We start from the raw sequence: 56746 nt of genomic DNA on the forward strand, positions 1-56746 counted from the left end.
CTAACTTTGAAGAAAAGAGGCTGAGAGAGCTTGTTTGTGCGAATACGTTCTTTTTACCGAAGCGGATCGGCCGTTTCTGCGCACGCTGTTTCTGGCCGCGTGCCGGCACAACTGGCGCTAGCTCGACGACAGCCATTGGCAGCTGGAATATTTCGACAGTGTTATTCTCGGCGAGACGGTCTGGGTGGCCATCGCGTCGGCTTCGCCGGCGTGCTGGAGAATGACAACTTTTTGCACAACCTCTATGTCGCTCCAGCGTATCAGGGTCAGGGCGTGGGCAGCGCGCTGCTAGAAAAGGTGCCGTCGCGCTTTCGCAGCACCGGCGCGCTGAAGTGCCTGCTGACGAATAAGGCAGCACAGGGATTTTATCTGCAGCGCGGCTGGAAGATCATCGCGCAGGGCGAGAGCGAGCAGGGAAAAAAATATGTGCTGATGCACTTTGTGCTGGCGTTGTCCCTCGACGCCAGCGCAGATCGGCGCTAAAGCGCGCGGAAGGCGATATCCCCTGGGATCACCTCGCCCTGCCAGTAAAGCCGCGCCGCGACGCGGCCCGCCAACTGACGGTAGAGCGCGGTAAATTCGCTGTCGGGACGACGGATCACCGTCGGCTCGCCGTCGTCGAGATCTTCGCGCAGGTTAATGTGCAGCGGCAGCTGCACCAGCAGCTGGGTCTGGTAATCCGGCACCAGCTTTTCCGCGCCGCCGGTGCCGAAGATCGGCTCGTGAAAGCCGCAGCGGCTGCAGATATGGATGCTCATGTTTTCCACGATGCCGAGCACCGGCACGCTCACCTTTTCGAACATCACGATGCCTTTGCGCGCGTCGAGCAGCGCAATATCCTGCGGCGTGGTCACCACCATCGCGCCGGTCACCGGCACGTTCTGCGCCAGCATCAGCTGAATATCGCCGGTGCCCGGCGGCATATCCAGCACCAGATAGTCGAGATCGGGCCAGAGCGTTTCGTTGAGCAGCTGCATCAGCGCCTTGCTCGCCATCGGGCCGCGCCACACCATGGCATTATCGTCCGTCACCAGATAGCCGATGGAGTTGGTAGCGAGGCCGTGCGCCATAATCGGCGCCATATGGGTGCCGTCCGGCGACGTCGGGCGCTCGCGCTCGGTGCCCAGCATCGTCGGCACCGACGGGCCGTAAATATCGGCGTCAAGAATGCCGACACACGCCCCTTCCGCCGCCAGCGCCAGCGCCATATTGACGGCGGTGCTCGATTTGCCCACCCCGCCTTTGCCGGAGCTGACGGCGATAATGTTCTTCACCCCGTTGACGCCGGGCTGGCCTTTGACTCGCTTCAGCGTGGCGATATTGTGGCGCAGCCGCCAGTCGATCGCCTGAGCGCCGGTCAGGCGCAGCAGCTCGGCGCTGGTCTGCGCCTTCAGGGTGTCAAAGGCGCTGTTCCAGGCGAACGGCATCGAGAGTTCGATATGCAGTTTGCCGTCGAGCAGCGCCACGTGGTGCAGCGCTTTCAGCGCGGTAAGGTTGCGTTCGAGGGTCGGGTGCTGGAAGCCGCCTAACACGCCCATAACCACGGCGCGCAGGGCTTCAGGTGAATGTGGTGCCCGGGATTGTGCTGTCATCCCCACTCCTTTTTTATTTTCTGTCGCTGGGTTCAGCGATAACAAAACAATCATATCAGATGTCGACGCGGACGACGTCAGGACGCCTTGTGTTTACGCCTGCCAGGGCATGGGTTACCATCTAAGCTCGTTTTTTCAATCAACAGAAAGCTACGCAAATTATGACTCAAGTCGCTAAAAAAATAATGGTAACGTGCGCCCTGCCGTATGCGAACGGATCGATCCATCTCGGCCACATGCTCGAGCATATCCAGGCAGATATTTGGGTGCGTTACCAGAGAATACGTGGTAATCAGGTCTATTTCATCTGCGCCGACGACGCGCACGGCACGCCGATTATGCTGAAAGCTCAGCAGCTGGGCGTGTCGCCCGAGCAGATGATCGCCGAAATGAGTCAGGAACATCAGGTCGATTTTGCCGGCTTCAACATCAGCTACGACAACTACCACTCGACGCACAGCGACGAGAACCGCGAGCTGTCGGAGCTGATTTATACCCGCCTGAAAGAGAAAGGCTTTATTAAAAACCGCACCATTTCTCAGCTTTACGATCCGGAAAAAGACATGTTCCTGCCGGATCGTTTCGTGAAGGGCACCTGTCCGAAATGTAAATCGCCCGACCAGTACGGCGACAACTGTGAAGGGTGCGGCGCGACCTACAGCCCGACCGAACTGATCGAGCCGAAGTCGGTGGTGTCCGGCGCGACGCCGGAGATGCGCGACTCCGAGCACTTCTTCTTTGACCTGCCATCGTTCAGCTCCATGCTGCAGGCCTGGACGCGCTCCGGCGCGCTGCAGGAGCAGGTAGCGAACAAAATGCAGGAGTGGTTCAAATCGGGCCTGCAGCAGTGGGACATATCGCGCGACGCGCCCTACTTCGGCTTTGAAATCCCTAACGCGCCGGGCAAATACTTTTACGTCTGGCTGGACGCGCCGATCGGCTATATGGGTGCGTTCAAGAACCTGTGCGACAAGTGCGGCGATATAGACTTCAACGAGTTCTGGAAGAAAGACTCCACTACCGAGCTCTATCACTTTATCGGCAAGGATATCGTCTACTTCCACAGCCTGTTCTGGCCGGCGATGCTGGAAGGCAGCGACTTCCGCAAGCCCAACAACCTGTTCGTACACGGCTACGTCACGGTAAACGGCGCCAAAATGTCGAAGTCGCGCGGCACCTTTATTAAGGCGAGCACCTGGCTGCAGCATCTGGACGCCGACAGCCTGCGCTACTACTACGCCGCCAAGCTCTCTTCGCGCATCGACGATATCGACTTGAACCTAGAAGATTTCGTGCAGCGCGTCAACGCCGATATCGTCAACAAGGTGGTTAACCTGGCGTCGCGCAACGCCGGCTTCCTGACCAAGCGCTTCAACGGTCAGCTGTCGACCGAGCTGGCGGATCCGGCGCTCTACCACACCTTCGTCGACGCCTCCGAGAAAATCGGCGACGCTTGGGCGAGCCGCGAGTACAGCCGCGCCATTCGCGAAATCATGGCGCTGGCCGATCTGGCGAACTGCTACGTGGACGAGCAGGCGCCGTGGGTGGTGGCGAAGGAAGAAGGCCGCGACGCCGATCTGCAGGCGATCTGCTCCATGGGCATCAACCTGTTCCGCGTGCTGATGACCTGGCTGAAGCCGGTGCTGCCGATGCTCAGCGAACGCGCCGAGGCGTTCCTCAACAGCGAACTGAGCTGGGACGCAGTGGCGCAGCCGCTGCTGAACCATCAGGTCGCGCCGTTTAAGGCCCTTTATGGACGTATTGAAATGACCAAAGTCAAAGTGCTGATTGAAGCGTCGAAGGAAGATGCCGCAGCTGCCAGTAAGCCGGCAACCGGCCCTCTGGCGGACGCGCCGATTGGCGATACCATCGCTATCGACGACTTCGCCAAAGTTGATATGCGCGTGGCGCTGATCGAGCAGGCCGAACTGGTGGAAGGCTCCGACAAGCTACTGCGTCTGCAGCTCGATCTGGGCGGCGAGAAGCGCCAGATTTTCTCCGGCATCCGCGCCGCCTATCCCGATCCGTCGGTGCTGGTGGGCAAGATGACGATCATCGTCGCCAACCTCGCGCCGCGTAAGATGCGCTTCGGCGTCTCGGAAGGCATGGTGCTGTCAGCGGGTCCGGGCGGAAAAGATCTGTTCGTGCTCTCTGTGGACAGCGGCGCGCAGCCGGGCATGCCGGTTAAGTAAGGGGTTAAAGCTAAATAAAGGCGACAAATTTGTCGCTCTTAAGGCCGAGTCAATGTGCCCGTCGCGGGTGGTATGGCCCGATTGCAAAGACGCAAAAGACCGCATCCCGCCAGCTCGGCCTGCGCGGTTACATGCCTCATCCCTGAGGTGTGCCCGTCAATGGGCTAACGCGCTGCGTTGTGCAAAAACGCCTCGGCGTTTTTGTCCCTGCCGGAGAATGCTTTGCTCTTCGGTCCATGTCCCCCGCTTGCAAGCTTCTCTGCGACCCCTGGTCAGGAGAAACCGTCGCCCTTGAGGTAAATGTGATCTCCGGCACGCTAATCGCTTAGTGCGTATGATTATGATGTTGTGCAGTGAAAATAGGAGCATGCTATGCTCACCGTGCTGTCTCTGTGCTGGCGCTACGTGCGCGCCTTCGTCATCATCGATCTCTGCCTCTATGTGGGCAACACCCTCTCCTTCTGCTGCCTATTACCATTCCCGGCAGCATTCTCGGCATGCTGACGCTGTTCGCCCTGCTGGCTTTGCAAATTCTGCCGGTCGTCCACTGGGTTAAACCGGGTTGCCACCTCTTTATTCGCTATATGGCGCTGCTGTTCGAGCCCATCAGCGTCGGCGTGATGAAGAACTACACTGACGTGCTGAGCGCGCAGTTCGGCCCGATTGTCACCTCCATCCTCTCGTCAGCACCTTCCTGGTGCTCTCCATTGTCGGCTGGAGCGCCCATAAGCGGCATACCCGTAGCCCGAAGGAGGGTTCCCGTGAGTGACATCTGGTGGTCGCTGCCGCTGCCGCTCTACGAACAGATGCATCAAATCCGTGCGCGCTGGAAATCGCTGATCGGCGTCTGCCTTATCGGCAGCCTGACCGCGATGCTCTCCGGCACCGCGATTGCGCTGTGGATGGGGGCGACGCCGGAAATCGCCGCCACCATTCTGCCGAAATCGGTGACCACGCCTATCGTCATGGCGGTCTCCGACTCGTTGCACGGTATTCCCGCCATCAGCGCCATCTGCGTGCTGATCGCCAGCGTGCTGGGAGAGGGTGTTCGGCCATATGGTGCTTAGGGGATCAAACACCGCGCGGCGGAAGTGGACTATCAGGAGGGCGCTTTCAGCTCGCTGGTGCTGGTGCTGGTGCTGTGCGGCATTATCACCTCGCTGCTAGCGCCCTTTCTTTTCCCGGTGCTGCTGCACGTGCTGGGGGAAAACTTTGCGAGAGATCTTGCTAAGTTGAAACACGGCAAAATTGTTGCATTGTCAGGGCGATACAGATCACATGTAATCCTTCGGGCGGCAATCGGCAGCCTGATTTCAATGAGGCTACCGTGCATCCACGTTTTCTCTCCGCCTTCGGCGCACTGCCTGACTCTCTTAAAGCCGCTTTTCATCCCGTGCTGGACGACGCGCAGTTTCAGGCGGTGCTGACGCCGGAGCAGGTCGCATCACTGATGCAGCAAACGCAGCTGGACGCGGATAAGCTTGCCCTTGCGCTGCTGCCACTGGCGGCGGCCTGCGCGGTGGCGCCGGTGTCGCGCTTCAACGTCGGCGCGGTGGCGCGCGGCGTCAGCGGCCACTGGTATTTCGGCGCCAACATGGAGTTCTTCGGCGTGGCGTTGCAGCAAACGGTGCACGCCGAACAGAGCGCCATCGCACACGCCTGGCTGCGCGGCGAACGCCGCCTCGAGGCGGTGACCGTCAACTACACGCCGTGCGGCCACTGCCGTCAGTTCATGAACGAGCTTAACAGCGGCACCGATCTGCGCATCAGCCTGCCCGGCCGCCGCGTCAGCACGCTGGCCGACTATCTGCCGGACGCCTTCGGCCCGCGCGATCTCAACATCGAGACGCTGCTGCTGGACCAGGTGGATCACGGCTATCAGGCGCAGGGCGACGCGCTGGCGCAGGCGGCCATCGCTGCCGCCAATGAAAGCCATGCGCCCTACAGCGGTGCGCACAGCGGCATAGCGCTGCGTACCGCCTCAGGCGCGCTGGTCACCGGCCGCTACGCCGAGAACGCCGCCTTTAACCCCAGCCTGCCGCCGCTGCAGGCGGCGGTGTCCTGCTCAATATGCAGGGCGAAGCCTGTGAAAACATCGAGGCGGCGGCGCTGGCCGAGGTGGAAAACGCCGCGCTGGCGCAGTTTGCCGCGACCGAAGCGACGCTGGCCGCGCTGGGCTGCCATCAGCAGACGCGCGTCACGCTGCGCAAAGACTGAAGCCCGCCATGCTTTTCAACACTTACGATATCTTTTATTTACAAAAGCTGTACATCGGCGAGAAATTTCATAGGATCGGGCGCCAGCAACACAAAAAGAAAACGACTAGCGTCTGTGCTTTGCCAGACAACACCGCAACCGGAGCATCAATTAATGGAACATGAGTACGAAAGTAAGCGTCCGCTGTATATTCCCTATGCTGGCCCGATCCTGCTGGAATTTCCCCTGCTGAACAAAGGCAGTGCCTTCTCGCTGGAAGAGCGCAACGAATTTAACCTCAACGGCCTCCTGCCCGAAGCGGTTGAGAGCATTGAAGAGCAGGCAGAGCGCGCCTGGCGCCAGTTCCAGGACTTCAAAAACAATAACGACAAGCATGTCTACCTGCGCAACATTCAGGACACCAACGAAACCCTATTTTATCGTCTGCTCGACAACCATCTCGAAGAGATGGTGCCGATTATCTATACCCCGACCGTGGGTGCCGCCTGTGAGCACTTCTCCGAGATCTACCGTCGCGCGCGCGGCGTCTTTATATCCTATCCCAATCGCGACCGCATTGAGGATATGCTGCAGAACGCCACCAAGCAGAACGTGAAGGTGATTGTTGTGACCGACGGCGAGCGTATCCTCGGCCTTGGCGACCTGGGCATCGGCGGTATGGGCATTCCCATCGGCAAGCTGTCGCTCTACACCGCCTGCGGCGGCATTTCGCCCGCCTATACGCTGCCGGTGGTGCTGGATGCCGGCACCAACAACCAGCAGCTGCTCAACGATCCACTCTATATGGGCTGGCGTCATCCGCGCATCACCGGCGAAGAGTATGACGCTTTCGTCAACGACTTTATCCAGGCGGTAAAACGCCGCTGGCCGAACGTGCTGCTGCAGTTCGAAGACTTCGCGCAGAAAAACGCCATGCCGCTGCTGCAGCGCTATCGCGACGAAATTTGCTGCTTTAACGACGATATCCAGGGCACCGCCGCGGTCACCGTCGGCACCCTGATCGCCGCAAGCCGCGCCGCCGGCAGCCGCCTGTGCGAGCAGAAAGTGGTGTTCCTCGGTGCAGGCTCCGCTGGTTGCGGCATCGCCGAGCAGATTATCGCGCAGATGAAGTCGGAAGGATTAAGTGACGACGAGGCGCGCGCCCGCGTGCTGATGGTGGATCGCTTTGGCCTGCTGACCGACAAACTGCCGAACCTGCTCGACTTCCAGAGCAAGCTGGTTCAGAAGAGCGAAAATTTGAAGGAGTGGGACGTCGCCAGCGACTCCATCTCGCTGCTCGACGTGGTGCACAACGCGCGTCCGGATATCCTTATCGGCGTCTCTGGCCAGCCAGGGCTGTTCACCGAAGAGATCATTCGCGAAATGCACAAGTACTGCCCGCGTCCGATTATAATGCCGCTCTCTAACCCAACCTCGCGCGTTGAGGCGACGCCGGCGGATATTATCGCTTGGACGGACGGCGCGGCGCTGGTAGCGACCGGCAGCCCCTTCTCACCGGTGAGCTGGAAGGGCAAAACCTACCCGATCGCGCAGTGCAACAACGCCTATATCTTCCCCGGCATCGGCCTTGGCGTCATCGCCTCTGGCGCCACCTGCGTCACCGACTCGATGCTGATGACCGCCAGCCGCGCGCTGGCCGACTGTTCGCCGCTGGTGAATGAGGGTAAAGGTCCGGTGCTGCCAGAAATCAAAGATATTCAGGGCGTGTCGAAGGTGATCGCGATTGAAGTGGGCAAAGCCGCGCAGCTGGCAGGCGTGGCAGTCGTCACCTCGGAAGACGTACTGTCGCAGGCGGTGGCCAATAACTTCTGGCTGCCGCAGTATCGCCACTATCGTCGTACCTCTATCTGATTTTGCGTCGCCAGGCCGCCTCAGACCCGGCCATTGCGCAAGTTGTCGCCAGCCAACCGGCGGCAACTTGCGTCAGCGCAGCTCCTCAAGTAGCCTTGACCCACCGATTTTCTCCCTGACGTCGAGCGCACTCGCGTATGTTAAAACGCGTTCTTTCTGGTCTCCTGATCCTCATTTTACTGGTAGTGGCGACCGCGATCGGCCTGGATCGCTGGATCAGCTGGAAAACCGCCCCCTATATCTATAAAGATATCGCCTCGCTGCCGCATCGTCAGGTGGGTGTGGTGCTGGGCACCGCCAAATATTACCGCACCGGCGTTTACAATCAGTATTACCTCTATCGTATTCAGGGCGCGCTGAACGCCTATAACAGCGGCAAGGTCAACTATCTGCTGCTGAGCGGCGACAACGCTATGAGCAGCTATAACGAACCCATGACCATGCGCCGCGATCTGGTTAAGGCCGGCGTCGATCCGCAGGATATCGTGCTGGACTACGCCGGCTTCCGTACGCTCGACTCCATCGTGCGCACCCGCAAGGTGTTCGACACCAACAATTTTATTATTATCACGCAGCGCTTCCACTGCGAACGTGCCCTGTTTATCGCCCTGCATATGGGGATTCAGTCACAGTGCTTTGCGGTGCCCTCGCCGAAAAATATGCTCAGCGTGCGTTTCCGCGAGGTGGGCGCTCGCCTCGGCGCGCTCTCCGACCTCTACGTCATGAAGCGTGAGCCGCGCTTCCTCGGCCCGCTGGTGCCAATCCCCGCCGTGCATGAAGTGCCAGAAGGGACGCAAAGCTATCCGGCAGTCACTCGAGAGCAGCTGCTGGAGAGCGAACAGAAGGCGCACCCATAACCTGCCCGACCCGCTGTCACTTTGGACAGCGCCGCAGCGCAGTCAACATCCGCAGCCCTGAAGCATGGCTAATGTCGGTGCAGCAGGCTCAGCAGGCATCGTCTTAAAAATTTCCAGACAACGCAAAAGCCCGACAAGCGAGTGACTGAGGCCATGGAGCAAAGCGTCCCGTGACAAAGACAAAAACGCTCCTAGCGTTTTTGAGCAACGCAGCGCGTTGGCCCGTTTACGGGCGCACCTCAGGGATGAGGTGCATATCCGCGCGGGCCGAGCGAGCATGGATGCGATAAGCGCCTTTGCGGAGCGGCCCCTGTCATTCGCGCCTGCGCCAGACCAACAGACTACTCACCTGCCCAAACCTCCAGACCACACCCTACCCCTCCGCCCAAAAACAAAAAAAGCGACCCGAAGGTCGCTTCTCACCTGCAACAGCCTTACTTCTTACGCAAATACTTCAGCGAATCCAGCGCCACCGCAAAGATAATAATGCCGCCCTTAATAATGTACTGCCAGTAAGGGTTCACGCCGATATAGGTCAGACCGTAGTTGATCACCGTAAAGATAATCACACCGGTCACCACGCCCGCTACCGTACCCACGCCGCCGGCAAAGGAGACGCCGCCCACCACGCACGCCGCGATGGCGTCCAGCTCATACATAAAGCCGAGGTTGTTGGTGGCGCTACCGATACGGCCCGCTTCCAGCATCCCGCCGAAGGCGTAGAACATGCCTGACAGCACATAGACCAGAATCAGGTTAAACGGCACGTTCACGCCTGACACCTTGGCCGCTTCCGGGTTGCCGCCGATAGCAAAAATATTCTTGCCGAAGCGGGTCTTGTTCCACAGGATCCAGACGAACACGATGGCGATAATGGCATAGAAGGTAATATAAGATAGCTTAAAGTCGCCAAAGCGGAAAAAACCCTGCGCAAACTTTGAAAAGCCGGTGTCGAAGCCAGCAATCGGCGAGGCGCCCACATAGTCGTAATAGAGCGAGTTAATACCGTAAACGATAATCATGGTGCCAAGCGTGGTGATAAACGGCGTTACCTTGAGGTAGGCGATAATCACGCCGTTCAGCAGACCAATCAGGCCGCCAATCACGCAGACCACCAGGATCACCACCGGAATCGGCACGGTATCTAGCGCCGGGAACACCTTATTGGCGTTCTCCATCGACTGCAACAGCGTCGCCGCCACTACCGCCGCAAGGCCCACCTGACGACCCGCTGACAGGTCGGTACCCTGCGTCACAATTAGCCCCGCCACGCCCAGTGCGATAATAATGCGCACCGACGACTGAGTCAGAATATTACTCAGGTTCATCAGACTTAAAAACGTCGGATCCTGGAAAATAATAATGGCCAGCAAAACCAGCAGAACGACATAAATGCCGCCCTCTTTCAGCCAGGTTAGCGCATTCTTTTTAGTAGTCGCTTGCATGTTAACAGCCCTTGCTTCATTAAAGGTGTAATGACGCTAAACGTAATATTTCGTTCTGCGTTGTTGTCTTGGTATCTACAATGCCCGCTACCTGACCATTACTCATTACCAGAATACGATCGGTAATACCCAACAGCTCCGGCATTTCGGAAGAGATAATAATGATGCCCTTCTCTTTCTTCGCCAGTTCGGCAATCAGCTGGTAAATTTCAAATTTGGCACCAACGTCAATACCGCGCGTCGGCTCATCGAGCATCAATATTTCCGGCTGTGTTAACAGCCAGCGCCCGATAATCACCTTTTGCTGGTTGCCACCCGAAAGTGAACCGATTTGCGTATGGTGGCCTGGCGTTTTCACGCGCATCGCGTCGATAACCCACTGGGTATCGCTCTTCATGCGCTTATTATCCAACAGCCCCATCGTATTTTTATATTTCTTGATATTGGAAATAAGCGAGTTAAATCTGATATCGAGAAAGGCGTAAATGCCGGTCGAGCGACGCTCTTCCGTGACTAGCGCAAAACCGTGATTAATCGCTTCGTTGGCGCTGTGGTTGTTGATGGCTTTGCCGTGCAGCTTAATGGTGCCGCCGACCTTTTCGCGGATGCCAAACAGGATTTCCACGATATCGGTACGCTTGGCGCCCACCAGACCGGCAATCCCCAGAATCTCCCCTTTGTGCAGATCGAACGAGACGTCGCGAATCGACGGCTGGCGCAGCGAGGTTAAATTACGCACCTCAAGGATCACTTCGCCCGGGAAGTTGGTTTTGTCCGGGAAACGCTGGTTCAGCGAACGGCCGACCATCATGGCGATGATCTTGTCCATATCAAGCCCTTCCAGCGGCTGGGTGGCGATCCACTGGCCATCGCGCAGAATGGTGATCTCGTCGCACAGCTGGAAAATCTCCTCCATCTTGTGCGAGATATAGACGACACCGCAGCCGCGATCTTTCAGCTTACGAATAATGGTAAAAAGATGGTTAACCTCTTTTTCCGTCAGCGAAGAGGTGGGCTCATCCATAATCACGATTTTCGCATCGTAGGAAAACGCCTTGGCAATTTCAATCATCTGCATCTGCGAGACGGACAAATTCGCCACTTTGTCGCGCGGATCGATATCAATATCCAGCTCTTCAAATATTGCTTTGGTATCGCGATACATTTTATCTTGATCGACAAATGGGCCTTTTTTCGGGTAACGACCCAGCCACATATTGTCCATTACGGTGCCTTGCAGAACCAGGTTCAGTTCCTGATGCACCATAGAAACGCCATTTTCCAGCGCCTCTTTGGAACTTTTAAAATTAATTTCCTCACCCAAAAACAGGATGCTCCCCGTATCTTTGTTATAAATACCAAACAGGCATTTTAATAAAGTGGATTTGCCGGCGCCGTTTTCACCCATCAGTGCATGGACGGAGTGAGGCCGCACTTTTAAATTCACATTATTTAAGGCTTTTACCCCTGGAAATGATTTTGACATATTCGTCATTTCCAGCAGATATTCACGCTGCGCGGTCGGATTATCACTGGCCATAATTTACCTGGCTAAAAAAGCGTTGGTCACGTAAAACAGGGCGCGGCTCGGCCGCGCCCGGACAGGTTACTTCTGGAACAGGGACAGGTTCTCTTTGTCGACCGCAACGTAAGGAACGCGGACGATCTTGTCGGTGATCTTGAAGCTGGTGCCTTCGGTCGCGGCTTTGCCATCTGCCAGGTTTTTCGCAATATCCAGCGTCGCTTTCGCTTGGTTTTCCGCATCGTTCAGCACCGTGCCTGCCAGCGCGCCCGATTTCACCAGCGCCAGCGCTTCCGGCAGCGCATCGACGCCGAACACCGGAATCGAGGTCTTGTTGTGCGCCTTCAGCGCTTCAACCGCGCCCATTGCCATGGCGTCGTTATTGGCGACCACCACTTCGATTTTGTTGGCGTTCGGGCCGGAGAGCCACGCGTCCATTTTGTCTTTAGCCTGCGCGGTATCCCACATCGCGGTATCCATCGCCAGCTGCTTCGTTTGCAGACCGTCCTGATTCAGGGTATCGATCACATATTTGGTGCGCGCTTCGGCATCCGGATGGCCCGGCTCGCCCTTCAGCAGCACGAACTGAACCTGACCATCTTTGTTGAGATCCCAGTTCGGCGAGGCTTTCCAGTGCTTCTCGATCAGCTTGCCCTGGATAATGCCAGACTCTTTGGAGTCGGTGCCCACGTAGTAGGCTTTGTCATAGCTGGACAGCACTTTCGCGTTTGGCTCTTTGTTGAAGAACACCACTGGCACGTTGTTGCCGCGCGCTTTGTCGATCACTACTGTGGCCGCTGCCGGATCCACCAGGTTAATCGCCAGCGCCTTAACGCCTTTCGCCATCAGCACGTCGATCTGGTCGTTCTGCTTGGACTGGTCGTTCTGCGAGTCATTCATCAGCAGCTGAATGCCGCCCAGGCTTTTGGCTTCTTTCTCAATATCCTTGCGCACCATCGACATAAAGTTGTCGTCATATTTATAGATGGTCACGCCGATACGCGTGTCCGCTGCGTGTGCGGTTGCGCCGAACATCATGCTGGCAACCAAGGCGGTAAGCGTGAAAACCTTCTTATTCATGGTATCTCCGGTTTTTTGCAGGTGTAGTACATCGCTCAGACGCACCAGGCGCAAATGAGCTATCGGTAAAATAAGATTCGGCGAATCAATCAAGGCGGGTGTCTCACGCTACGCCGCTGCTGAACCGCCGTCCGAAAAAACTGACTTCCTTGTGCGACAACGTATCCTGAAGATGTTGTGAACCATTTCAAGCAGTGGCTGAAACGGCGCCTGCCGGGAGGTGGGCGGCGTTACATAATGTTTCAGTCCGGTAAGAAGCTGCCATCATAGTGGGAGCAATGTTAATTAACTGTGAATGTAATCACAGATTGAAAACGGTTACATAGCGCCATCGCCTGAATTAGTGACCGACGCCACACTTTGCCGCTGCGCCACGGAATGGCGACGCACCAGCGTCGGCATAAAGATATGCTGCGCGCTGGCGTCCAGCTGGCCGGCGGCGCCGAGCAGTGCCAGCTCTGTTGCCAGTTTTGCCATAGAAACAATGGGACAGCGCACATTGGTCAGCTGAGGATCGGTGTAGCGAGAAATAGGAATGTCATCGAAGCCGATGACTGAGAAATGCTGCGGCACCTGAATGCCGTTGTCTTTCAGCGCGGTGAGCGCGCCCGCAGCCATGCTGTCGTTATAGGCGAAAATCGCGCTGAGGTGGACGTTGCGCCCCAGCGGCTCCACCATCATCGCCTCGCCGCCTTGCATATCGGGTTCGGCGCTGACAATCCAGCTCTCCTGCGGCCAGATGCCCTGCTCCGCCAGCCGTCGCGTCGCGGCTGCACATCCTCGATGTCATGGCTGGAGCAGAGATAGCCGATGCGCCCGTGCCCCATGCTGCTGCATGCGGGTCGCCATCAGCGCGCCCGCCACGTTATCCAGGCTGACGCAGCGATGGGCGAAACCAGGCACAATGCAGTTGACCGGGCACCTGCTGCATAAAACTGGCCAGCTCCTTGTCTGAAAGCGTTTTCGCGTGCACTACCAGCGCGCTACAGCGCTGGCGGATCAGCACCTCAATCGCGTGGCGCTCTTTCTCCTCCGGATGCCAGGAGTTACTGATCAACACATGTTTATGCATGCGCTGCGCCATGGTATCGACCGCTTTGACCTGCGCACCCAAAAGGGCTCGGAGACACTCATCCCCACCGCGCCGATGGTGTCGCTGACCTGCGTCGCCAGCGCCTGCGCGTTGGCGTTGGGCCGGTAACCCAGCGACTCGACGGCCTGCAATACGGCGTCGCGCGTGTCGGCAGCCACGGCGCTGCTGCTATTCAGCATGCGGGAGAGGGTCGCCACCGACCCTCCTGCCAGACGGGCAACATCACGAATCGTTATCATGCAGCAGTTCCACTGAGGAAAAAAAGCATCACTTCAGGAAGTAACCCGCCGCTATTCTGTCAGGCGCGGCTGATTGGCAGCGTGAATTGCGTCACACTGATGAAAGCGATTACATACAATTATGTAACCTTTGTGATGAATATCATTGTCCGGAGGCGGGACGATGCGGCGGCTTGCCTGCTGCGTCAGGCGGCGCCACAGCCCACTCCAGCGGTCCCTGAGAAAAGAAGCGCAGCCAGAGCAGTGAAAAGAGGATGTTAACCAGCCAGACGGCCGGCACAAATGCCAGCAGCTGCAGGCGATCGTAGTGCATGAAAAGCTGAAAGCGGTAAAACAGCGTGGTGCAGATCAGGGTCTGTAATACATAGTTGGTCAGCGCCATGCGCCCGACGCACTGGATGGCATAGCTGAAGCGCCAGCGCGCCAGCTGCAGCCACCATGCGAGAATCAGCGTGGCGTAGCCTAGGCTGATAAAGGGACTGGAGAGGTCGCGCGGCACCTGTAGAAAAAAGGCGCTCCAGCGAGACGACCAGTGCAGCGCCCACTGCGCCCAGCACGCCGGCGAGCGAAATGGCATAGCCCACCGACAGCAGCGTCAGGGCACAGCGGCGATAGTGGCGCGCGCTGAACTCGCCGATCAGCCAGCCGCTGCGCAGCAGCGCCGCGCCCATCATCATCAGGCCGGCCAGCTGCCAGCCATACTGCGAGGCGAGCACCATCAGGCTGGAAGAGAGATGGTCGAGACGGTTATGCACCGCCTCCCAGCCGCCCGCCAGCTTCCAGAAGCGTTCATACTGCAGATCGGCCTCGCCGGGGATCCACGAGCTGTTCGGCGCGGGATCGGAGATCAAACCGAATATCAGCAGCACGCCGCAGCCCATCAGATAGAGCAGCGTGCCGGTATGCAGCAGATTGCGCGTCGAAGGGGCGTCGCGCAGCATGCGCCAGACGATCAGGCCGACAATGGCTTAATCCAGTAGGATATCCCCTTCCCACATAGCCACGGCGTGAAACAGACCGAGAAGCGCCAGCAGCGTCAGGCGCGAAGAGAGCCAGCGGCCGCCGCGCGGCCGCTGCAGTTGCAGGCCCGCGCCGAACAGCAGGGCAAAAGAGCGTCAGGAATTTCAGCTGCGCCAGGGTGTCGAGCACCGCCCAGGTCCAGATGTCAGCGGCGCGCGGCGCGCCGTGCCAGGCGGGATTGAGATAGGCGGCAAAAGGCAGGGCGAAGCCCACGATGTTAAGCAACAGAATGCCGAGAATGGTGCAGCCGCGAATGAAATCCAGCTCAAGATAACGTTGCATAGCGATCCCTGTTGCCGTCTATAACCGCCGTCAGCGAACCCCGCCGACGACGCGGGAACCAGGCGTCCCGCGTCAAAACGTCGGGAGCCGGACTGAATCACGCCGCGCGCGGGAAGCGCGGGCGCGCCTCAGGATAAAGCGCGGCCCCGTCGGCGGCGATGCCGTTACCAAGCGGCCAACGCTTGAGTTATCTCGCCCGCGCGCTCGGCCGCCGGAGCAGCTTTATACGTGTCGCACCGCGCGCAAAAATTCCTGGCGGGTATTCTGGCTCGATTTGAACAAGCCGCCCAGCGAAGTAGTGGTGGTGGCGCTGGTCGCGTCTTTCACGCCGCGCGCCTTGACGCAGTAGTGCACAGCGTCGATAGAGACCGCGACGTTGTTAGTGCCGAGCAGCGTTTGCAGCGCCACCAGCACCTGCTGAGCCAGACGCTCCTGCACCTGCGGGCGCTGGGCGAAAAACTGCACGATGCGGTTAATTTTCGACAGGCCGATCACCTTCTCTTTTGGGATATAGGCTACGGTGGCTTTACCGTCGATAATCACGAAGTGGTGTTCGCAGGTGCTGGTCAGCGTGATATTGCGCACTGTGACCATCTCATCCACTTTCATCTTGTTTTCGATGACGGTGATTTTCGGGAAGTTGGCGTAGTCCAGACCGGAGAACGCTTCATCCACATACATTTTGGCGATGCGATGCGGCGTATCCATCAGGCTGTCATCCTCAAGATCCAGATTCAGCAACTGCATGACTTTGGTCATATGGCCGGCGATCAGGCGCTTACGGGTTTCATCATCCATCTCGCGTGTAGGCGCGCGCAGCGGGGTTTCCAGACCGCGCGCCAGCAGCGCTTCATGAACCAGGATAGCTTCCTGACTAAGGGTGCTCATTACTCTTCTCCGACAGGTGTAACGCCAGCTGTAAAGGTCGGCGGGTTCAATTCTGAGCGCGTATTGTGAAGCTTTCCGGTTGGGTAATCCAGCAATCAGTCTGATTGGTGATGAAAGCTTTTCATGATGCGCGGCGCCAGACCAGCAGGCCGTCCGCCGCCAGGCCCAGCGCGGCGATCCACAGCGCAGGTTCCAGCCGGTGCAGCAGCGCGGTAGAGATCGATGAGAGCATCGGCCCCGCCAGCTGCACCACGAGAAGAAAGCCGCCGCCCACCAGCAGCGCGCCGATCAGCAGGCCGGCGAAGCCTGGCAGCCACACCGCCGCCAGCACGCCCAGCGCCTGCGCCCAGAGCGCCAGCCGCCGGTTGCTGCGCCCGAAGCCGCGCGTCAGGATACCAAGGGCGATGCCGATGATCGCCGCGCCGCCGAAAATCGGCCAGACGAACTGGGCGAAGGCGGCCGCCGCGATCTGCGACAGAAAGGCGCTGAGCGCCACGCGTAAAGCCATTGCACCACTCCTGCGGTTTAACTATCGCTTGCTTTTATAGCATGCAGCCTTATTAAACTCACGAAAAATGAATAATTCTTACCAAGTTGTTTACGAGAAGAGAATACATGGATCCTGTGGACGAAACCGGTTCGCTGGCGCGGCGCGCCGCGGAACAACTCCATCGCGTCCCGTCCAACCTCACTACCTCACTACGCGGCTGCGCTAGCTGGAAGAGGAGATTGGCGTCGACCTGTTTATTCGTGAGAAGCAGCGCATTCGCCTGTCGCCGATGGGCCATAACTTTCTCAACTACACGCAGCGTATACTGACGCTGAGCGACGAGGCGCTGAGCATGGCGTGTGCGGGCGATCCGGCCGGCAATTTCGCGCTCGGCTCGATAGAGAGCACCGCCGCGATGCGCCTGCCCGGGCTGCTGGCCGCCTACCACCAGCGCTACCCGCAGGTGGCGCTGTCGCTGATCACCGGCACCTCCGGCGAGATTATCGACAAGGTACGCGAGGGAACGCTGGTCGACGGCCCGGCGCCTTGGGACAAGCTCAACGGCTGCATCGCCTTTCGCGGGCCGCTGATCCTGATCACTAGCCTCGATCACGTGCCGATCCACAGCGCTCGCGACACCCAGAACGACACCCTGTTCGCCTTCCGCAACAGCTGCTCCTACCGGGTGAAGCTGGAGGCCTGGTACTGGTACCGCGACAGCAGCACGGCTGCCGCACAGCGTCATGGAGATTCAGTCCTACCACGCCATGATGACGTGCGTGGCGGGCGTGGCGATGATCCCGGAATCGGTGCTGAAGCAGATGCCGGAGCGCGCCCGCGTACAGGCGCATACACTGCCGCCCGCCTATCGCGACGCCGCGACTTGGCTGATGTGGCGCCGCGACGCCTTTACGCCCAACGTCGAAGCCCTGAAATATTTAATCATCGATATGTTTGACGACCGCCAGCAGGATGACTGGCTGCTGCATCCGCTGCAGGCCGCAAACTAAATCCTTTTTTCGCGCTTTGCAGCTGCCGGGCATCGTGCAGGATTACCTCGACGGCAAGTTCGCGCTGAATGACTTCATCACCCACACCGTGCCGCTAGAAGAGAGCAACGACGCGTTCGATCTGATGCATGAAGGGAAGTCAATCCGTTCCGTAGTGCATTTCAACAAGTAACCGGGAGGCGATATGGCATCCACGCTGGAACTGCTGGAAGAGCACCGGATGTTTGGTGGCTGGCAGCAACGCTGGCGTCATACGTCGGCCGTGCTGAACTGCCCGATGACCTTCAGCATTTTTCTGCCGAATCCAAAAGGCGATCCGCCGCCGCCGGTGTGGTTCCTGGCGGGTTTAACCTGCAGCGATGAGAACTTCAGCACCAAGGCCGGGGCGCAGCGCGTTGCGGCGGAGCTGGGTCTGGTGTTGATTATGCCGGACACCAGCCCGCGCGGCGAGGCGGTGGCTAATGACGATACCTACGATCTCGGCCAGGGCGCAGGGTTCTATCTCAACGCCACCCAGGCGCCCTGGTCGGCGCACTTCCGCATGTTCGACTACCTGAGCGAGGAGCTGCCAGCGTTAATCGCCGACAACTTCAGCGTCAGCGAACGGCAGTCGATCATGGGCCACTCGATGGGCGGCCACGGCGCGCTGATGCTGGCGCTGCGCCTCGGCAACCGCTTTGCCTCCGCGTCATCGTTCGCGCCTATCGTCAATCCCAGCAAGGTGCCCTGGGGGCAGAAAGCGTTCAGCACCTATCTGGGCGAAGATCGCGCCGCCTGGCGCGACTATGACAGCTGCACGCTGATTCGCGAGGTGCAGACGCGCCTGCCGATGCTGATTGACCAGGGTGACAGAGATCAGTTCCTGGCGGATCAGCTGCAGCCGGAGCGACTGGACAGAGTGGCGAAAGAGATAGGATTCCCGCTGACGCTGCGCGTGCAGACGGGCTACGACCACAGCTACGACTTCAATCGCCTCCTTTGTTGAGGATCATCTGCGCTTCCATGCGCAGCATCTGCTGGTGTAGACAGTTCAGGGCCGCAATGCGGCCCACAGACGGCTCTCAACTTAAGGAGTGGGTGGCAGGGACAGAAGAACAAAGCGTCCCGCACCAGGGAAGGCGCAGGCCGAGCTGGCAGGGATGCCGCTTTTTGCGTCTTTGCGATCTGTCCCTGCCAGCCGCGACGGCACATTGCCGACAATCTCAGGGCCGCTATGAGGCCCTTTTTCTTAAACCAGTTCCGACCCCACCAACCCGTCGATCATCACCTGCAGCATCCCCTGCGAGCAGTGTTCAATACGCCCTTGCACGCCGTACACTTGTGCCAGCGTCTCTGGCGTAATCACCCGAGCCGGTACGTCGTCGGCGATTAGCGCACCCGCTTTCAGCATCAGCGCATGGTGCGCATGACGCAGGGCAATATTGATGTCGTGTACCACCACCACGGTGACGATGTTGCGCTGGGCGGTTTCACGCCGCACCAGATCCATCACGTGGAACTGGTAGTTAAGATCCAGCGCGCTCAAGGGCTCGTCCAGCAGCAGCAGCTCCGGGCAACGGATCAGCGACTGCGCCAGGCCGACCAGCTGCTTCTGCCCGCCCGATAGCTGATCGAGATAGCGCATCGCCAGATGCGCGATGTCGAGCTGCTCCAGCAGATACATCACCTCCGCTTCGCTGGCGGCGCTGTGCAGCCCGCCGGAGGCGCGCTGCGCCACGATAATTGACTCCAGCACGTGCAGATGCACGCCCGCCGGCAGCGACTGCGGCAGATAGACCACGCGCTGGGCACGACAGGCGAACGGCTGCTGCATCAGCTCTTCGCCGTTCAGCCACAGCTCCCCCTGCCCTTTGTTCAACCCGGCCAGCGCGCGCAACAGCGTCGACTTGCCGCAGCCGTTCGGCCCGAGCAGCACGGTGATCTTGCCGCGTGGCAGCTGCGCCACGCTGAGATCCTCAATTACCCTGCGCTTCGGGTAGCTGGTGGTGAAATGCTTTAGCGTCAGTCCCTGGGTCATACGTTCCCCCGATAGCGCAGGATAATGCTGAGGAAAAACGGCACGCCCACCAGCGAGGTCACGATGCCGATCGGGATAATGACGCCGGGTATCAGGTTTTTCGACGTTACGGAGGCCATCGACAGCACCAGCGCGCCGGTCAGGGCGCTGGCGGGCAGATAGTAGCGATGATCTTCGCCGAAGATCATACGGGCGATATGCGGCGCCACCAGGCCGATAAAGCCGATCGGCCCGACGAAGGCCACCGCCAGCGCGGAGAGAATGCTGATGCGCAGCAGCGTGGCGAGACGCAGGCGGCGCACGTCGATGCCGAAGCTCACCGCACGATCCTCACCAAGGCGCAGCGCGGTCAGCTTCCAGCTGCTGAGCAGCGAAAACGGCAGCAGCAGCGCAAAGGCACCGCTCAGCACGCCGAGTTTCTCCCACGAGGCGCGCACCAGGCTGCCCATGGTCCAGAACACCAGCCCCTGCAGGGTGTCCTCGCTGGCGATAAACTGCATCATGGAAACTAGCGCGTTAAAGGTGAACACCAGCGCGATGCCGAACAGCACCACGCCAGAGGTGGAGACGCGCGTCCAGCGCGTCACGCCGTCCAGCATCAGCGCGGCGAACAGCGCAAAGACAAAGGCGTTGGCAGAGGTCAGCCACTGGTCCGGCACGCCGGGAATGCCGATGCCGAGGATAATCGCCAGCGCCGCGCCAAAGGCCGCCGCCGAAGAGACGCCGAGGGTAAAGGGACTGGCCAGCGGGTTGTTGAGGATGGTCTGCATCTCGGCACCCGCCAGTCCGAGGCAAAAGCCGACCACCACCGCCATCAGCGCGTAGGGCAAGCGGATGTCCCAGACGATCACGCGCGTGCCGGCGTCAACCGTCGCGGGATGAAGCAGAGACTGCCACAGAGTCGGCAGCGAAAGCCCGGCCGGGCCGAGCGTAAAGTCGAGCACCAGCGAGGCGATAATCGCCAGCGTCAGCACGGCGATCATCAGCATACGGCGCCGCAGCACCTGACGATAGCGGCCCATTGCGCCCTGTGCGGGCAGGGTTGAATCCGTCATAGAAAGCCTGTTCAGTGGGTTCGGTCGAAAACGCAGCCACACACAATAGAGCAGATGATAATAATTATCAATTCTTTGACGGGCACAAACCCGCGCCCAGACGAAAAAATCGCGGGCAGGCCTCGCTCTGTGTGCAAAGAGAGGTAGCCTTAGCCTTTGTGCGTCGGAAACTCCATCTCGCTGTACGAAGCGGGTGCCGCGCGTCAGCTTGTAGCCCATCCAGATAATCAGAAACAGCAGCAGGCCGATGATATAGGTGGCGGCGACGCCGTACCAGTCGATGCGGTCCGCCAGAAACGCCTGGTAGTTCTGACCGAGGGTGATGATCAGGTAGAGCACAAAGGCGAAGATCGGGCCGAGCGGGAAAAAGCCCGAACGGTAAGGCAGGTTGCTCAGGCTGTGGCCCTGCGCGATATAGCCGCGGCGGAAGCGATAGTGGCTGATGGCGATGCCGAGCCAGGAGATAAAGCCGGTCATTCCGGAGGTGTTCAGCAGCCACAGGTAGACCTCCTGATTGCCGAACTTCGAGCTCAGGAAGCAGAGCGCGGCCACCACCGTGGTGGCTAGCAGCGCGTTGCGCGGCACGCCACCCTTCGACAGGCGAGCAAAAATGCTCGGCGCCTTGCCTTCGCACGCCAGGTTATAGAGCATGCGCGTTGAGGCGTACATGCCGGAGTTGCCCGCCGACAGCACCGCAGTCAGGATCACCGCGTTCATCACCGCAGCGGCGGAGAGCAGGCCCGCGTTCTGGAACACCAGCGTAAACGGACTGACGCTGATGTCGGTCACGTCATTGTGCAGCAGCTGCGGATCGGTATAGGGCGGGATCAGGCTGATAATCAGGATAGCGAAGATGAAGATAGAACAGCAGAATACGCCAGAACACCTGGCGCACCGCGCGCGGAATATTCTTCGCCGGATTTTCCGACTCATCCGCCGCGATGCCAATCAGTTCAATGCCCTGGAACGAGAAGCCGACAATCATCACCACGCCGATCATCGCGGCGAATCCGCCGGCGAACGGCGCGTCGCCCACCTGCCAGTTCTGCTAGCCGGCGTGCTCGCCGCCGCGTAGGATGCCGAGGATCATCAGCACGCCCACCACGATAAAGATAATCACGGTGGTAACCTTGATCAGCGAGAACCAGTACTCCGCTTCGCAGAAGCCTTTTACCAAGATGGTGTTCAGCAGGAACATCAGGCCAATCAGCGCATAGGAGAGCAGCGCCCCGCCCGGCCCCGCCTGAGAAATGGTGGCGCCAGAGGCGACAAACAGACCGGTGCCGATCGATCCGCCAATGGCGATCATCGTCAGGTGACGCACCTTTAACTCACGTCGTAACGCAGGTTGTTGTGTTGTATTTGTGTCGTTATGCATGTGTAAACACTAGGCTCGCTAAAAATGAGGCGCGATTGTAGCAACTCACTCTGCTCTGTATAGCATTGCCGTCCTGTTATTAGTTACCTTAATGATCGCCGATGAATTATAAGCAAATACCGCTTGATGCTATTCTCGGCAGTAGGCGAGAAAGCGCTGCAGCGCCCGGGAAAGATGCTTCTGGCGGTGGTGAATGCGGTAGAGGGTGCGCGTCAGGCGCGGCACCGGCAGCGCCACCAGCGTGCCCGCGTCAAGCTGATCGGCGATCACCCGGCGCGACAGGCAGCTGATGCCCATATTGTGGCGCACCGCATGCTTGATCGCCTCGGAGTTACCCAGCTCCATACCCAGCTGAAAGGTCGGCAGATGGGCCAGCATCAGATAGTCGACTATTTCCCGCGTGCCGGAGCCGCGCTCGCGCAGGATCCAGGGCGCGTTGCCGAGGCTCTCCAGCGTCACCGGCTGCTGCAGTATCGCGGCATCGGGCGCGGCGAACACCACCAGCTCATCCTCCAGCCAGGGCTCGCTCACCAGCTCAGTCACGTGGCATGGCCCCTCGATTAGGCCGACGTCGACGCGAAAATCGGCCACCGCGTTGATCACATCCTGGCTGTTGCCGACGCTCAGTTCCAGCGGCAGGCCAGGAAAGTCGCGGCGGTAGGCCGCCATCATGCCCGGCAGCAGGTAGTTGCCGATGGTGCTGCTGGCGAAGATGCGGATGGCGCCGTTTTCCTCTTTAAACAGCTGCTCAATCTCCCCTGCCTGCTCCAGCAGCCCGATGGCGCTCGGATAGAGCAGGCGGCCATGTTCATTCAGCACCAGCCGTTTGCCCACGCGGTCGAACAACTGCACGCCAAGCTGGTTTTCCAGCTCGGCCAGCGCCGCGCTCACCGCCGACTGCGAGAGCGCCAGAATCTGCGACGCCTGGGTGGTGGAGCCGCTTTTCAGCACCTCGGTAAAGACTTCAATCTGACGTAGGGTGATATGCACAAGCTCTCCTTACATTGCGCAGCGCTGCACAAGGTAAAACAGCACCGCCAGCCAGATCAGCACCATCAAAAACAGGCCAAAGCCGCTGCCCACCTTTATTGCCGCGCGCGCTGCTGATGCGCACGTCGCGCGGCAGCAGGCGCAGCAGAATCAGCACGTCCAGCGGAATGATGATGGCGTCGTCGAGCAGGCCAATCACGGGAATAAAGTCGGGGATCAGATCGATGGGGCTGAGCGCATAGGCCACCAGCCCAAACGCCAGCAGCTTAAACCACCAGGGTATGCGCGGATCGCGGCAGGCGAACCACAGCATCAGCACGTTTTTTTTGATCAGCGTGGCCCAGCGGCGCAAACGGGTAAACAACATCTCTCTACCTTATCATTCTACATGTTTAATGTTAAACATATTATCAATTTCATTTTTAAGCCAGCGTGGCGCATACTTGCATTGACTTGAAAGGAGCATGATATGGCTGAGCTGAGTTTTCCCCGATTTCCCCTGTCTGGCTGCTGGCGCAGACGCAGCTGCCGTCGCTCCTCGCCGCGCAGTTCAGCATTTTTACCGGTTCAACCATCCATGAGGTAGCGCAGGTGGTTGCGGCCGGCCATGCGGTTTTTGCTCTGCCTTGGCGGCTGGCGGCGCAGCCGTCGCACGCGCCGCGTCAGGGCATAGCCTTTCCCTGGTTTGCGCTGGGATTTATCACCGTGGCGCTATTTAACTCGCTGCATCTGCCGCCGGCCGCGGGGATCGCGGCGCTTAACCAGCTGGCCAACCTGCTGCTGGCGATGGCTATGGCGACGCTCAGCCTCACCACGCGCTTCAGCGCACTGCGTAAGGCGGGCGCGAAACCGTTGCTGCTCGGGCTGATGGTGTTTGTACGGCTGATGGTCGGCGGCGGCGCCATCAATCTGCTGGTGCAGCATTTCGCCCGCTGAGCGCATCAGGTATGCTGCGGCCTCATTTGAGTCAGCTATGTTCAGGAGAAGCGGCATGAAATATATCGGCGCACACGTCAGCGCGTCTGGCGGCGTAGAGCAGGCAGTGATTCGTGCCCACGAACTAGAAGCCACCGCGTTTGCCCTGTTTACCAAGAATCAGCGGCAGTGGAAGGCGGCCCCGCTCTCAAAGGCGACCATCGACGCCTTTAAGGCCGCCTGCGAAAAGTATCATTTTGGCCCGCAGCAGATCCTGCCGCACGACAGCTTTCTGATTAACCTCGGCCATCCGGAAGCGGAGCCGCTGGAGAAGTCACGCGCCGCCTTTATCGACGAGATGCAGCGCGCCGAACAACTGGGGCTGGGGCTGCTGAACTTCCATCCCGGCAGCCATCTGAACAAGATTGACGAAGAGGCGTGCCTGAAGCGCATCGCCGAGTCAGTGAATATCGCGCTGGATAACAGCTCGCAGGTGGTGGCGGTGATTGAGAACACAGCCGGTCAGGGCAGTAATCTCGGCTTCCGCTTTGAACATCTGGCGGCCATTATCGAGCACGTCGAGGACAAGTCGCGCGTCGGCGTCTGCATCGATACCTGCCACGCTTTTGCGGGCGGCTACGATCTGTGTACCGAGGCGGCGTGCGAAGAGACCTTCGCCGCCTTTGAGCGCATTGTCGGCTTCCAGTATCTGCGCGGCATGCACCTCAACGACGCCAAGAGCGCCTTTGGCAGCCGCGTCGACCGCCACCACAGCCTGGGCGAAGGCAACATAGGTAAAACGGTGTTCAGCTGGCTGATGAAGGATGCTCGCTTCGACGGCATCCCGCTGATTCTGGAAACCATCAATCCCGATATCTGGAAAGATGAGATCGCCTGGCTGAAGGCCGAGCAGAAAAACTAAAAAAGGAGCCAGCTGGCTCCCTTTTTTTCTTAGGGCAAGGATCAGGTTTCACCAGCTCCTCTTCCGGACGTTTCAGGATGGCGTAACCCAGACCTGCGATAGCCGTACCGACGATAATCGCCAGCAGGTAACCCAGCACCGGCGTGATCGCGCCGGGGATCAGCAGCACGAACAGCCCGCCGTGCGGCGCCATCAGCTTCGCGCCGCCGACGATACAGCACGGCAGCACGCGCATCGGGTCGCGCACCGCGAACGGAATCGCCCCTTCGGAGGTAAAGCAGAGGCCCATCGCCAGCGGCGGCACCATACCCGCTGCCATAATCGCCGCTATCGGCGCATAAGTCTGCGAACTCAGCAGGCCGACGCCGAAGGCGACTTTAATTCACCGAGCCGCCCATATCGTTACACATCATGCCGCCCAGAATCGCACTTAGAAGTACCGCATTAGCCGTGCCCATGTTCGCCAGCCAGGTGGTCAGGCCGCTCATGATCGCCGCGACCGGTTTACCCACCATGTAGAGCATCAGCAGGCCGGTGATCAGGCTGGCCACCAGAGGAATGATCAGGATTGGCTTCAGCGCCTCCATACTCTGTGGCAGTTTGAACTTGCCGCTGATCAACTTTGCCGCATAGCCGGCGATCAATGCCGCCGAGGAAGCCGGCGTTGATGGTGGTGGCGATCATGCCGCCAATCAGGCATGGGGTCAGGCCGGGACGATCCGCGATCGATAAGGCGATAAAGCCCGCCAGCACCGGCACCATCAGCGCGAAGGCGCTGCCGCCGCCGATCTGCATCAGCGCCGCCGCCAGCGTGCCCGGCTCTTTAAAGGCGGTGATGCCGAAGGCGAAGAAGTGCGCGATGCTCAGGCCGCCCGCCACCACCATCGGCAGCATATGGAGACGCCGGTCAGCAGGTGACGATAGGCGCCCGCCTTCTCTTTTTTCTCTTCCTGCGGTGCACCGCTCTGCGCGCTAGCCGCCTTGTAGGGTTTGGCTTCGGCAACCGCCTTGTCCAGCTCCTGCGCGGTTTTCTTCAGCGCCAGCCCGGTTGAGGTGCGATACATCGGCTTGCCGGCGAATTTCGCCAGATCGACCTCGATATCTGCCGCCACAATCACCAGATCGGCCGCCGCCACCTCTTCCGGGGTTATGGCGTTGCCTGCGCCGACGGAGCCGCGGGTTTCCACTTTCACCCACCAGCCGCGTTTGGTCGCTTCCGCCTGAATCGCCTCGGCGGCCATAAAGGTGTGCGCCCACGCCGGTCGGACAGGCGGTCACCGCGACCATACGTTTTTGCGCGGCTAGCTGCGCGGCGGCCGGTGCCGCAGCAGCAGCGCGCCATCGTTCGGCACCTCGCCTCGCGGCCGACGACGATCGCCAGCTCCGCTTCAGCCGGGTTGTCCGTCAGGGTCACGCCCGCCTGCGCAGCAGCGGCGGTCAGCCGCTGTTGCGCCATCATACTAGGCGGAAGCCAGCCCAATAGAAGGATCTTTTATCAGCAGCGTTTTCATTATCGCTCTCCTGCTATCCGTTAACGGGTTGCAGATCGACGCGAGCCATCATCGCGGCCAACCGGGTACGATCGGTCACGCCGACGTTGCTCTGGCTAACGGCCAGGGCCGCCACGGCCGTCGCAAGACGCAGCGTGTGTTCACTGGATTCGCGCATCAGCAGGCCGTAGATCAGGCCGCCGACCATCGAGTCGCCCGCGCCAACGGTGCTCACTACTTCGCACACTGGCGGTTTAGCGAGCCACTCGCCTGAGGCGTTGACCCACAGCGCGCCTTCGGCGCCCAGCGAGATCACCACGTGGGCGATGCCCTGCTCGCGCAGCTCGTTCGCCGCGCCGATCACGTCCTGCAGCGTCGGCAGCTTGCGGCCGGCCCAGATCTCCAGCTCGCGGCAGTTTGGCTTCACCAGCCAGGGTGCAGCCTTCAGGCCCGCCACCAGCGCTTCGCGGCTGCTGTCGAAGATAATGCACGGACAGTAGGTGCGCAGTTCGCTCATCCAGCGGGTAAAGGCGTCCGGCTGCACGCCAGCCGGTAGGCTGCCGCTGACGCACACCATGTCGAACTGGCCCAGCCAAGTCAGCGAGTCGCTGGTAAAGCAATCCCAGTCCTGCTGGCTGACCTCGAAGCCGGAGAAGTTCAGGTCGGTGACGTCGCTGTTCTGCTCGGTCAGCTTGACGTTGATGCGCGTGCGGCCCGGCACGACCTGGAAGCGGTTGGCGATGCCCAGCTCGCTGAACAGCTGCTGAAAGCCGTCTTGGTTCTCTTTGCCGAAGAAACCGCCCACCGTAACGTCAATGCCCAGATCTTTCAGCACCTTGGCGACGTTGATACCCTTGCCTGCGGCGTGCAGGCCGGTGGTTTTTACCAGGTTAACCTCGCCGCGCTCGATCTCTGGGACGAATCCCACCAGATCGTAGGCCGGGTTCAGGGTAATAGTGGCGACGCGTCTGCTCATGCTACCCCCTAGCCCAAGCCGGAGTTGATTGCTTCGCCAATGGCGTTCAGCGCCTGCTGCGCATCTTCGCCGCTGGCAGTAAAGCGCAGGCGGTGGCCTTTCTTGACGCCCAGCGCCACCACCTTCATCAGGCTACGCCCGTTGGCCGGTTTGCCGCTGCCGTCGAGATTGGTGACGGTGATGTCGCTGTTGAACTGCTTGATCACGCTTACCAGCGCTGTGCCGGGACGCGCGTGCAGACCGTGCTCGTTGCAGATGGTGAAATCCGCGCTCAGCACCTCGGCCTGCTCGTCGACTTCGCTGGTCAGCAGCGCGCTCAGGTAGCTCAGCACCTCCAGCGGACGATCGTCGGTGGCGGCGACCGTCACCAGCAGTGCAACCTGCTCGCCTAGCAACGCCGCGCGGCTGACCGCGACCGCGCTGCGCAGATTGCCGCGGCAGCTGTCGTTCAGCCAGATGCCCTGACCGAGGCTGAGGGGCGTCGAGGCCACTACGTCAGCGACGAAGCTGGCGTCTACCGCGCCGGCCGCCTGCAGCCGGCCGGCATTCAGCGCCTGCAGGGTGATTAAATCATTAGCCGCCACGTCGAGGGTGATCAGCGAGGTGTCGAAACTGAACTCAGCCGCCTGCTTTTCGCCTATCCGCAGCGCGCGCAGATCTTCCGCCGACGCGGTTTTCAGCTGTTCAGCCACGCTGTCGTCGCTCAGCACGTGCGTCAGCTGGCGCAGAAGCTCCAAGTGTTCGTCCGATTTGGCAGCGATGCCGAGCGCCACATAGGCAATTTGATCCTCGCCCCAGGCGACGCCCTGCAGAAACTGAAACACCTGCACGCCGGTTTTCTGCACCAGGTCGCGCGTATCGGTAGTGCCGTGTGGAATCGCAATGCCGTTGCCCAGAAAGGTGGACGTCTGCTGTTCGCGCGCCAGCATGCCGTTGACGTAGCCTTCCGCCACGTTGCCCGCCGCCGTCAGCGCCGCTGCAACCTGGCGTATCGCCTCTTCTTTATTCTGTGCAGCGGCTCCGGTGTAGATGGCCTGCAGTTCGAGCTGGAACATATATCTCCTCGCTTACTGAATTGAATCGTTTCAGCCTTGCGGTCGTTAAAAGCGTCGCAAGATGAGGAAAAAGCCAACAGCTGAAACGTATCAAGTAGTCTGGAACAGCGCACCTGGGCATGCAAGAAATTGCGTAAAAATACGTAGCAGGTTTTTGGCGTTACGCGCATTTCAATTGCGCCGTCGACAAATTGGGATTCAGGCGCTGAAGTGGATGCTGTAACGAGCGGCTCGCACAAGGAAAAGCGTCAGCTTTTCAGGGCGCCGTGTCCGCTTCCAGCTTCAGCAAATAGATCATGGCGTCGTGACGAGTTTCGCCGCACATGTCGCGCGCGGGCTGCAAACCGGCGCAGACCGCGGGCCGCAGCGGCGAGCCGAACAGCTTGCAGCGTAGGTCGGCGTCGAGCTGCACGCAGGGGGTATTGGCGGGCTTGCCATGCGGCATGCCGGGAATCGGCGAAGAGATGGAGAGCGCGGTACAACAGGCGCCGCACTGACTACGGCATTGCATGATACGCTCCAGCGGGAAAGAGAGCGCGACAATAACAGTCCGTGCGCCGGAAAGCCATGCCCGCCTGCGGCCGCAATATTTCCAGCGCCATATTGCCTGTTTACCCTGGCGCGAGTAACGTGGCGCGCATCGGAATCTTTCTTTAAGCAAGAGTTGCAATGCCAAGAGCGAATGAGATCAAAAAAGGAATGGCGGTGAGCTGGAACGGCAAGCTGCTACTGGTCAAAGATATCGATATCCAGAGCCCGAGCGCGCGCGGCGCCGTTACGCTCTACAAGATGTGCTTTACCGATATTCGCACCGGACTGAGGGTGGAGGAGCGCTTTAAGGGCGACGATATTCTCGACGCCATCCAGCTCAGCCGCCGCAGCGTAACCTTCTCCTATATTGACGGCGACGAGTATGTCTTTATGGACGATGAGGACTACCCCCCTACTCGTTTAAGCGGGATTGATGCGGCGTGCGATATTTGAAGCCAAAACGGGCGATAAATGACGGGCTACTTTTGTTTCCATCAGTGCAACGAAATTACACTGTCATTTTTTATCGGAGGCACTTTGGCCTGTTCGAGTCGTACGATCAACTGGACAATATTTGTAGATGCTGGTCAATGAAACGCCATACAGTAATGCCAGCTGTTTTCTATCATGGCCGGACTCAAGTAATTTTTTAGCCTGCTCTTGCTGTGCAGAAGATAATACGCAAGGTCTACCGCCAATACTTCCCCTGCTTCTCGCTGCGGCTAGACCTGCCTGAGTACGTTCAACAATCAGCTCCCGCTCCATTTGCGCCAACGCAATCATCACATCAAAGAAAAAACGCCCTGCGGACGTAGTAGAAGTATCAATGGAATCCGTCAAACTATGAAAATGAATACCTTCATCTTCCAACATTGCTTTTAACTATATAGTAAGGGCGGCATAATGCTGCGCCTATGCATCGTTATCAGGCGCTTCCGGCCACTCAATATCCGGCGCTTTGCTGATATCCCCCCGGTTAAGCAGCACGCGGTATTTTTTCCACACGACAAGCTGGGCCTTTTCTGCCTCAGTGGCCATATCGAGGTCTACCGCATCCTGTAGCGGCTGAGTACGCGCACTCGCAACTGTCAGCCGTTATGCTAATTCCTGCTTTGCCGCCTGCTGCGACGCCTGGACTTCTGCTGTTTGCTGGGCCGCTTTGTATGTTACCCATTCCTTTCCGTTCCAGGTATCAAATTCCGTTGCCGGAGGCAGTAGCGTTACCTTCTCGGATAGCTAACCCATCGCCGCGACAGTCGAGGCTTCACGTGTTCCGGTGTTGTAAACGGTTTTACCTCGATAATCGGGTATATACTCCCAATACAACCCGTCGAGGCTACGCCGTAATGCCTGATCGGAAGGCGGTAACACGAGGTTATCGGGGTAACTGTGCGCAGGTAAACCTACATCCACAATCAGATACTCATCGCTGGCACTCAGGTATTCCCGTGTGTCCGGATGCACATGATAGACAGTTATCCAGCCTGCATTTTTGCTGAGGCCGTTTTCGCCTAATTCGGCAGTTTCAATATCCGTTGAATAGTTGCTCATTATGCTGCTCTCACAATGTAGTTAAAGACGATGTTACGCGGGCGGGGTTCATTGGCAGTTCGCGTTTGTCGCGATGAATCAAACACCCCGCGTGCGCCACCTCTATGGTATGTTGATGACGCGTCGTAATTAACCCTCGCGGTGCTGTCGATGTGTAAGGCCCCGGAGGGGGGGATAATCGATACCTCCACCCGCGGCTTGATCGTCTATCACCCATTTTGCTGTTATCGGTTGCATCGCATCATTCCGTGTCGATAGCAGGCCGCGCCCCAGATCAACCTCGCGCCCATTATCCCAACCGCGAATAAATTCGCCGCGCAGGTCTGGCAGCTTGCCGGTGGGGTAGAGAGGCTAAAACCGGATAGGTTGTTTTGTTAAATTCCTGCCCGTTGCATTTCAACCACCCAGAAGGGGGAATTGCACCCGGGAACGGCAACGGGATACCCGCCAGTTCGTTGGCGGTGAAAACCTGCGCCCATGCGGACCAGGGCGCATTCCTAAAATCCCGACGACTGCGAATATAAAGCGGGGCATGAGCACCACTGGTATTGCTCCAGCTCAGCAACAATTCACCTTCCCCGCCAGCCCCGTTGAGATGGATGACATTACCGTAAGGGGTCGGATACCATTGTTGTAGGCCTCATACAGCTGGATACCGGACGCACCCTGATTGAGGCCACTTAATGCCGGAACCCGGCCACGGGATACCAGCGTATTGACACTAATGCCTGTCGAGCCATTAAAGGGTACGCCGTTAATCTTTCGCGCCGTCTGCAATGTTGTTGCTTATACCGCGTTGCCGTCAAGATTACCGCTGATTAACGTGTTAAAAATCTGTCTATTAATCCACCGATTTTCTTTTTCCAACAAACCAAGGTTTTTCACAAATTGATTTTTGTCCGGGATGTCGGCACCATTTTCATTTTTTGCCAGCTTTTGGCTCAGAAGTTGCGTCACGCTTTCGGCAAATTTCGGGTTATTGCTGATGGCCTGCGCGAGCTTGTTCAGCGTATCTAAATCGGAAAACGCATGGTCGACTACCGTATTCAGCCTGTCATTGACAATTTTTACCGCTTTGGGGGTTGCCACTGCTGCTCTGGTTAGCATTGCTGAGCTTGACAAAACCTTTTTCACCTAAGCTTGCATCCGGGTGATTTCGGGAGCGCGTATGTGCAGTCAACGCCGCTTCGGCCTCTTTTAATTATTGCTTTAACCAGGCGGTCCGATTAGCCAGTTCACGTGCGGGTCGGTTGGTAATACCGTCTGGCCCACCCAATAGCGGATCGGAGGTCTCTATCTGGTAGATACCGGATTCCCATTCGGCCTGTTCTTTTAAATGGCTCATTTCATCGTGCTTCATGTTGCACTATTCCATGCCCTAGTTTTTTGATGATAATATATTCTACGAATGCGTATTCAGTCAGCATTTTTGTATGCCTTTAGCTGCGGCCATGATTATAGCGCCCGTTATAATAGGTCGTCTGATTTTTATAGCGCAACGGCACTGCCGTATAATCCAGCGCCACCAGTTCGCTAAGCGCTGGCGCAAACGCCGCCAATGTCTCGCGTAATTTTGCTGCCTGGTCATTAGTGATAAGCCGATTGAGCATCACCCGATACAGCGCCCAGTACGTCTCACTATCGGGATACGCTGTCGCCTGTTCAGGTTTTAGCGCCGCCGCGCCTTCAGGTATCGTTACCTCCCCCAACCCCAACGCCCGTATCATGGTACGGAGTGACCAGGGTATGCCTTTATACCGATGCAGGGTTATCGCCGATTTCAGCATCACGCGGCAGGCATCATCCGATTCCGCCAGATGTCAGCCATTGATACCGGTCAAAGCCAGTTGCCCAGCCAGCCAGGGCAAGGACGACGCCTCGGTCATATCCAGCAGATAAACCAGCAGCGGCGTCAGGTCAATTTGCTGTAACCATGCCGCCTGCGCTGCCAGTACCGTCGGCTCAAGGGTCTTGAAACTCGTGAGCTGCACCCGGTAAACGCCCGTTACCGAGAGTGCCGCGATAATCTGACTGGGTACAATATCCCGACCCAGCTGTTTAGCCTGGCGGGCGACATACTGCTCAGCGGCCTGCCGCGCCTGTTTCAGTACCGGCCCCCCGGCTGGTTGGCATAAAAGGTCAGCTGGGCGCTAATCGCATAGGTTTCCCTGTAGGCGCACAGGTCAATCATAACCTCTCGGCCTGCGCCGGCCACAGGGTTTTACCGCTGGCCGCTTCATAGGCCGTGATCATCTCGCGGGTAATAGCCTGCGCATCCGCTGCAACAAAAACCGGCTTCTCAAGGGTTAGCGCCATGCAACCTCCGTTTGTTGGTGAGCCTGACTGCCTGGCAGTCGCCAGCGCAGCAGGAGATTCACCCGCTCACCCTGCGCATCTAGCGTGACCTGATGTAATTCGCATCGGGGCTCCCAGCGTCTGATGGCCTCCACCGTTTCCCGTACCACATGCGGCAAGGCGCGTTCTACCGGCATATCCAGATAGCGATACAGGTCACTGCCAAAATCCGGTCGATGCGGGTCGCGGCCTTTTGGGGTGCCTAAAATCAGTCGCAGGCACTTCTGAATATCTTCGACGCCACTGACCCGTTAACCCAACGCGTGCAGCGCGGGTTGCCAGTCTGCGGTGCCAAGACCTGTCATTATGTTCATCAAACGCGTTCCTCCCTCACTTATAACGGCTTGCCGGTAGGCTTACCGTCATGCCCATTACTATGGGGGCATGGTCATCAACGGATGTCTGTGCCGTCTTAATATCTTCCGTGGTTTGAATGCCACCCTTAATGCCCACTGAGCCGTCAATGTCGGCACCACCACGCCCGGATAGTCCCCCTTGATACGTTAACCGTTTCTGTACATTAAAATTGCCCGTCGCGATAGTTTCAGGGCTGTCCAGGGTGAGAATATCGCGGGCTATCACACTGGCAGTTTGCGTTTGAATCAGCACGTGGCCTGGGTGGTCAGCGTCAGGGTCTGTATATTGCCCCCGATAGTCATCGCGTGGTTTTTTCGGTCATACTCGACAACGGTCCCATCGGCAAAATCCATCCGCCGTTTATCGTGGTTTGCCACCGTGGGGGGGGGGGGGGTCAACATCGGAATACACGGCCCCTAACGCCACGCCATCATCGCCGTCAGCATCCGGCAGCAGACTCACCTACTCACCCACATCGGGTAGCCCGTAATCCTTGTTATTCTGGGTATTAGTATCGCGCAGGCTGTAATGGCTGACGGCTTGCGGGGTAATGACGTTAACCGGCGCTGCCTCACGCAATCTGACGCGTTCAGAAAAAATCAGCTTGTGTGGAGTGACTTTGACGATATAGCCATATTCCTCCGCCAGACGGCGCAAAAAAGCCAGGTCGGTTTCATGTTGCTGCGTCACCCGGTCAAGGGGCAGTGGCGCAATATGCCCTTCCAGTGTCAGGTGATGTTTTTGTGCAATACGCCGGGCGATAGCCGCCAGGCTGGTCTGCTCAAACGCCCGGTAGCTACGGGTCCGTAGCCCCACCGTCACCGAGGCGGATAACCCGCGCAGCGACACCGTATCAGGCGGGCCAATGAGTTCTATTTCATCAATAGAAAAGATACCACAGGGACGTAATGGCGCGCCGACCATGCCGAGCGCCAATGAGAGCGTATCGCCTTTACCCGAATACCAGGCCCCGTGCCAGCGCCCGGCGCTGTCTTCCAGTTCGACCGTCAGCTCGTCAAACTGGCCACTGAGCTGATCGGTAAAGCGGATCCCGAGCACGTCCGGGGTGATATCGTGCGTGATGTCTTTTGGGCCATAATGCAGGGTCCAGGTTGGGGCCGGTACCGCCTGCTGTCTTTGTGTCGTTAACGCAACCATGGCGGTGTCTCCTCCACGGTGTCCTGTGCGTTAATCAGCGGGATAGCGCCAGGGTGATGCCGGCAGGCAACACCGGTGTGATCGGAATAACTGGATTGGCGGCAATGATCCGCACATAACCCAATGCGTCACCGTAATAGTGGGCGGCCAGCGTATCCCAGCGCTCGCCCTCACGGGTAATATGCTGCCAGGCACCCTGGCTGTGTGCTTTTTCATGTTGGCGTGCAGACATGGTTTTTCCTCCTAGCGACGCGTCATCAGATGACCGGTCAAACGGCTTAGCATCGGAGCGACGTCGTTCCAGGTACTGACCGCACCGCCCACCTGACCGGCCACCGTATCCAGCACCCCGGGCAGTGCCTGGCTGGTACCGGGCGTCAGGGTGTCCAGCGTGTTCTTCGCCTGGCTGGCCGTGGTCACCACCTTGCCCGCCGCACGGGTCAGGCTACTCGCCGCAGAAAAATGGGCCTCCAGGCCCGCGAGCATCGATAGCTCATGCATCAACGGGATAGCTACCTCACCCAGGCTATTATCACCCTAGTGACGCGTGTTAACGCCGCGACTGGATCCGTTTTCATCTAACGCACCACCCGGATCGAGTGTGAGGCCGTGGCCAGTGCCGGCGGCTTAAGCAGTTGGCGCAGATCGCCGGTAAATTTACGCAGACTGATATCGACCTCCAGACATTGGGGCAATACCGTCGGCATGGGCCAACAGCGTGCGACCGGTGAGCGTGGTGATCACAAAATGCCCCAAGTACTCGCCATTGCCGAGCACAAACGCCAGTGCCTGATGAGCACGACAGGCGGCCTGTAGCCGTTGCAATTGCGCGGTCGGTTGACAGCACTGCTGATGAAACCGCACGCTTAAACTGTATTCATCGCACTTGTCGCCGACCCACTGCAGGCCCGGTTTACGGCCAATGCGCGCCTGCTCGGCAAACTCACCGTCAAGGGGGGCTTCCAGCGCGGTAAAGCCGGTCTGTAACAGCACTTCAATTTCGCCCAGGATCGCCAGCATCAGTGAAAGTCCCGCCGTTGTTGTTGGTGCATCAGCTGCGCCAGGCGTTTTTCCAGCTCACGCACACTGATAGTCAATGCATCACGCAACGCCGCCAGGGTCGCCCGAGACTGACCGTTCATCACAATCTGCGGCGCAAAAGTGATCTGCGTTCCTGAAAATGCCTTCCCCTGACCGGCAGGGGGGATCGGGGGATCAGGCCAGTTGGGCACACGCGGGAACGGTGGTTGCATCAGCGGCATCAGGCCGCCGACGGCATGTTCTAACGCGGGCGTGGTGCGGGTAATGCCCAGCACCGCGCCCTGCACAATATTATCCCCCAATCCGGCAAAGACCGTTGAGGGACTGTGTATGCCGAGCGTCTCCTTAAACCAGCCCGACACACTGTCACCAAAATGGACAATCGTCTCTTTGGCGGCGGTTAAACGACTCTTGATCCCGTTGACCAGACCATCAATCAGCTGGCAACCTGCATCGGTAAAGTGGGCGGGCAGTTCAACATGGAAATAGCCCATCACTCCGGCGAAGGCTTTATAGAACAGCCCCACGGGTGACCAGTTAAGGATAAGCACACCGACATCAGCCATACCGCCGGAAAACGCCTGTTTCACCTCGGCCCAACGGGCGTTAAATAAAGCGCTTATCGGCGTCCAGTAGCGGACAATAAGGTAAGCGCCGGCGGCAATCGCAGTGATCGCAAGGCCTATAGGGGTAAACATCAGTGTCCGCCCCAGCCACAGCAGTGCGTGTCCGGCGAGGCGCAGGCCCGTCACCAGCCCACCGGCTAACACCTTGCCCAATCGACCCACACTGCCCGCCAGTCGGCTTAAGCGTCCCCCCATGCCAAAGGTGGTGCTGAGTAATAACCAGCCGGTACGCAGGCGGGTAAATCCGCCCCACAACAGGCGTATCGGTGAACCCAGCAGATTAAGTGCCAGACGAACAGCCAGCTGTGCACCCTTAAACACCAGGATAGCGCCCACAGTTTTAGCGATACCGCTGACCAGTTGAGGGTGGGTCTTGACCCAACCACTGGCTGCATTCAGATAAGGCAGAACTGTTTGCGTTAACGACAGTACAGCGGGGGAGAGTGATTCACCGACACTGAGTGACAGCTCTCGACTGGCAACGCCTAACTTTTTCATCTGCTCAATCGGTGAGGCCAGCCGTTTTTTATAATCGCCTGCCAATACATCCTTGTCCGCAGCCGCCAGGGCCTGGGCGCGGATTTGCCGGTACTTGTCCATGTTGGCCAAAATTGGATGCACAAAGGCCATCACCTGCATATCGGCAAACAGTTCACCTAAGGCAAAGTTCTGCCGTAAAGCGAGTAATACCTTATCGCGCGCGGTATCGTCCTGCAGCGCCATCGCTGATTTAAATTGTGCCAGCGCCTCGGGACTCTTCTGCGCCAGATAGCTTTGCAGGGTATTCATCATCCCTTCAATCGGCGAAATCCCGTGCGCTTTTTGTTGCATTAAGGATTTTTCAATATCGATACCGACATCCGCAAAACGTTTTGGGGTTTCCGGTGCATACGGTTTTTCAAGAAAGTTATTAAAATTGTTTGCCGCTTTATCGGTGCTACCTGCGCCCATTTTGGCTACCTGCAAGGCGGCGATCATCTCCGCGACGGCCGCCTTGCCCTGGGCCACGTTGGTCATTTGTGGGAGGCCATCAGATACCTCTGACCATACGGATAATCTCGCCTACGGCGGTGGCGGCATCCATGGCCACCCCCACCGTTGAAGCGGGCAGCCCGCCGCCGGTTAACGCGCTTTCTGATACCACCCGGCCTTCACTGTCGGTCTTGAGCAGTTCACCGGCGCTAATCGCGGCACCGGCTTCTACCGCCATGATGCCCAACACATTAATCGGTACGCTGTCCCCTTTTTTACCGGAGACCTCGGCGACACCGAGTTCCGTCCCTGTGCCCTTAAAGGGTTTTGCCGTAATCCCCACCAGACGGCGAGCGGTTAACGCCTCCACCGCCACCACGGTCGTGGTTAGTACCACCTGTTGCGTGACCATCTTTTACGCTCCTTTAATACCGCTAATCAGATACCCGGCTTCACTGCCCACCATCGCTACCTTGGAAATATCGGTGTAGCGGATATTCACCACCTTACCGCCGACACTGTCAAAGCGGTCGGCCAGTGGCATTCCCTGACGGCGGAAGGTGTAGCCAAAAGACGGCCTATGCTCATCCGCACTATCACTGCCGGCTGACGGAAAATTGACGACATGCAGCATCAGGTTGTCTTTCCACAGGTCGGTGGTGGTTTTACCGTCTTTCGCCAGCTGAATGGGTGCGCCAATCAGCACCTCATCCACCTGGAATAAATCTTTTAAAATCTCGGTGGTGATACGTTTGCGTTCGTTCCCGCCCAGCTCGTCTTGCAACACTTATGGAAGCGCAACAGCGCCACCATGCTTACCCCCATGGTGATCACATTGGGGCACAGGCCGATATTGGCCCGGACTACTACCATCCCGGCTTCAATATCTTTCAGTGGATCGCCATTTTTCTTGTTCCAGGCGGCCTCTCCCGTCAAGGTTTTGGTGGCGTTGATGGCATAGACCGAAGCCTATTGCGCCAGCTCGGCGACATACTGCTCACGACGCAGCAAAATACCGTCGGTAGCCTGTTTAATCGCCTTGATTTCTTCATTGAACATTAATTCCGCCTGTTTCTCTCTTAACAGGATATTGCTGTCCGCCCCGACAGCCCGTTTGGTTTCATACAGCGCCAGGCGGCCCTTGCCAAAGGTCGGCACCTTGACGCCTTCTTTTCCTACCCGGACGAGAGGAAACAACTTTTCCCAAAGCAGGCTGGCGTTGCGGTATGCAGCGGCAATATGGGTGAGCACCGGGTCGTTGACGCGTTTGCTTTTTTAATAATCAGACATAGGACTTTCCTGACAGGCAGCGCTTCACCGTCGCTTCGTAAGAGATGGACTCACGCGCCTTAAGCGCCATGGCCTGTTGATGCAGCGCATCCGGATCGGATGCTCGCTCACTGAAGGTCAAACTTTTTGCGGCGTGCTGAGTCTACCCGGTACCGCCTGTGGGCGAAAATCAACCAGCGGGGCGGATGAGGTTAGCAGCGATTTAACCGCTTCTACCAGTGGACGGGTGTGGCTGCCTTCGGTAAACTCCAGCGGTTTTTCACCTTGGGTTAGTGCATCCAGTAACGCGACGACCACTGGCTGTCCCGCCGGGGCCAGTCGCCCGTCGTTCATCAACGTTTCGGCAAAGGCCACACTGGCGTCATGAGCGACTTTAGCGGCCTGCTCTGCCTTTTCGGCCTGATGGGCACTAATCGGTTGCTTTAACGTCGCGTTCTCGGCTTCCAGCTGCTTTTCGATTTCGTTTTTTTCCACAGTGAGGCTCTCCGTTGTGGGATAAGGGTTGACAATCCCAGGCTCAGAAAACGCCAGGGTCCTGGTGGTTAGCGCAGGGGGATCAGACGGGGTACCCACGTAGTGGTTCAGTAACGCCCGTAACCGAACCAGCAGCGAGTCATGGCTGTCATCCAGATCTTTAGTAAATTCCACCACCCCGTCCTCGGTGTCCGCAAAAGAGACCGCGCGCAGCCCTTTAACAGCAGGCGGTTGTGCGCCAAGAAAACCGACATGGCGTAAATACAGGGCACCCGGAGCCGGATTATTCGGCGCGTGGGGTAAATAGAACGACGCCGAGATTTTTTTGTAGCGGCCCGCCGTCACCGGTTCAGAAAAAGCCGGATCAACCTGCTGCGGCTCTGCCAGCAGATCACGTCCTTGCGCCGACAGCTGTTTGATCCAGCCGTAAGCGGGTGCATCCGTGGTCGGATGGCCGGTCACTATCGGGGTTTCATGTAACGCCGGATCGTAGGCATCCGCACAGGCGCGTAAATCCTGCTCGCTCACGTTCAGGACCTGCCCGTGGCTATCCCTATGCCGACCGCGCGTAAAAATATGCAGGGATTTCATGGCACCTCCATTAATGGCAGCAGTGTATGCCAGGTCGGCGCATTTCCCTTTTAAAGGGCTTTAAAGGTTTTCATTTGCGTCTATTTTTGAAAGCAGATGAATGACGAGGCGGCTATCAGGGATAACCGTGTCAGTGAGGGGTTTATAAAGCTTTATAAAGGGCGGAAACACGCTCGGGTATCGCGTTGTATCATTTAACCTCCCGAGCGCGTCAGGCAGCGCTTAGCAGTGAGTGGCCTGTTGCAGATAATCAAGGACCTCATCGAGCAGCTGGCGTTTGACTTCAGCCTGTAGCTGTCCCCCCTCGAATACCGGAAGGTAAGGGCGCAGGGGCAGCGTCACTGACCTACCGCGTCCCGCTTTTCCACCCTGTTGATGAAGTCGGGCATAAACGCGATTCGTGCCGACCAGTACCTGGTGCGCATCATATTCCGGCGTCACGCTGCGGCGTAAATACTCGTCCTGGGAGAGCGTCATGCACTGGCGGGCCAGTGCCGCGACCGACGGTTGCCAGCGTGGCCGCTCCTGCGCTTCAAGATTCAGGTCGGTGGCGGTTTTCAGCGTTTCAGACCAGCGGCACATCAGCGGGGTCAGGTTGTAAGCAGCGTTCTCCAGGTGCTTCAGGGCCAGTTTAAGATCGTTATCGGTTATCTCAACCGACAGAATAGTAGAGGTCATTCCGTTCTTCCCACAGTGTTGACGGCTAAGGGGGGTAACGGCCCCTGATAGCGGGTTAAGTCCGGTCGATACCCTTCACCGGGATTATACGACCAGCCGATATCTGGGGAAAACACCGTATGCGGGTCGAGCGTCAGCTGAGCTACCGGCTGCATTTCGCCAGTTTTGCGCGAGACCACTTGCAACGACCAGCGCAGGCGGTCGCCGGACGTTTCCACCGTTAGCCCGCGCGCTTTAACATCACGCGCTGACAGGACCGTCCGCAACTCCAGAAAATGCAGGCCCTGTGGCAGGCGATGGCCCAGGAGGGCATTGTTCGTGATGCGTCAGCAAAAGCCCTGGCACACTTTGTTAAACGGGAAACCGGCTGCGATTCGCCTTACTGGCTGGATAGCCAACAGGCCAGCCAGGTTATCGAGAAACTCAAGCAGTGGCAAAAACGCGTGGCGAGGGCAGCATCATGCTAGAGAATACCTTTCGTAGCAAAGGGCCGGAGTTACTGGTTGAGCTGGCCGAGCACACCGCCCAGACCGTCAGGCAGATTATCGACGTTGACCCCGCTGTTGCCAGCCAGATAGGCGATGCCGTCGCCAGTCAGATGATGGCGGTGGTCTGGGGCGGGCAAAATGTCTATTTCCCGATGGGGCTGATATGGAAAGTCAGCCAGCACGACCGGGAGATATTTGCCGACTTCAACGGCCATAACCACCACGCGCTGGCGCGTAAATACAAAGTCTCGCTACAGTGGATTTATTCGGTAGTTCAACGGGTTAAAAAAGAAGAGCTGGCACGCATCCAGGGCACTCTGTTTGAAGATGAAGATAAGCCGTCTCAATGACGTTTCTTGTTGCACATAGTGAAACTTAATTACCGTAACCTGTCCCAGATAGATCCAGTTTGTCCCAGGTAGATCCACATTTATCGCACGTTTCCCTTTTAAATATCTCACGTCCTATCAGCAAGCCGCAGGATCGCAACCCCTTCGGCAGCGTCGCCGCCGACGGCAGCTAAGCCTTTGGCTTTCTGCGTCAGTTTTTGCCAGGTGTGGGCGTCTGCCTGCACGGCGAGGCGTGCAGCTACGATATCAGTCCGGACGAAGATTTTATTATCGACCTGTCGGGTGAGCCGAACCGGCTGATCGTGACCGATCTGAGCAGGCATGGCTTTAAGTTCGCCAGCGTGCTGGGCGAGCTGGCAAAGGAGTTTGCCTGCGATAAGCCCTTTTCGTTTAACCTCGCGCCCTTCTCGCTGGGCCGCTTCGCCCGCTAGCCGCAGAGAATAAAGCCTGACGCTGGCGCGTCAGGCGCTGTGGCTTACTCTTTCTCCGGCGCCGGGATCGACATCGTCAGGCGGCCGCGCGATTTATTAAAAATCTTGTTGCCGTTTTCCCGACCGGCGCGACGCGCGCGCTGCTCTTCCGGCGACAGCTGCGCCTCTTCCATACAGAGCGGGCTGCAGCAGTTTTGGAGCTTCTCTGTGCAGCGCTGACACTGAATAAACAGCAGATGGCAGCCATCGTTCACGCAGTTGGTGTGAGTGTCGCACGGCGCGCCGCACTGATGGCACTGCGCCAGCACATCTTCGGAAATACGCTCGCCCATGCGTTCGTCGAACACAAAGTTTTTGCCTTTGAACCGCACCGGCAGACCCTGTTCGCGCGCGCGACGCGCATACTCGATAATCCCGCCCTCAATGTGGTAGACGTCGTCAAAACCGTTGTGACGCATCCAGGCGCTCGCTTTCTCGCAGCGAATGCCGCCAGTGCAGTACATCACAATTTTTTTGTCTTTCTGATCTTTCAGCATGTCGACCGCCATTGCCAGCTGATCGCGGAAGGTGTCGGCCGGGATCTCCATGGCGTTGTCGATACGCCCCACCTCATATTCGTAGTGGTTGCGCATATCGACAAACAGCGCGTTGGGATCTTCAAGCATGGCGTTGACCTCCGCCGCTTTCAGGTAGGTGCCAACATCGCTGGCGTCGAAGCTCTCATCCTCAATGCCGTCCGCGACAATGCGGTCGCGCACCTTCAGGCGCAGCACCCAGAAGGATTTGCCGTCGTCGTCGAGCGCCAAGTTCATACGCAGATTGTTGAGCGCCGGATCGAAGCCGTAGATAAAGGCCTTCATTTTTTCATACAGGCTGGCAGGCACGCTGATCTGCGCGTTGATGCCCTCTTTCGCGACATAGACGCGACCGAATACCTTGAGTTCGGTCAGCCCGAAGTAGAGCGCATCTCGAAAGGCTTTCGGATCGGCGATTTGAAAATATTTGTAGAAAGAGACGGTGGTGCGCGGTTCGGTTTCCGCGAGCATGCGCGCCTTCAGCTCTTTATTGTTAACAAGGTTGTGTAACACTGGCATGGTGTTCATTCCTGTTGGGAAGAAAAATTGCGCCGCACATGATACAGCAATGCGTCAGGATGCAAAGGAAATTGATCGCGATCGCGGTTCCGCCCGGGCTGGCAGCGCTGGCACCGACGTCCGGCGCGTGGCCCTAATCGCCCGAGTTTATTTCAGCTCAGTGGAAAAGCTGGCACAATAGGGGAAATCAACGAGATATTTGCACCGGTGGGTGCCTTGCGCAGGATAAACTTTTTCATATGACCCAGCTGCCTCAATTTTCCCGAGAACTCCTTCATCCCCGCTACTGGCTGACCTGGATCGGTATCGGCTTTCTCTATTTGCTGGTGCTGCTGCCCTACCCGCTGCTCTACGTGCTGGGCTGCGGCCTGGGCCGCATCGCCATGCACTTTATGAAGCGGCGCGTCGCTATCGCCCAGCGTAATCTGGAACTCTGCTTTCCCGATATGCCCGCCAGCGAACGCGAGGCGATGGTGAAGCATAATTTCGAATCGGTGGGTATGGGGCTGATCGAAACCGGCATGGCGTGGTTCTGGCCTGACTGGCGCATCAAAAAATGGTTCACCGTCTCCGGGCTGGAGCATATCCAGAAGGCAAAGGACGAGCAGCGCGGCGTGCTGCTGATCGGCATGCACTTTCTGACGCTCGAACTGGGCGCGCGCATCTTCGGCATCTATAACCCGGGCATCGGCGTTTATCGTCCGAATGACAACAAGCTGCTGAACTGGCTGCAGACCTGGGGCCGCATGCGCTCCAACAAGAGCATGCTGGACCACAAAGATTTAAAAGGCATGATCCGCGCGCTGAAAAACGGCGACATTATCTGGTACGCGCCGGATCACGACTATGGCCCGCGCAGCAGCGTGTTCGTGCCGTTTTTTGGCGTAGAGAAAGCGGCCACCACGGTCGGCACCTATCTGCTTATCCGCAGCGGCAAGCCGCACGTCGTGCCCTTCGTGCCGCGTCGTCTGCCGCACAGTCGCGGCTATGAGATGCTGATCATGCCTGACGTCATCGCGCAGATGCCGCTGGAGAGCGATGTGGCGACCGCCGCGCAAATGAACAAAGTAGTGGAAGAAGGGGTGCTGCTGGCACCTGAACAATATATGTGGCTGCACCGTCGTTTTAAAACGCGTCCCGAAGGCGAACCTTCGCGCTATTAACTGCAGCGGCGGGAATGCCCATTCCCGCCTGCCTTTTGCTTAATCTCTCCTAACGTTAACAAAACTGGCCATACGGAAATAACTGCCTAATTAATCAGGTTAAATTTTTGCAGACCGCTTTTAACGATCCAAGCTAAACTCCAGTAAGGCTTATCCGGTTTGCGCGGCTGAAATAATTGATTACGGACGCTAAAATAATCACACTGCCTCTCAAAGGTTAATTGCCTTTTCGCCAGGATAGCCGCTACTAAATTAATGTTTACGCTTTTTCTGAGATGGCCCTGAATTATTTATATTCTAGGTCTTTTTCTATTTATCAAGTGAAAACACTTTGTCTTGGCTTATGTGTGAAGAAAAATTAACTTATTTTACAAGCGATTGTTCTGGTCCATGCTGGCTTATACTCATAATAATTTTTTTATTATCATCTTTAGACCTTTATGGATTTTGAACATTCAGAAACATCTCGGTAACTTCGCCTCAGACAGCGAGATAATTTATCTGTGTTTAAAAAATAAAAATATTATACACAGCAAATCTCTAGTGGGAACATAAAAATGAATAAAGGCATCTATTACTACGTAAATATCAGTACCGATCAGGAAAATTATCACTATCTGCACTGTAAAGAGTGCAAACGCATGCCTAATAAAAATGACATGGTATTTATTGGCACTCTCTATAACCTGAACCAGGCATTATCTATTGCCCGCATTAATTTCAAAAAGGTGAAACGCTTCATCAAATGCTGCATTCGCTATTCCGCACCGGTTATCCGCGAAACGGTGCGCCCTGTACTGCATTTCCCGGAGAAGTCGCTGTGAAACCGGGATGACTTTCTTTCCCGCCTCCTCTTTTTCACCCGTCATCCGAAAATTTTCGTCTATCCTTCTCTGACATCCCGTTAATCAGGCAAGGAGAAAAGTGATGAGCATGTTCAGTACCTTAGAAGAAGCCATTGATGCTGCACGTGAAGAGTTTCTCGCCGATCATCCTGACATTGAAGAAGAGGATGCCAGCATTGGTCAGTTTGGTCTGCAGAAGTACGTGATGCAGGATGGCGATATCATGTGGCAAGCTGAGTTCTTTGAAGAGGAAGGCGAAAGCAGCGAATGCCTGCCCATCTGCAGCAGCGAGGCGGCGCAGGCCATTTTCGACGGCGATTTCGATGAGATCGAACTGCGCCAGGAGTGGTTAGCGGAAAATACCCTGCACGAATGGGATGAGGGCGAATTTCAGCTGGAGCCGCCGCTCGATACCGAAGAAGGCGAGACTGCGGCTCAGGAGTGGGATGATGACAACAGCGAATCCGATCGCCTGCTGTAACTACTCAGGGGCCGTGCTGGGCGTCGCTCGGCAACAGCAGCGTATCCACCACCAGCGACAGCGGCAGGTCAAGGATCGTCACCACGCGCCGTCACACACGTTCCACTGCACGCCTGGATAGTATTGATTGCCGTGCCCCTATCCGGGCATGGCGCGGCTGATAGTACTGCCGCATCCGCTCAGCAGCAGCGCCCGTTAACTTCAGTAAACTTTTCACTTGCGATACTCATTCTGGTCAGCGGCTATTGTAGAGAATTCGTCCTGTCCGTCATGCCTTTATTCTGCCAAAAAAGCGTAATGATGACGTTAACGCCGACACATCCGTGTCAGAGAATAAAAAAAGCAGCATTGCTGCCGCTTTTCTCAGGAGGTTTAGCTCTCTCTGGGCGGCAGCGCCAGCGGATTAAGCGCCAGCTTCTGATAGCTATCTACCCACAGATGATACTTCTCGCCGTTCTCCCACAGGCGCGAGTGAACGCGCGCCAGCACCACCGGATCGCTGATCAGCTGCAGCCGCTGTTCGCGGTTCAGCTTCTCCGGCGCATCGCTCAGCGCCTGATCGACGCGGCGGTCGCGCGCATGCTCCAGCAGCTGGCTCTGCTTGTGACGCGAGGTCGCCAGCGCGGTGGCCAGCGCGTTAAACGCCGGGTGGAATAGCGCATGCATAAAGCCGTGCTTCAGCGCACGCTCGCGGTTGAGCTGCAGATAGTGGTCAGTATCCACCAGCTCTTTCGGCGGTTCGAACTCTTCCGGGATCAGGAACAGACGCATGCGCTTGCTCTTCAGCCCCACCGTCGCGCGGCTCGACATCACCGACACAAATGGCGACAGGATCAGCGAGAAGACGATCGGCGACAGCCACCAGAGGAAGTTCAAGTCCAGCAGCCCCATGCCCACGGCCCAGAAGATGCCCAGCAGCATTTGCGAGCCGTGACGGCGGAACGCTTCGCTCCACTGCGTGGCGTCGTCGTCGCGCTGCGGCGAGTTCCACACCACTTCCCAGCCGAGGAAGGCGCTGACCACAAACACGGTGTGGAATAGCATACGCACCGGCGCCAGCAACACCGAGAAGAGCATCTCCAGCAGCAGCGAAACAAACAGCCGGAACGCGCCGCCGTAAGCCTTCGCCCCTTTGCACCAGATCAGCACCACGCTCAGCAGCTTCGGCAGGAACAGCAGCACCAGCGTGGTGGAGAACAGCGCGATCGCCAGCTCAGGACGCCACTGAGGCCAGACCGGGAACAGCTGTCGCGGCTGCAGGAAGTAGGTCGGCTCCATCAGCGTATGCACCACCTGCAGGGCATTGGAGAGCGCGAGGAACATAAACCAGAGCGGTGCTGAGAGATAAGACATTACGCCGGTCAGGAACACCGCGCGGTGCACCGGGTGCATGCCCTTCACCAGGAACAGGCGGAAGTTCATCAGGTTGCCGTGACACCAGCGGCGGTCGCGCTTCAGTTCGTCCAGCAGGTTCGGCGGCAGCTCCTCATAGGAACCAGGCAGATCGTAGGCGATCCAGACGCCCCAGCCAGCACGGCGCATCAGCGCCGCCTCGACAAAGTCGTGCGACAGGATTGAGCCGGCAAAGGAGCCCTCGCCCGGCAGCGGTGCCAGCGCGCAGTGCTCGATAAAGGGCTTCACGCGGATAATGGCGTTGTGCCCCCAGTAGTGCGACTCCCCCAGCTGCCAGAAGTGCAGGCCAGCGGTGAACAGCGGACCGTAGACGCGGGTGGCAAACTGCTGGCAGCGTGCGTAGAGCGTATCCATGCCCGACGCCTTCGGCGACGACTGGATAATACCGGCGTTGGGGTTCGCTTCCATCATGCGCACCAAACCGTTCAGACACTCACCGCTCATCACGCTGTCGGCGTCCAGCACCACCATATAGCTGTAGTTGCTTCCCCAGCGGCGGCAGAAGTCGTCGATGTTGCCGCTTTTACGCTTCACGCGACGACGGCGGCGTCGATAGAAAATTTTGCCCGCGCCGCCGACGTCACGCACCAGCTCCATCCACGCCTTCTGCTCCGCAATGGCAATATCGGGATCGTAGCTGTCGCTCAGCACATAAACATCGAAGTGATCGGCGTTGCCGGTGCGCACCACCGACTCCCAGGTGGCGCGCAGGCCGGCGAACACGCGCTCGACGTCTTCGTTGCAGATCGGCATGATCAGCGCGGTGCGGTGCTCAGGGTTGAGCGGCTCGTCGCCGGCGGTTGAATAGGAGATGCTGTACTTGTCGCGGCCAATCAGCAGCTGCAGGAAGCCCATCAGCGCGGTCCAGAAGCCCGCAGAGATCCAGCAGAAGAGAATGGCGAACAGGAACAGAATGCCGGTCTGCAGTACGTAAGGCAGGATCTGCATCACCGACTGCTGCCAGTTCTGATTCAGCATATCCATCAGGTCGAGCAGCGTCCAGCCCTGGTAAGGCAGGATGGTTTTCATGTACCAGATGGTGATAACGGTCTGAAACAGAGTGAGGATCAGCAGCACATAGCGGCGAATCGAGCCGACTTGACGCCACTTCTCCTCGGCTCGCTGCTCTTCCGCGTTGGCGTAGCGGTGGGTCAGCTTCTCGCCACGCAGCGAACGCCAGGCGCGCGCCAGCGGGTTGGTGCGCCAGATCTCCGGGAACATCATCGAACGCTTCACCTTCGGCATCGCCTTCAGGGTGGTGCGATCAAGATAGTCCTTGCCGAACTGTTCGCCGTCGGCCACCGCGTCGGGCCACGCCATTTTGACGCGTGCGGAAACCGACTTGAGCGGCACATCATCGGGACGATCGCTGGCGGCCACATCTTGGCCAAGCGCATCGTGAATAAAATGAAACGCCTCCGCATGCTGCAGCGAGGCGCCCAGATCTGCCTTCCTTGACGCATCCAGCGGCAGGGCTTCCACGTAGTTTTGGGGAATAAATGTCGGATTATTCATTGGCAGGAAACTGATAGCTCCAAGTTTCCGTCAATATCTTGTCGCCGCTAACCAGCGCGGCGCACATCTCGGTAGGCTGCTTGTTGTCTTTGACGCGCAGACGCAGCACCAGACGCCAACCTTTGGTGACGGGATTATAGCGCACGCTCTGCTCGACCACTTCGCCGTTGTCACCCACGCTGACCTGCGGCGCGGCCTGGCTGTTTTCCGGCATCTGACTCATCGCTTTGCCAACGAAGTCGATGGTGAAAGCGATAGAGCCGTCCGGCTGACGCACCAGATTCGACTGCTTGACGTCGCCCACCGAGCGCAGCGTGTTTTTCACCCATGCGGTGTCGTCGGAGTGAAGCTGGTTTTCGTCGCGCGTGAAGTGCAGGCGATAGCTGAAGTTCATCTCTTTGCCCGGATCCGGCAGGTTTTCCTGCGTCCAGAAGGCGACGATGTTGTCATTGGTTTCATCGGCGGTCGGAATTTCAACTAGCTCAACGCGCCCTTTGCCCCAGTCGCCCAGCGGTTCTACCCAGCCGCTCGGACGCATATCGTAGCGGTCATCGAGATCCTGGTAGTGGCTGAAGTCGCGGCCGCGCTGCAGCAGACCAAAGCCTTTCGGGCTTTCGATGGTGTAGGTGCTCACCGCCAGATGACGCGGATTGTTGAGTGGACGCCAAATCCACTCGCCGTTGCCGTTATGGATCGACAGCCCGTCGGAATCGTGCAGCTCCGGACGAAAGTTGGTCACCGGCGACGGCTGGTTGGCGCCGAACAGGAACATGCTGGTCAGCGGTGCCACGCCGAGCTTGCCGACTTTTTCGCGCAGGTAGACTTTCGACTGCACGCCCACGGCGGTCTCTCTGCCCGGACGGATAGTGAAGCGGTAGGCGCCGGTGGCGCGCGGCGAATCGAGCAGCGCATAGATTACCAGCTGTTTATCCTGCGGCTTCGGCCGCTCGATCCAAAACTCCCTGAAGCGCGGGAACTCCTCGCCCGACGGCAGCGCGGTATCGATCGCCAGGCCTCGCGCGGAGAGGCCATACGCCTGATCGGCACCGATCATGCGGAAATAGCTAGCGCCGAGGAAGCTGGTGATTTCGTCATCGTTATCTTTTTTATTCAGCGGATAAAGCACCTTAAACCCGGCGAAGCCCAGATTTTTCACCGCGTCCGCATCGTGTTTCACATTGCCGAAATTGAAGTACTCAGGGCTGTATTTGATTTCGCGTACCGCGTTAGCCGTTACCTCGTTCAGTTTTACCGGCGTGTCGAAATACATGCCCTGGTGGTAAAACTCGAGTTTGAACGGCGTACGCAGTTTGCCCCAGTACGCTTTGTCGTGGTTAAACTGGAGCTGCTGATAGTCAGCAAATTTCATTTCACGAAACTGAGAGGGTAAATTGCTTTTTGGCGCTTCAAAACTTTTCCCTGCGAGCGATTTGGCTTCTTTAGCAACATCATCAAGATTAAACGCCCAACTATTATTGGCGTACAACACCAGCAGAACTGCCGCACCGACCCAGCGCATCTTCATCAGTCCGCCTTTATTTTCTACTTTATTCAGCACATCCCCCCCTTTCGTGTGCCAAGTGCAAACCTGCTTATCTTAAAGGACTATTAGGTTTTCGGACAGCATATCCCAAAGAATGTTCCGCGGTTTCGTAAGGGGTAGCCCACTTTTAGGACAATTAAACTCTCCAGAATCAACTGATAGTATAGGCAGTTTACAGATGGGTAGAATTCCGCGCCAGCATCATCCAGTTTCAGGGCGAAGCTGGTCAAAACGGACTAAAAAAAATGGAATTTTATGAGCACAGCAAAACCTGAACGTGAATATTTCCTCGATTCAATTCGGGCATATCTCATGCTGCTGGGAGTGCCGTTTCACGTCTCTCTGATCTATTCAACGCAGAAGTGGACCGTTAACAGCCAGGAGGCGTTGCTCTGGCTGACGGTGCTGAACGATTTTATTCACGCCTTCCGCATGCAGGTCTTCTTTGTTATTTGCGGCTATTTCTCCTACATGTTCTCTCTGCGCTACGAACCGCGCCGCTGGCTGAAGGTGCGGCTGGAGCGCGTCGGCATTCCGCTGCTCACCGCCGTGCCGCTGATTACGCTGCCGCAGTTTTTTATGCTGCGCGCGCTGTCGGACAAGCTGCGCGACTGGGACAGCCTGACGCTTTACGGCAAGTTCAATAACCTGATGTGGGAGCTGATCTCCCATTTGTGGTTTCTGCTGGTGCTGGTGATCCTCACCACGCTCAGCATACTGACCTTTAACTGGCTGCGTCGGCAGCAGCATCACATCGACTACAGCCGCATCGGCTGGGGCAAAGTAACGCTGGCGATAATGGGCTATGCGCTACTGTGGGACCTGTTCCGCCGCGCGGTGTTTACCTTTTTCCCGGTTCTGCTAATGGACGGCCTGTTCAGCATTATGGTGATGCAGACGCTGCTGTTTCTGCCCTTCTTTATGCTCGGCATGCTCGGCGCGCTGGCGTGGAAGCACCCCCCGCCCTCAAGCAGCTGTTTGTGCGCTTCAATCCGGTGATGTGCTTCGGCGCGATAGGAGTATTTATCGCCTACAGCCTGAACCAGCGCTACAGCAGCGGCGACGGCTGGCTGTATGAGATCGACGCGTTGATCACCACCCTGATGGGCCTCTGCATGCTTAACGTCTGCTTCTGCGTCGGCCATCGCCTGCTCAATGCGTATTCGCCGCGCATTATGTACCTAGTCAACACTCGCTGTTTATCTATCTGGTCTACCATCCGCTGCCCCTGCTCTACGGCATCTTTATTACGCCGCTGATCGGCAGCGACACGCTGGGCTTTTTCGTCGGGCTGGTAATGGTGTTCGGCGTGGCGTTTCTGCTTTATGAAATCCACCTGCACATTCCGCTGCTGCGCTTTCTCTTTTCCGGCAAGCCGCAGCGTAAATAACGCCAGCCTGTGCAGCGGGGCGGCAGCGCTACAGCCGCCCTTCTGTCCGTGCATCGGCGCGTCCTCTCTCTAAGGCGCGCACAAGAGCGGCGTCAGGCAGTAAGTCACGGGGGGCGTATTGCCCCGCCCTCCCTGTCGTCCTGACCTAGCGCCGGGCGCCGTTACAGCAGCCACTCCACCGGCAGACGCCACACCAGCCGCACTAGCAGGCGCTGCACCCAGGTGCAGCGTGGCTTATGCTTGTGCACCTGCTCCTGCGGCTCGCCCGCATACTCCACCCAGTTGACGCGCCCCCACTTGTCGAGCCGCAGCGACCAGGCGCGATCGCGCATCGCGGTGCTGAAGCGCTAATGGGTTTGCTGCGCCAGCGCCTCGCTCTCAATTACCAGCCCCATCTCGGTATTCAGCACCTAAAGGAGCCGATAAACAGCGTCTGCTGGTCAACGGTGAAGGTTTTGGCGTGCAAGCTGGAGCCGGAGTTATCGGTCAGGCCGCGATCGTGTGGCGCATCCGGCACGCCCGAATGCGGCTTCAGCTCATAGAGTTCGATGCCGCGCCGCAGCAGCTTCTTGCGCCATTTGGCATAGCCGGCATGCACCACCGAGACGTCTTTGGCGGCCAGCGAATTGGTGAGAATGGCAATTTTCACCCCGCGTCGCTTCAGCGCCAGCAGCTGGGCGACGCTGGCGTGCGTCGGCACGAAATAGGCGGAGATAATATCGAACTGCCGCTGCGGCGCGCCGATCACCTCCAGCATGCGTGGCAGCAGCAGGGTTTTGCGCTTCGCGCGCCCCAGCCCTTTGCGCGGATCATCACTCAGCAGGCGCGCCCGCGCCCAGGTCATGCGCAGCGTGCCCTGCTCCGGCTGGGCGACAAAGTGCGAACTCTCCAGCCGCGCCATATAGCACTGCACTGGCTCGCTGTCGCGCCACTCCGGCGGCAGCGAGACCGATCCATCCTGATGCGCCTGCTCATCCAGCACCTGCCTAAGCGGCGCGACCGGTTTGCTGTTCCAGTAGCGCTTAAAATCCTCGGTTACCTCTGCCACCACCGGGCCGATCGCTAGTATGTCGAGATCGGCGAACAGCGGCTCGCTGCCGGTGGCGAAATATTCGTCGCCAACGTTACGTCCGCCGACGATGGTGGCCACGCCGTCCACCGTAAAACTTTTATTGTGTATTGTGCATGCGGCGATTGAGCCGGGCGAAGTCGGTGAGGTAGCCCAGCGCGCGGACGGTGCGGAACGAAAAGGGGTTGAACAGCTTTACCGAGATGTTGGGATGACGATCGAGACGGGCCAGCGTATCGTCGAGGCCGGACATATTGTTATCATCCAGCAGCAGCCGCACCTTGACGCCGCGCCCCACTGCCTCCAGCAGCGCGCGGAACAGCAGCCGTCCCGACATATCGTTTTGCCAGATATAGTACTGTACGTCGAGGGTGCGCTCCGCTTTGCCCATCAGCATATAGCACGCAGCGAAGGCGTCCAGCCCGTCGGCCAGCGGACGAATACCGCTCAAGCCGGGGTGGCGCGCGCTGCGTGGGCCGACAATCTCCTCAAGCCAGCTGACGGAAGAGAGGTCAGCTGGCAGGTTTAATACTTCGGTCATTAGGGCTCCCTGGGTTATCGACACCCCCTTATTATTTAACGCTTCCGCCAAATTGCCTATACACGCCGTCTGAGAGTGGCCGTCCAGCTGCATTATCGACAGAGAGCTGGGCGGCAGCGAAGCGTGCCTAGATATTCTCGGACTCAACTACTATCCCGACAACCACTGGTTTTTCCCCGGCGAGCCGATGCCGCAGGTGCATCCGCTGCGCCAGCCGCTGCATCGCCTGCTGGCGCAGTGCTGGCAGCGCTATCAGCGCCCGCTGCTGCTGGCGGAAACCAGCGCGGAAGGCGAGGCGCGCGCGCCCTGGCTGCAGCACGTCAGTAAAGAGGTGATGCTGGCGCTCGATCAGGGCATCGGCATCGAGGGGATTTCGCTCTATCCGGTGGTGGAGTATCCCGCCTGGGCGGAAGACCGCCGCTCGCCGAGGGCGCTGTTCAGGCTGGGCGATCCCAACAGCAACCGCACGCTGCACGAAGGCTTAGCGCTGGTATTGCGCAGTCAGCAGATCAAGTTTCAGAAGCGCTTTCAGGTGGGGTGAACCGGCGTTTTTTTCGCCGTACAGCGCTGTACGTCCCGGGAGGGTCCGGCAGGATGGCGGACGTCGGTCAGCCTGGTCACTAAAAAGAGAAATACCACGCCGATTAAACAGGCTGACAGTAGACCGATAATGGCGATCAGTTTTTCATCGCGCGATTCCATACTCTCTCCTTTTTAGACGACGCTGATACCTGTGGCTCCCGTCAGCTCATCCAGAGCGTCACCATAAGAACGAAAATTATCAGCGTAACAGAGGTCACCACAAGCACGACGATGGCGAAGTGCACGTCGTCCAGCGACTGGCGAAGCGGCTCATTGTGCGGATCGTACGGCGGCGGTGGAAGCATAGGTTCTCAACAGAATTCAGACATTCGCCACAGGGCGGCGGCGACCAGTTTAATGAAAATCGGCCGCTCCGCCAGCGTTTTCTTGCCGCCAAAGAAACGGGGCGCATCATGAGCCCCGCTTGCGGATCAGAAGTCGTAGCTGACGCCGACTTTCAGGGTACGGCCATCGCCGTCAGCCCCTCCACCGTCTTGATGTCATACTCGGCGCCGAGCACGAAATTGTAGCGCGGCATGCCCACTGCATCCTTGCCGTTATAGGTGCCGTTTTCGGTTTGGGTCATCTCCGGATCGATCCAGGTGGCGCTGCCGTTGAGACGCACGCCCAGCACCGGCTCGCCAAACAGGTTCAGCTCAATGCCGCGATTGAGCTGCTCGCCGTCCAGACCATAGCTGCCATCGCTTCTGAGGATGCCGGAGGACTGTTTGATCTCAAACAGCGCCAGCGAGCCGCCGACGCGCTGAAAATAGACCTTCACGCCCACCTCATTCTGTTTCGAATGGGCGATGCCGGTGGTGGAACCGTAGTTAGAGGAGCCCAGCGGAGCCACATCGCCCGGCTGCAGCGATTCGGTATGGTTGGCGTAGAGCGCGACCGATTCGACTGGCTTGTAGACGATGCCGTAGGTCGGCATCCAGCGGCTGTCGGTGTAGCGAGACGTGGTGTCCTCCACGCCGGTGGTGTTGCTGTAGTTGCGCACCACCACTTTCTGATGGCGCGCGCCCAGCGTCAGCTGCACGCTGTCGTCCAGCACGCCCAGCGTATCGCTCAGCAGGTAGCCCTGAGTGCGGTTGCGGCCGGTGGTCAGCAGATCGCTGTAGTTGCCGCCGGTCAGGTTATTGGTCGGGTTCGCCACGTGGCCAATGTTGTAGATGTTGGTCGCTTCGGTATTCGCGCCATAGGCCATCCGCCAGGCGGTGTTGTTGCGCGAGGTATAGGCCGAGTAGCCGAGATTCACCTTGTGGCTGATGAAGCGGGTATCGAACTTACCGCGAATGCCCGCCATGCTGCTTAAGTTAGTGATAATGCGGTTGGTGTCAAGACGGCCGATCTGCGTATTGCCGTCAGTGTCGGTGAGCGTCGGCGACGCGTTGTCGCCCAGCTAGTGCGAGTGCTGGCCGCCTACGGCACTGTAGAGCGTCCAGCTGTCGTCGGTGACATCATACTCTGCGCGCGCCATGCCGAATTCAGATTCAATATCGCTGTAGACCCATTCTTGCCTGTAGTTATGGCTATTGGAGGGCAGCACCAGAATAAAGTCGATGCCGCTGATGTTGACGCCGTTGTCCGCATTGTGGAAGTTTTTTTCTGGTAGCACAGATCGAGCGAGGTGCGCAGGCGTTCACCGCGGTAGTCGAGCCCGATTGAGGCGGTGGTGGTACGCTTCTGCTAGCCGTCTACACCGGTCTCCCCTTCGCGATGCACCGCGTTAAGGCGCACGTCGAACTGGTTGTTGTCGCCGAAACGGCGGCTGATGTCGGTGCTTGTGCCGATCTGCTGCGTCGAGGTGTAATCGACGCTGACGCGCGTCAGCGGCGCGTCATCCGCGTGCTTCGGCTCTAGGTTGATCATGCCGCCGACGCCGCTGCTGGCGGCGCCGTTAAGCAGGCCGTTGGCGCCGTTGAATACCTCGACGCGATCGACCAGCGCCGCATCCATAACCTGACGCGGTACCACGCCCGGCAGTCCGCCGAAGGTCATGTCGTCGCCGTCCAGCAGGCGGTAGGTTTCGGTGAAGTTGCCGTAGCCCTGCACGGTCTGCACGCCCGCATCATTCTTCACCATGTCGGCGATGGTTTTCGCCTGCTGATCCTGAATGAGCTTTGAGGTAAAGCCGATAACGTTAAACGGCACGTCCATGGCGTTTTGCTCGCCCAGCATGCCGAGACGGCCGCCGTGTGCCACCTGGCCATCCAGGTAGGCGGGCACCAGCTGGTCGCCGCCGGGTTTGAAGTCACTCTGTAGCGTGGCGGTGACCGTCAGTGTCTGCTCGCTGTTGCCTGCGGCAGCCGCGGCGTCGCTGGCCGCTGAGGATGGGGTGGTGGTATTGGTGGTAGCAGCCATCACTGGCAAACAACCGGCGCTGACCAGTAAAGCCAGCAGCGTCGGTTTAAATCCGGGAGTAGAAAGCGAACGGCGCATAGTCGATCCCTAACGTTAAAGTTACTGCGAATCATTATTATTGTGGTTTGTGATCATGTGTGGACTTACGTTTAATGCAAGCGAAATCTTGCTGTAGGCGAGTTGTCGTAAGAATAGCGAACAACGCTCTGTTACGATGCACAAGCGGTGGCTACGCGTCGCGCCAGCGTTTGAAGATAAGTGACGTATTAATGCCGCCAAAGGCGAAGTTATTTGACTGGATATAGTCCGTTTTCAGCAGGCGAGGCTCCCACAGGATGTAGTCCAGTTCGCTGCATTCTGTTGCGAACTGGTGCAGGTTCAGCGTCGGCGCAAACCAGCCTTCGCGCATCATCTCAATATTCATCCACGCTTCCAGCTCTCCGCACGCGCCCAGCGTATGCCCGAAATAACTTTTCAGAGAGGAAATGGGCGTACCGCTGACAAAAACGGCTGCCGTCGCCTGGCTTTCTGCGATGTCGCCGCGGTCAGTAGCGGTGCCATGCGAGCTGATGTGGCCAATCTGCTGCGGCGTCAGGCCAGCGCTCTGCAACGCGCGTTCAATACAGATCTGCATGGTTTCGCGCCGCGGCTGCGTAATATGCGCCGCGTCGCAATTGGTATGGAGGCCCATCAGCTCAGCATAAATGGTTGCGCCGCGCGCATGCGCATGCGCATGCTCCAGATACTCAAGAATCAAGGTGCCGGCGCCTTCACCAATGACCAAGACATTATGCTGCTGATCAAAGGGCGCAGGCGAGCTTTCAGGCACGTCGTTGCGTTGACTGGTAGCGAACAGGGTATCGAACACTACCGCTTCCGAGGGACAAAGCTCTTCCGCCTCGCCCGCCACCATGATGTTTTGGTAACCGTGACGGATCGCTGCCTGAGGTACAGACGCTGGAGGTAGGAATAACCCGACCGCGCAGCCCGAAAAACAGCCCGGCGTTGACCGCGGTGGTGTGCGGCATCATCTGCACGTAGGTGGCGCCGGTAATGTTATGAGTATGCTTCTCGGTCAGCATGGTGGCGAATTCGCTGACCGGGCCGTTGCTGCCGGTTAAAGAACCAAAGGCGATACCGGTTTCACCGCCCACCAACGCCGGATGATCGCGCAATCCCGCCTGCTCTAGCGCCAGTTCGGTCGCGCGTGTCGCCAGCAGCGACACCCGGCCCATAGAACGAATGCGTTTACGGGTATAGTGCGCCGGCGGCGC

General features: G+C 58.2%; 43 protein-coding genes and 27 pseudogenes (1 of these 70 only partly in view). 21 read left to right on the top strand and 49 right to left on the bottom strand.

All coding sequences use genetic code 11. The features are described 5' to 3' along the window. The first annotated feature begins 34 nt into the window (after positions 1-34). Positions 35-483, top strand: a pseudogene (locus EIO60_RS03675) (GNAT family N-acetyltransferase). Here EIO60_RS03675 and apbC read toward each other — a convergent pair. Beyond that, entirely contained in the window at positions 480-1592 is a 1113-nt protein-coding gene (gene apbC / locus EIO60_RS03680; protein ID WP_258575923.1) for an iron-sulfur cluster carrier protein ApbC, read from the bottom strand. The pseudogene EIO60_RS03675 and the gene apbC sit on opposite strands and share 4 nt — an antisense overlap. Before the next feature lie 161 nt (positions 1593-1753). Between apbC and metG the strand changes: the two genes are divergently transcribed. The 6 genes and pseudogenes from metG (at position 1754) to sanA (ending at position 8709) form a co-directional block, all read left to right on the top strand. Beyond that, positions 1754-3784: a methionine--tRNA ligase gene (gene metG / locus EIO60_RS03685; RefSeq protein WP_258575924.1), complete on the top strand. Its 2031-nt coding sequence runs from the start codon at positions 1754-1756 to the stop codon at positions 3782-3784. A 372-nt stretch (positions 3785-4156) separates the two neighbouring features. Beyond that, positions 4157-4553, top strand: a pseudogene (locus tag EIO60_RS03690) (CidA/LrgA family protein). Positions 4554-4563: 10 nt separating this feature from the next. Continuing rightward, positions 4564-4989 (top strand): annotated as a pseudogene (locus tag EIO60_RS03695) (LrgB family protein); the annotation flags it as partial. A 122-nt stretch (positions 4990-5111) separates the two neighbouring features. Continuing rightward, a pseudogene (gene cdd / locus EIO60_RS03700) lies at positions 5112-6001 on the top strand (cytidine deaminase). A 153-nt stretch (positions 6002-6154) separates the two neighbouring features. Further along, positions 6155-7852, top strand: a complete 1698-nt coding sequence (locus tag EIO60_RS03705) for an NAD-dependent malic enzyme (protein ID WP_258575925.1) — start codon at positions 6155-6157, stop codon at positions 7850-7852. Positions 7853-7989: 137 nt separating this feature from the next. Further along, the gene (gene sanA / locus EIO60_RS03710; RefSeq protein ID WP_258575926.1) at positions 7990-8709 is read left to right on the top strand and encodes an outer membrane permeability protein SanA; all 720 of its coding nucleotides are present in this window, start codon (positions 7990-7992) and stop codon (positions 8707-8709) included. A 434-nt stretch (positions 8710-9143) separates the two neighbouring features. Here the strand turns inward: sanA and mglC are convergent, their stop codons facing one another. The 9 genes and pseudogenes from mglC to EIO60_RS03755 all read right to left on the bottom strand — a co-directional run. Beyond that, positions 9144-10154, bottom strand: a complete 1011-nt coding sequence (mglC, locus tag EIO60_RS03715) for a galactose/methyl galactoside ABC transporter permease MglC (RefSeq protein WP_258575927.1) — start codon at positions 10152-10154, stop codon at positions 9144-9146. A 19-nt stretch (positions 10155-10173) separates the two neighbouring features. Continuing rightward, the gene (gene mglA, locus EIO60_RS03720) at positions 10174-11694 is read right to left on the bottom strand and encodes a galactose/methyl galactoside ABC transporter ATP-binding protein MglA (protein ID WP_258575928.1); all 1521 of its coding nucleotides are present in this window, start codon (positions 11692-11694) and stop codon (positions 10174-10176) included. Between the two features lie 66 nt (positions 11695-11760). Then, positions 11761-12756 (bottom strand): galactose/glucose ABC transporter substrate-binding protein MglB, encoded by a 996-nt coding sequence (gene mglB, locus EIO60_RS03725; protein WP_258575929.1) that lies wholly within the window; start codon positions 12754-12756, stop codon positions 11761-11763. Between the two features lie 318 nt (positions 12757-13074). Next, complete coding sequence (locus EIO60_RS03730; protein ID WP_374058121.1) at positions 13075-13512, bottom strand: substrate-binding domain-containing protein; 438 nt, start codon at positions 13510-13512, stop codon at positions 13075-13077. A gap of 109 nt (positions 13513-13621) precedes the next feature. Further along, complete coding sequence (locus EIO60_RS03735; protein ID WP_258575930.1) at positions 13622-13816, bottom strand: hypothetical protein; 195 nt, start codon at positions 13814-13816, stop codon at positions 13622-13624. Beyond that, entirely contained in the window at positions 13810-14088 is a 279-nt protein-coding gene (locus tag EIO60_RS03740; protein ID WP_258575931.1) for a LacI family DNA-binding transcriptional regulator, read from the bottom strand. Before EIO60_RS03740 ends, EIO60_RS03735 begins: the two co-directional genes overlap by 7 nt. Before the next feature lie 183 nt (positions 14089-14271). Then, positions 14272-15390, bottom strand: a pseudogene (yeiB, locus tag EIO60_RS03745) (DUF418 domain-containing protein YeiB); the annotation flags it as partial. Between the two features lie 222 nt (positions 15391-15612). Then, complete coding sequence (gene folE, locus EIO60_RS03750) at positions 15613-16278, bottom strand: GTP cyclohydrolase I FolE (RefSeq protein ID WP_258575932.1); 666 nt, start codon at positions 16276-16278, stop codon at positions 15613-15615. Between the two features lie 121 nt (positions 16279-16399). After that, a pseudogene (locus tag EIO60_RS03755) lies at positions 16400-16765 on the bottom strand (YbfB/YjiJ family MFS transporter); the annotation flags it as partial. Positions 16766-16893: 128 nt separating this feature from the next. Between EIO60_RS03755 and EIO60_RS03760 the strand changes: the two are divergent. The 3 pseudogenes from EIO60_RS03760 (at position 16894) to fghA (ending at position 18803) form a co-directional block, all read left to right on the top strand. After that, positions 16894-17778, top strand: a pseudogene (locus tag EIO60_RS03760) (LysR substrate-binding domain-containing protein). Between the two features lie 19 nt (positions 17779-17797). Further along, a pseudogene (locus EIO60_RS03765) lies at positions 17798-17950 on the top strand (S-(hydroxymethyl)glutathione dehydrogenase); the annotation flags it as partial. 12 nt (positions 17951-17962) lie between these two features. Then, positions 17963-18803, top strand: a pseudogene (gene fghA / locus EIO60_RS03770) (S-formylglutathione hydrolase). 203 nt (positions 18804-19006) lie between these two features. On the opposite strand, the gene EIO60_RS03775 reads toward fghA, so the two are convergent. The 5 genes and pseudogenes from EIO60_RS03775 to EIO60_RS03795 all read right to left on the bottom strand — a co-directional run bounded on the left by EIO60_RS03775 (position 19007) and on the right by EIO60_RS03795 (position 23585). Then, positions 19007-19795, bottom strand: a complete 789-nt coding sequence (locus tag EIO60_RS03775) for an ABC transporter ATP-binding protein (RefSeq protein ID WP_258575933.1) — start codon at positions 19793-19795, stop codon at positions 19007-19009. Beyond that, complete coding sequence (locus EIO60_RS03780; protein ID WP_258576055.1) at positions 19792-20850, bottom strand: FecCD family ABC transporter permease; 1059 nt, start codon at positions 20848-20850, stop codon at positions 19792-19794. The genes EIO60_RS03775 and EIO60_RS03780 overlap by 4 nt, the downstream gene beginning before the upstream one ends. Positions 20851-20999: 149 nt before the next feature. Next, positions 21000-22228 (bottom strand): annotated as a pseudogene (locus tag EIO60_RS03785) (amino acid permease). A gap of 129 nt (positions 22229-22357) precedes the next feature. Then, positions 22358-23218: a DNA-binding transcriptional regulator YeiE gene (yieE, locus tag EIO60_RS03790; RefSeq protein ID WP_258575934.1), complete on the bottom strand. Its 861-nt coding sequence runs from the start codon at positions 23216-23218 to the stop codon at positions 22358-22360. Beyond that, complete coding sequence (locus tag EIO60_RS03795; RefSeq protein ID WP_258575935.1) at positions 23193-23585, bottom strand: YkvA family protein; 393 nt, start codon at positions 23583-23585, stop codon at positions 23193-23195. Before EIO60_RS03795 ends, yieE begins: the two co-directional genes overlap by 26 nt. 161 nt (positions 23586-23746) lie before the next feature. Here EIO60_RS03795 and EIO60_RS03800 point away from each other — a divergent pair. Continuing rightward, positions 23747-24154 (top strand): annotated as a pseudogene (locus tag EIO60_RS03800) (putative sulfate exporter family transporter); the annotation flags it as partial. 55 nt (positions 24155-24209) lie between these two features. After that, on the top strand, positions 24210-25055 hold the full coding sequence (gene nfo / locus EIO60_RS03805; protein ID WP_258575936.1) for a deoxyribonuclease IV: 846 nt from the start codon (positions 24210-24212) through the stop codon (positions 25053-25055). Here nfo and EIO60_RS03810 read toward each other — a convergent pair. The 4 genes and pseudogenes from EIO60_RS03810 to EIO60_RS03825 form a co-directional block, all read right to left on the bottom strand. Further along, positions 24997-26566: pseudogene (locus tag EIO60_RS03810) on the bottom strand (fructose-specific PTS transporter subunit EIIC). The gene nfo and the pseudogene EIO60_RS03810 sit on opposite strands and share 59 nt — an antisense overlap. A gap of 13 nt (positions 26567-26579) precedes the next feature. Beyond that, positions 26580-27521: a 1-phosphofructokinase gene (gene fruK / locus EIO60_RS03815; protein ID WP_258575937.1), complete on the bottom strand. Its 942-nt coding sequence runs from the start codon at positions 27519-27521 to the stop codon at positions 26580-26582. An 8-nt stretch (positions 27522-27529) separates the two neighbouring features. Beyond that, complete coding sequence (fruB, locus tag EIO60_RS03820; RefSeq protein ID WP_258575938.1) at positions 27530-28576, bottom strand: fused PTS fructose transporter subunit IIA/HPr protein; 1047 nt, start codon at positions 28574-28576, stop codon at positions 27530-27532. 256 nt (positions 28577-28832) lie between these two features. Next, complete coding sequence (locus tag EIO60_RS03825; protein ID WP_258575939.1) at positions 28833-29087, bottom strand: YkgJ family cysteine cluster protein; 255 nt, start codon at positions 29085-29087, stop codon at positions 28833-28835. 158 nt (positions 29088-29245) lie between these two features. Here EIO60_RS03825 and EIO60_RS03830 point away from each other — a divergent pair. Further along, a pseudogene (locus EIO60_RS03830) lies at positions 29246-29538 on the top strand (elongation factor P-like protein YeiP); the annotation flags it as partial. A gap of 85 nt (positions 29539-29623) precedes the next feature. Here EIO60_RS03830 and EIO60_RS03835 read toward each other — a convergent pair. From EIO60_RS03835 to EIO60_RS03925, 21 genes and pseudogenes are all read right to left on the bottom strand, one after another. After that, a pseudogene (locus EIO60_RS03835) lies at positions 29624-29977 on the bottom strand (helix-turn-helix domain-containing protein); the annotation flags it as partial. Positions 29978-30019: 42 nt separating this feature from the next. After that, a pseudogene (locus tag EIO60_RS16485) lies at positions 30020-30322 on the bottom strand (tail fiber assembly protein). Positions 30323-30343: 21 nt separating this feature from the next. Then, complete coding sequence (locus EIO60_RS16045) at positions 30344-30658, bottom strand: hypothetical protein (protein ID WP_309484677.1); 315 nt, start codon at positions 30656-30658, stop codon at positions 30344-30346. Between the two features lie 246 nt (positions 30659-30904). Further along, positions 30905-31103: pseudogene (locus EIO60_RS17095) on the bottom strand (phage tail protein); the annotation flags it as partial. Between the two features lie 341 nt (positions 31104-31444). Then, positions 31445-31792 carry a hypothetical protein gene (locus EIO60_RS16495; protein WP_374058124.1) on the bottom strand — a complete coding sequence of 116 codons (348 nt, stop codon included), beginning with the start codon at positions 31790-31792 and terminating at the stop codon, positions 31445-31447. Positions 31793-31859: 67 nt separating this feature from the next. Continuing rightward, a complete protein-coding gene (locus EIO60_RS16500) occupies positions 31860-32018 on the bottom strand; it encodes a hypothetical protein (protein ID WP_374058115.1) in 159 nt (52 codons plus the stop codon). Between the two features lie 79 nt (positions 32019-32097). Beyond that, positions 32098-32475 (bottom strand): phage tail protein, encoded by a 378-nt coding sequence (locus tag EIO60_RS03855; protein ID WP_258576056.1) that lies wholly within the window; start codon positions 32473-32475, stop codon positions 32098-32100. 3 nt (positions 32476-32478) lie between these two features. Next, entirely contained in the window at positions 32479-32766 is a 288-nt protein-coding gene (locus EIO60_RS17250; RefSeq protein WP_508278740.1) for a hypothetical protein, read from the bottom strand. A gap of 56 nt (positions 32767-32822) precedes the next feature. Then, positions 32823-32974, bottom strand: a pseudogene (locus EIO60_RS03865) (baseplate protein); the annotation flags it as partial. Then, complete coding sequence (locus EIO60_RS03870) at positions 32965-33243, bottom strand: GPW/gp25 family protein (RefSeq protein ID WP_374058122.1); 279 nt, start codon at positions 33241-33243, stop codon at positions 32965-32967. The gene EIO60_RS03870 and the pseudogene EIO60_RS03865, both read right to left, overlap by 10 nt. Positions 33244-33343: 100 nt before the next feature. After that, positions 33344-33622, bottom strand: coding sequence for a hypothetical protein (locus EIO60_RS03875; protein ID WP_258575942.1), 279 nt, complete (start codon positions 33620-33622; stop codon positions 33344-33346). 210 nt (positions 33623-33832) lie between these two features. Next, positions 33833-34528: a phage late control D family protein gene (locus tag EIO60_RS03880; RefSeq protein ID WP_258575943.1), complete on the bottom strand. Its 696-nt coding sequence runs from the start codon at positions 34526-34528 to the stop codon at positions 33833-33835. Next, positions 34516-34760 (bottom strand): annotated as a pseudogene (locus EIO60_RS03885) (tail protein X). Before EIO60_RS03885 ends, EIO60_RS03880 begins: the two are co-directional and overlap by 13 nt. A gap of 11 nt (positions 34761-34771) precedes the next feature. Next, positions 34772-34951, bottom strand: a complete 180-nt coding sequence (locus EIO60_RS03890) for a hypothetical protein (protein WP_258575944.1) — start codon at positions 34949-34951, stop codon at positions 34772-34774. 234 nt (positions 34952-35185) lie between these two features. Continuing rightward, on the bottom strand, positions 35186-35548 hold the full coding sequence (locus tag EIO60_RS03895) for a phage tail protein (protein WP_258575945.1): 363 nt from the start codon (positions 35546-35548) through the stop codon (positions 35186-35188). Then, on the bottom strand, positions 35548-37212 hold the full coding sequence (locus EIO60_RS03900; RefSeq protein ID WP_258575946.1) for a phage tail tape measure protein: 1665 nt from the start codon (positions 37210-37212) through the stop codon (positions 35548-35550). The genes EIO60_RS03895 and EIO60_RS03900 overlap by 1 nt, the downstream gene beginning before the upstream one ends. Before the next feature lie 13 nt (positions 37213-37225). After that, positions 37226-37564 (bottom strand): capsid cement protein, encoded by a 339-nt coding sequence (locus tag EIO60_RS03905; protein WP_258575947.1) that lies wholly within the window; start codon positions 37562-37564, stop codon positions 37226-37228. Positions 37565-37582: 18 nt separating this feature from the next. Then, positions 37583-38418, bottom strand: a pseudogene (locus EIO60_RS03910) (hypothetical protein). 156 nt (positions 38419-38574) lie between these two features. Beyond that, positions 38575-39522 carry a peptidase gene (locus tag EIO60_RS03915; protein WP_309484678.1) on the bottom strand — a complete coding sequence of 316 codons (948 nt, stop codon included), beginning with the start codon at positions 39520-39522 and terminating at the stop codon, positions 38575-38577. A 222-nt stretch (positions 39523-39744) separates the two neighbouring features. Continuing rightward, positions 39745-40200 (bottom strand): phage virion morphogenesis protein, encoded by a 456-nt coding sequence (locus EIO60_RS03920; RefSeq protein ID WP_258575948.1) that lies wholly within the window; start codon positions 40198-40200, stop codon positions 39745-39747. Further along, the gene (locus EIO60_RS03925; RefSeq protein WP_258575949.1) at positions 40197-40418 is read right to left on the bottom strand and encodes a hypothetical protein; all 222 of its coding nucleotides are present in this window, start codon (positions 40416-40418) and stop codon (positions 40197-40199) included. The genes EIO60_RS03920 and EIO60_RS03925 overlap by 4 nt, the downstream gene beginning before the upstream one ends. A 36-nt stretch (positions 40419-40454) precedes the next feature. Here EIO60_RS03925 and EIO60_RS03930 point away from each other — a divergent pair. The 3 genes and pseudogenes from EIO60_RS03930 to solA all read left to right on the top strand — a co-directional run. Beyond that, positions 40455-40667, top strand: a pseudogene (locus tag EIO60_RS03930) (regulatory protein GemA); the annotation flags it as partial. Beyond that, entirely contained in the window at positions 40661-41038 is a 378-nt protein-coding gene (locus tag EIO60_RS03935) for a Mor transcription activator family protein (protein ID WP_258575950.1), read from the top strand. The pseudogene EIO60_RS03930 and the gene EIO60_RS03935, both read left to right, overlap by 7 nt. A 122-nt stretch (positions 41039-41160) precedes the next feature. Further along, positions 41161-41469: pseudogene (gene solA / locus EIO60_RS03940) on the top strand (N-methyl-L-tryptophan oxidase); the annotation flags it as partial. Positions 41470-41513: 44 nt separating this feature from the next. On the opposite strand, the gene trhO reads toward solA, so the two are convergent. Then, a complete protein-coding gene (trhO, locus tag EIO60_RS03945; RefSeq protein WP_258575951.1) occupies positions 41514-42563 on the bottom strand; it encodes an oxygen-dependent tRNA uridine(34) hydroxylase TrhO in 1050 nt (349 codons plus the stop codon). Between the two features lie 239 nt (positions 42564-42802). Here trhO and EIO60_RS03950 point away from each other — a divergent pair, with 239 nt between their 5' ends. The 3 genes from EIO60_RS03950 (at position 42803) to EIO60_RS03960 (ending at position 45052) form a co-directional block, all read left to right on the top strand. Further along, the gene (locus tag EIO60_RS03950; protein WP_258575952.1) at positions 42803-43726 is read left to right on the top strand and encodes a Kdo(2)-lipid IV(A) acyltransferase; all 924 of its coding nucleotides are present in this window, start codon (positions 42803-42805) and stop codon (positions 43724-43726) included. 557 nt (positions 43727-44283) lie between these two features. Then, positions 44284-44550: a hypothetical protein gene (locus EIO60_RS03955; RefSeq protein ID WP_258575953.1), complete on the top strand. Its 267-nt coding sequence runs from the start codon at positions 44284-44286 to the stop codon at positions 44548-44550. A 103-nt stretch (positions 44551-44653) separates the two neighbouring features. Further along, positions 44654-45052 carry a MysB family protein gene (locus EIO60_RS03960; RefSeq protein ID WP_258575954.1) on the top strand — a complete coding sequence of 133 codons (399 nt, stop codon included), beginning with the start codon at positions 44654-44656 and terminating at the stop codon, positions 45050-45052. 4 nt (positions 45053-45056) lie between these two features. On the opposite strand, the pseudogene EIO60_RS03965 reads toward EIO60_RS03960, so the two are convergent. From EIO60_RS03965 to EIO60_RS03975, 3 genes and pseudogenes are all read right to left on the bottom strand, one after another. Continuing rightward, positions 45057-45241, bottom strand: a pseudogene (locus EIO60_RS03965) (YceK/YidQ family lipoprotein). 183 nt (positions 45242-45424) lie between these two features. After that, positions 45425-47980: a glucans biosynthesis glucosyltransferase MdoH gene (gene mdoH, locus EIO60_RS03970; protein WP_258575955.1), complete on the bottom strand. Its 2556-nt coding sequence runs from the start codon at positions 47978-47980 to the stop codon at positions 45425-45427. Further along, complete coding sequence (locus EIO60_RS03975; protein WP_258576057.1) at positions 47973-49508, bottom strand: glucan biosynthesis protein G; 1536 nt, start codon at positions 49506-49508, stop codon at positions 47973-47975. The genes mdoH and EIO60_RS03975 overlap by 8 nt, the downstream gene beginning before the upstream one ends. 270 nt (positions 49509-49778) lie before the next feature. Here EIO60_RS03975 and mdoC point away from each other — a divergent pair. After that, positions 49779-50913, top strand: a pseudogene (gene mdoC, locus EIO60_RS03980) (glucans biosynthesis protein MdoC). A gap of 161 nt (positions 50914-51074) precedes the next feature. On the opposite strand, the pseudogene EIO60_RS03985 reads toward mdoC, so the two are convergent. Then, a pseudogene (locus EIO60_RS03985) lies at positions 51075-52523 on the bottom strand (phospholipase D family protein). Positions 52524-52617: 94 nt separating this feature from the next. On the opposite strand from EIO60_RS03985, the pseudogene EIO60_RS03990 reads away from it, so the two are divergent. Next, positions 52618-53064: pseudogene (locus EIO60_RS03990) on the top strand (beta-glucosidase); the annotation flags it as partial. On the opposite strand, the gene EIO60_RS03995 reads toward EIO60_RS03990, so the two are convergent. The 4 genes and pseudogenes from EIO60_RS03995 to EIO60_RS04010 form a co-directional block, all read right to left on the bottom strand. Further along, a complete protein-coding gene (locus tag EIO60_RS03995) occupies positions 53052-53225 on the bottom strand; it encodes a hypothetical protein (protein ID WP_258575956.1) in 174 nt (57 codons plus the stop codon). The pseudogene EIO60_RS03990 and the gene EIO60_RS03995 sit on opposite strands and share 13 nt — an antisense overlap. A 41-nt stretch (positions 53226-53266) precedes the next feature. Continuing rightward, positions 53267-53410, bottom strand: coding sequence for a hypothetical protein (locus tag EIO60_RS04000; RefSeq protein WP_258575957.1), 144 nt, complete (start codon positions 53408-53410; stop codon positions 53267-53269). A gap of 161 nt (positions 53411-53571) precedes the next feature. Next, a pseudogene (locus tag EIO60_RS04005) lies at positions 53572-55550 on the bottom strand (TonB-dependent receptor); the annotation flags it as partial. 151 nt (positions 55551-55701) lie between these two features. Next, a pseudogene (locus EIO60_RS04010) lies at positions 55702-56746 on the bottom strand (beta-ketoacyl-ACP synthase) (it continues 171 nt past the right edge of the window).

This window comes from Candidatus Pantoea persica, from assembly GCF_013753875.1.
Taxonomy (GTDB): domain Bacteria; phylum Pseudomonadota; class Gammaproteobacteria; order Enterobacterales; family Enterobacteriaceae; genus Pantoea; species Pantoea persica.

What these genes read in the sequence shown, in the direction of transcription:
- apbC (WP_258575923.1), bottom strand. Translation starts at nt 1,592, where the DNA reads ATGACAGCACAATCCCGGGCACCACATTCACCTGAAGCCCTGCGCGCC.
- metG (WP_258575924.1), top strand. Translation starts at nt 1,754, where the DNA reads ATGACTCAAGTCGCTAAAAAAATAATGGTAACGTGCGCCCTGCCGTAT.
- EIO60_RS03705 (WP_258575925.1), top strand. Translation starts at nt 6,155, where the DNA reads ATGGAACATGAGTACGAAAGTAAGCGTCCGCTGTATATTCCCTATGCT.
- sanA (WP_258575926.1), top strand. Translation starts at nt 7,990, where the DNA reads ATGTTAAAACGCGTTCTTTCTGGTCTCCTGATCCTCATTTTACTGGTA.
- mglC (WP_258575927.1), bottom strand. Translation starts at nt 10,154, where the DNA reads ATGCAAGCGACTACTAAAAAGAATGCGCTAACCTGGCTGAAAGAGGGC.
- mglA (WP_258575928.1), bottom strand. Translation starts at nt 11,694, where the DNA reads ATGGCCAGTGATAATCCGACCGCGCAGCGTGAATATCTGCTGGAAATG.
- mglB (WP_258575929.1), bottom strand. Translation starts at nt 12,756, where the DNA reads ATGAATAAGAAGGTTTTCACGCTTACCGCCTTGGTTGCCAGCATGATG.
- EIO60_RS03740 (WP_258575931.1), bottom strand. Translation starts at nt 14,088, where the DNA reads ATGATAACGATTCGTGATGTTGCCCGTCTGGCAGGAGGGTCGGTGGCG.
- folE (WP_258575932.1), bottom strand. Translation starts at nt 16,278, where the DNA reads ATGAGCACCCTTAGTCAGGAAGCTATCCTGGTTCATGAAGCGCTGCTG.
- EIO60_RS03775 (WP_258575933.1), bottom strand. Translation starts at nt 19,795, where the DNA reads ATGACCCAGGGACTGACGCTAAAGCATTTCACCACCAGCTACCCGAAG.
- EIO60_RS03780 (WP_258576055.1), bottom strand. Translation starts at nt 20,850, where the DNA reads ATGACGGATTCAACCCTGCCCGCACAGGGCGCAATGGGCCGCTATCGT.
- EIO60_RS03795 (WP_258575935.1), bottom strand. Translation starts at nt 23,585, where the DNA reads ATGTTGTTTACCCGTTTGCGCCGCTGGGCCACGCTGATCAAAAAAAAC.
- nfo (WP_258575936.1), top strand. Translation starts at nt 24,210, where the DNA reads ATGAAATATATCGGCGCACACGTCAGCGCGTCTGGCGGCGTAGAGCAG.
- fruK (WP_258575937.1), bottom strand. Translation starts at nt 27,521, where the DNA reads ATGAGCAGACGCGTCGCCACTATTACCCTGAACCCGGCCTACGATCTG.
- fruB (WP_258575938.1), bottom strand. Translation starts at nt 28,576, where the DNA reads ATGTTCCAGCTCGAACTGCAGGCCATCTACACCGGAGCCGCTGCACAG.
- EIO60_RS03825 (WP_258575939.1), bottom strand. Translation starts at nt 29,087, where the DNA reads ATGCAATGCCGTAGTCAGTGCGGCGCCTGTTGTACCGCGCTCTCCATC.
- EIO60_RS16045 (WP_309484677.1), bottom strand. Translation starts at nt 30,658, where the DNA reads ATGAGCAACTATTCAACGGATATTGAAACTGCCGAATTAGGCGAAAAC.
- EIO60_RS16500 (WP_374058115.1), bottom strand. Translation starts at nt 32,018, where the DNA reads ATGAAGCACGATGAAATGAGCCATTTAAAAGAACAGGCCGAATGGGAA.
- EIO60_RS03880 (WP_258575943.1), bottom strand. Translation starts at nt 34,528, where the DNA reads ATGGTTGCGTTAACGACACAAAGACAGCAGGCGGTACCGGCCCCAACC.
- EIO60_RS03895 (WP_258575945.1), bottom strand. Translation starts at nt 35,548, where the DNA reads ATGCTGGCGATCCTGGGCGAAATTGAAGTGCTGTTACAGACCGGCTTT.
- EIO60_RS03900 (WP_258575946.1), bottom strand. Translation starts at nt 37,212, where the DNA reads ATGACCAACGTGGCCCAGGGCAAGGCGGCCGTCGCGGAGATGATCGCC.
- EIO60_RS03915 (WP_309484678.1), bottom strand. Translation starts at nt 39,522, where the DNA reads ATGAAATCCCTGCATATTTTTACGCGCGGTCGGCATAGGGATAGCCAC.
- EIO60_RS03920 (WP_258575948.1), bottom strand. Translation starts at nt 40,200, where the DNA reads ATGACCTCTACTATTCTGTCGGTTGAGATAACCGATAACGATCTTAAA.
- EIO60_RS03935 (WP_258575950.1), top strand. Translation starts at nt 40,661, where the DNA reads ATGCTAGAGAATACCTTTCGTAGCAAAGGGCCGGAGTTACTGGTTGAG.
- trhO (WP_258575951.1), bottom strand. Translation starts at nt 42,563, where the DNA reads ATGCCAGTGTTACACAACCTTGTTAACAATAAAGAGCTGAAGGCGCGC.
- EIO60_RS03950 (WP_258575952.1), top strand. Translation starts at nt 42,803, where the DNA reads ATGACCCAGCTGCCTCAATTTTCCCGAGAACTCCTTCATCCCCGCTAC.
- EIO60_RS03955 (WP_258575953.1), top strand. Translation starts at nt 44,284, where the DNA reads ATGAATAAAGGCATCTATTACTACGTAAATATCAGTACCGATCAGGAA.
- EIO60_RS03960 (WP_258575954.1), top strand. Translation starts at nt 44,654, where the DNA reads ATGAGCATGTTCAGTACCTTAGAAGAAGCCATTGATGCTGCACGTGAA.
- mdoH (WP_258575955.1), bottom strand. Translation starts at nt 47,980, where the DNA reads ATGAATAATCCGACATTTATTCCCCAAAACTACGTGGAAGCCCTGCCG.
- EIO60_RS03995 (WP_258575956.1), bottom strand. Translation starts at nt 53,225, where the DNA reads ATGGAATCGCGCGATGAAAAACTGATCGCCATTATCGGTCTACTGTCA.
- EIO60_RS04000 (WP_258575957.1), bottom strand. Translation starts at nt 53,410, where the DNA reads ATGCTTCCACCGCCGCCGTACGATCCGCACAATGAGCCGCTTCGCCAG.